42 protein-coding genes and 1 pseudogene (1 of these 43 only partly in view) are annotated in these 57,671 nt (G+C 44.2%); 30 read left to right on the top strand and 13 right to left on the bottom strand.

The features are described 5' to 3' along the window. The 15 genes and pseudogenes from OIU26_RS19865 to OIU26_RS19795 form a co-directional block, all read left to right on the top strand. Positions 1-413, top strand: partial view of a restriction endonuclease subunit S gene (locus OIU26_RS19865; protein WP_264217779.1) — the final stretch only. Its footprint begins 802 nt before the window's first position; 413 of the gene's 1,215 nt are visible here — the last part of the coding sequence; the start codon falls outside the window, past its left edge; it ends in the stop codon at positions 411-413. A gap of 24 nt (positions 414-437) precedes the next feature. After that, positions 438-3,776 carry a DEAD/DEAH box helicase family protein gene (locus OIU26_RS19860; protein WP_264217778.1) on the top strand — a complete coding sequence of 1,113 codons (3,339 nt, stop codon included), beginning with the start codon at positions 438-440 and terminating at the stop codon, positions 3,774-3,776. Positions 3,777-4,068: 292 nt separating this feature from the next. Further along, a complete protein-coding gene (locus OIU26_RS19855) occupies positions 4,069-4,395 on the top strand; it encodes an NAD(P)/FAD-dependent oxidoreductase (protein WP_264217777.1) in 327 nt (108 codons plus the stop codon). A gap of 34 nt (positions 4,396-4,429) precedes the next feature. After that, entirely contained in the window at positions 4,430-5,143 is a 714-nt protein-coding gene (locus tag OIU26_RS19850) for an NAD(P)/FAD-dependent oxidoreductase (RefSeq protein WP_264217776.1), read from the top strand. A gap of 701 nt (positions 5,144-5,844) precedes the next feature. Next, positions 5,845-8,959 (top strand): annotated as a pseudogene (locus OIU26_RS19845) (contractile injection system protein, VgrG/Pvc8 family). Between the two features lies 1 nt (position 8,960). Beyond that, positions 8,961-9,428, top strand: a complete 468-nt coding sequence (locus tag OIU26_RS19840) for a hypothetical protein (RefSeq protein ID WP_039276509.1) — start codon at positions 8,961-8,963, stop codon at positions 9,426-9,428. Positions 9,429-9,440: 12 nt separating this feature from the next. Beyond that, the gene (locus OIU26_RS19835; RefSeq protein WP_153795464.1) at positions 9,441-9,683 is read left to right on the top strand and encodes a hypothetical protein; all 243 of its coding nucleotides are present in this window, start codon (positions 9,441-9,443) and stop codon (positions 9,681-9,683) included. A 581-nt stretch (positions 9,684-10,264) separates the two neighbouring features. After that, on the top strand, positions 10,265-10,939 hold the full coding sequence (locus OIU26_RS19830; protein ID WP_264217775.1) for a hypothetical protein: 675 nt from the start codon (positions 10,265-10,267) through the stop codon (positions 10,937-10,939). Then, positions 10,936-12,351, top strand: coding sequence for a contractile injection system protein, VgrG/Pvc8 family (locus tag OIU26_RS19825; RefSeq protein WP_264217774.1), 1,416 nt, complete (start codon positions 10,936-10,938; stop codon positions 12,349-12,351). Before OIU26_RS19830 ends, OIU26_RS19825 begins: the two co-directional genes overlap by 4 nt. 77 nt (positions 12,352-12,428) lie before the next feature. After that, a complete protein-coding gene (locus tag OIU26_RS19820; protein ID WP_264217773.1) occupies positions 12,429-13,679 on the top strand; it encodes a pentapeptide repeat-containing protein in 1,251 nt (416 codons plus the stop codon). Between the two features lie 14 nt (positions 13,680-13,693). After that, on the top strand, positions 13,694-14,212 hold the full coding sequence (locus tag OIU26_RS19815; protein ID WP_264217795.1) for a hypothetical protein: 519 nt from the start codon (positions 13,694-13,696) through the stop codon (positions 14,210-14,212). A 50-nt stretch (positions 14,213-14,262) separates the two neighbouring features. Beyond that, entirely contained in the window at positions 14,263-14,628 is a 366-nt protein-coding gene (locus tag OIU26_RS19810; RefSeq protein ID WP_436449176.1) for a DUF4280 domain-containing protein, read from the top strand. A 343-nt stretch (positions 14,629-14,971) separates the two neighbouring features. Then, positions 14,972-15,199: a DUF896 domain-containing protein gene (locus tag OIU26_RS19805; protein ID WP_264217772.1), complete on the top strand. Its 228-nt coding sequence runs from the start codon at positions 14,972-14,974 to the stop codon at positions 15,197-15,199. A gap of 71 nt (positions 15,200-15,270) precedes the next feature. Continuing rightward, positions 15,271-15,669 (top strand): DoxX family protein, encoded by a 399-nt coding sequence (locus OIU26_RS19800; protein WP_016820138.1) that lies wholly within the window; start codon positions 15,271-15,273, stop codon positions 15,667-15,669. Between the two features lie 73 nt (positions 15,670-15,742). Then, positions 15,743-16,693, top strand: coding sequence for a ring-cleaving dioxygenase (locus tag OIU26_RS19795; protein ID WP_264217771.1), 951 nt, complete (start codon positions 15,743-15,745; stop codon positions 16,691-16,693). Positions 16,694-16,907: 214 nt separating this feature from the next. Here the strand turns inward: OIU26_RS19795 and OIU26_RS19790 are convergent, their stop codons facing one another. Beyond that, entirely contained in the window at positions 16,908-18,056 is a 1,149-nt protein-coding gene (locus OIU26_RS19790) for a glycosyltransferase (RefSeq protein WP_264217770.1), read from the bottom strand. A gap of 317 nt (positions 18,057-18,373) precedes the next feature. Between OIU26_RS19790 and OIU26_RS19785 the strand changes: the two genes are divergently transcribed. The 8 genes from OIU26_RS19785 (at position 18,374) to OIU26_RS19750 (ending at position 30,610) form a co-directional block, all read left to right on the top strand. Continuing rightward, positions 18,374-19,096, top strand: coding sequence for a GntR family transcriptional regulator (locus tag OIU26_RS19785; RefSeq protein WP_016820141.1), 723 nt, complete (start codon positions 18,374-18,376; stop codon positions 19,094-19,096). Between the two features lie 303 nt (positions 19,097-19,399). Beyond that, positions 19,400-21,784: a phosphoketolase family protein gene (locus tag OIU26_RS19780; RefSeq protein WP_264217769.1), complete on the top strand. Its 2,385-nt coding sequence runs from the start codon at positions 19,400-19,402 to the stop codon at positions 21,782-21,784. Positions 21,785-22,062: 278 nt separating this feature from the next. Then, on the top strand, positions 22,063-22,905 hold the full coding sequence (locus OIU26_RS19775; protein WP_264217768.1) for an aldo/keto reductase: 843 nt from the start codon (positions 22,063-22,065) through the stop codon (positions 22,903-22,905). A 178-nt stretch (positions 22,906-23,083) separates the two neighbouring features. Further along, complete coding sequence (locus OIU26_RS19770; RefSeq protein WP_264217767.1) at positions 23,084-23,743, top strand: PspA/IM30 family protein; 660 nt, start codon at positions 23,084-23,086, stop codon at positions 23,741-23,743. 26 nt (positions 23,744-23,769) lie between these two features. Next, positions 23,770-24,804, top strand: a complete 1,035-nt coding sequence (locus OIU26_RS19765) for a TFIIB-type zinc ribbon-containing protein (RefSeq protein ID WP_264217766.1) — start codon at positions 23,770-23,772, stop codon at positions 24,802-24,804. Continuing rightward, a complete protein-coding gene (locus OIU26_RS19760; RefSeq protein WP_264217765.1) occupies positions 24,801-25,595 on the top strand; it encodes a TPM domain-containing protein in 795 nt (264 codons plus the stop codon). Before OIU26_RS19765 ends, OIU26_RS19760 begins: the two co-directional genes overlap by 4 nt. Positions 25,596-25,616: 21 nt before the next feature. Further along, positions 25,617-26,609: an SPFH domain-containing protein gene (locus OIU26_RS19755; protein WP_264217764.1), complete on the top strand. Its 993-nt coding sequence runs from the start codon at positions 25,617-25,619 to the stop codon at positions 26,607-26,609. 260 nt (positions 26,610-26,869) lie between these two features. Beyond that, entirely contained in the window at positions 26,870-30,610 is a 3,741-nt protein-coding gene (locus OIU26_RS19750; RefSeq protein ID WP_264217763.1) for an alpha-L-arabinofuranosidase C-terminal domain-containing protein, read from the top strand. A 79-nt stretch (positions 30,611-30,689) separates the two neighbouring features. On the opposite strand, the gene OIU26_RS19745 is transcribed toward OIU26_RS19750, so the two are convergent. After that, the gene (locus OIU26_RS19745; protein ID WP_264217762.1) at positions 30,690-32,087 is read right to left on the bottom strand and encodes a phytase; all 1,398 of its coding nucleotides are present in this window, start codon (positions 32,085-32,087) and stop codon (positions 30,690-30,692) included. A gap of 99 nt (positions 32,088-32,186) precedes the next feature. Continuing rightward, on the bottom strand, positions 32,187-33,062 hold the full coding sequence (locus OIU26_RS19740) for a helix-turn-helix transcriptional regulator (RefSeq protein WP_040102368.1): 876 nt from the start codon (positions 33,060-33,062) through the stop codon (positions 32,187-32,189). A gap of 193 nt (positions 33,063-33,255) precedes the next feature. Between OIU26_RS19740 and OIU26_RS19735 the strand changes: the two genes are divergently transcribed. The 3 genes from OIU26_RS19735 to OIU26_RS19725 all read left to right on the top strand — a co-directional run bounded on the left by OIU26_RS19735 (position 33,256) and on the right by OIU26_RS19725 (position 38,267). Then, complete coding sequence (locus OIU26_RS19735) at positions 33,256-35,199, top strand: beta-L-arabinofuranosidase domain-containing protein (RefSeq protein ID WP_264217761.1); 1,944 nt, start codon at positions 33,256-33,258, stop codon at positions 35,197-35,199. A 27-nt stretch (positions 35,200-35,226) separates the two neighbouring features. After that, positions 35,227-36,597: an MFS transporter gene (locus tag OIU26_RS19730; protein WP_025675835.1), complete on the top strand. Its 1,371-nt coding sequence runs from the start codon at positions 35,227-35,229 to the stop codon at positions 36,595-36,597. A 278-nt stretch (positions 36,598-36,875) separates the two neighbouring features. Beyond that, positions 36,876-38,267, top strand: coding sequence for an MATE family efflux transporter (locus OIU26_RS19725; protein WP_264217760.1), 1,392 nt, complete (start codon positions 36,876-36,878; stop codon positions 38,265-38,267). Between the two features lie 86 nt (positions 38,268-38,353). On the opposite strand, the gene OIU26_RS19720 is transcribed toward OIU26_RS19725, so the two are convergent. After that, positions 38,354-39,343 (bottom strand): zinc-binding dehydrogenase, encoded by a 990-nt coding sequence (locus OIU26_RS19720; protein ID WP_165083308.1) that lies wholly within the window; start codon positions 39,341-39,343, stop codon positions 38,354-38,356. A gap of 134 nt (positions 39,344-39,477) precedes the next feature. On the opposite strand from OIU26_RS19720, the gene OIU26_RS19715 reads away from it, so the two are divergent. Then, positions 39,478-40,350 (top strand): LysR family transcriptional regulator, encoded by an 873-nt coding sequence (locus tag OIU26_RS19715; RefSeq protein WP_264217759.1) that lies wholly within the window; start codon positions 39,478-39,480, stop codon positions 40,348-40,350. After that, entirely contained in the window at positions 40,328-41,476 is a 1,149-nt protein-coding gene (locus OIU26_RS19710) for an RDD family protein (protein ID WP_264217758.1), read from the top strand. The genes OIU26_RS19715 and OIU26_RS19710 overlap by 23 nt, the downstream gene beginning before the upstream one ends. A 117-nt stretch (positions 41,477-41,593) precedes the next feature. On the opposite strand, the gene OIU26_RS19705 is transcribed toward OIU26_RS19710, so the two are convergent. After that, positions 41,594-43,849, bottom strand: a complete 2,256-nt coding sequence (locus OIU26_RS19705) for a glycoside hydrolase family 127 protein (RefSeq protein ID WP_264217757.1) — start codon at positions 43,847-43,849, stop codon at positions 41,594-41,596. A 130-nt stretch (positions 43,850-43,979) separates the two neighbouring features. Between OIU26_RS19705 and OIU26_RS19700 the strand changes: the two genes are divergently transcribed. Both OIU26_RS19700 and OIU26_RS19695 read left to right on the top strand, forming a co-directional pair. Beyond that, on the top strand, positions 43,980-44,873 hold the full coding sequence (locus OIU26_RS19700; protein WP_264217756.1) for a helix-turn-helix transcriptional regulator: 894 nt from the start codon (positions 43,980-43,982) through the stop codon (positions 44,871-44,873). Positions 44,874-44,988: 115 nt separating this feature from the next. Then, the gene (locus OIU26_RS19695; protein WP_013368910.1) at positions 44,989-45,927 is read left to right on the top strand and encodes a YwqG family protein; all 939 of its coding nucleotides are present in this window, start codon (positions 44,989-44,991) and stop codon (positions 45,925-45,927) included. A gap of 158 nt (positions 45,928-46,085) precedes the next feature. Here the strand turns inward: OIU26_RS19695 and OIU26_RS19690 are convergent, their stop codons facing one another. The 8 genes from OIU26_RS19690 to OIU26_RS19655 all read right to left on the bottom strand — a co-directional run bounded on the left by OIU26_RS19690 (position 46,086) and on the right by OIU26_RS19655 (position 57,469). After that, positions 46,086-49,130 carry a glycoside hydrolase family 2 TIM barrel-domain containing protein gene (locus OIU26_RS19690; RefSeq protein ID WP_264217755.1) on the bottom strand — a complete coding sequence of 1,015 codons (3,045 nt, stop codon included), beginning with the start codon at positions 49,128-49,130 and terminating at the stop codon, positions 46,086-46,088. Between the two features lie 51 nt (positions 49,131-49,181). Further along, on the bottom strand, positions 49,182-50,006 hold the full coding sequence (locus tag OIU26_RS19685) for a carbohydrate ABC transporter permease (protein WP_013368914.1): 825 nt from the start codon (positions 50,004-50,006) through the stop codon (positions 49,182-49,184). Beyond that, positions 50,003-50,899 carry a carbohydrate ABC transporter permease gene (locus OIU26_RS19680; protein WP_013368915.1) on the bottom strand — a complete coding sequence of 299 codons (897 nt, stop codon included), beginning with the start codon at positions 50,897-50,899 and terminating at the stop codon, positions 50,003-50,005. The genes OIU26_RS19685 and OIU26_RS19680 overlap by 4 nt, the downstream gene beginning before the upstream one ends. Positions 50,900-51,000: 101 nt before the next feature. Continuing rightward, entirely contained in the window at positions 51,001-52,290 is a 1,290-nt protein-coding gene (locus OIU26_RS19675; protein WP_013368916.1) for an ABC transporter substrate-binding protein, read from the bottom strand. A gap of 291 nt (positions 52,291-52,581) precedes the next feature. Then, entirely contained in the window at positions 52,582-54,396 is a 1,815-nt protein-coding gene (locus OIU26_RS19670; protein WP_264217754.1) for a cache domain-containing sensor histidine kinase, read from the bottom strand. 39 nt (positions 54,397-54,435) lie between these two features. After that, complete coding sequence (locus OIU26_RS19665) at positions 54,436-56,001, bottom strand: response regulator transcription factor (RefSeq protein ID WP_264217753.1); 1,566 nt, start codon at positions 55,999-56,001, stop codon at positions 54,436-54,438. Between the two features lie 235 nt (positions 56,002-56,236). Further along, entirely contained in the window at positions 56,237-56,872 is a 636-nt protein-coding gene (gene udk / locus OIU26_RS19660) for a uridine kinase (RefSeq protein ID WP_013368919.1), read from the bottom strand. A 75-nt stretch (positions 56,873-56,947) separates the two neighbouring features. Beyond that, positions 56,948-57,469, bottom strand: coding sequence for a ClbS/DfsB family four-helix bundle protein (locus OIU26_RS19655; RefSeq protein WP_264217752.1), 522 nt, complete (start codon positions 57,467-57,469; stop codon positions 56,948-56,950). Positions 57,470-57,671: the final 202 nt, after the last annotated feature.

Below are 57,671 nucleotides of genomic sequence, written 5' to 3'. Positions count from 1 at the left end.
ATATCCTTTTAACAAGAAAGAATACAAAAGAGTTAGTTGGGGCTTGTTCCTATATATTTGAAACGTCTTCAAAACTGATGTTTTCTGACTTAATATTTAAATTAATTATTAAGAATATAACTTTGATAGAACCGATTTATCTATGGAGATTATTGAATAACAATTCAATGAAAAAAGAATTAAGTAAACTAGCATCGGGTAGTTCAGGGTCGATGCCTAATATATCTAAGAAAAATTTAAATGAGCTTCTAATTGTAGTACCTCCTATTGAATTACAGAAGGAATTTGTTAATAAAATTATTTCTTTAGAAAAGATAAGAAATGATTTTATTAACAGCCTATCTTCATATGAAATATTATACAATTCCCTACTCCAAAAAGCCTTCAAAGGCGAGCCCTTCCAAGAACAATAACTATCTAGCATAGGAGAAAAGTATATGTTGAACTTCGATTTTTTAAAGTACAAACAGTTATTCACTAGCTTTGCCAATGCCTGTTATGAAGCGGAAAAGGCGATGCAAGTTAGCCCAGCCACGGTTGCGATTTTATCGCGCCGTGCGCTCGAGCTTGCGGTGAAATGGGTCTATCAGTTTGATAACGATGTGAGAATACCCTATCAAGATAACCTCTCAAGCTTGATTCATAATCGTCACTTTTTGGGCATCATTGATGAAGAACTGTTGCCGATGATGAAATATGTGGTGAAGCTTGGAAATGCAGCAGTACATACGAATGTGGCAATTACTCGTGATGAAGCGGTGTTGTCTTTACATAATTTACATCAGTTTGTGGCATGGATTGATTATTGTTACGCCGAGGAACATACCGCATCTACGTTTGATGAAGCGTTATTGTATGATGCAGTATACAAGCGAGAGCGTCCAGAGGAACTAAGTGATTTATATGACAAGCTAAGTGCTAAGGATCAGTCACTTGAAGAGCTTCGTAAGCAGAATGAAGAACTCCGGGCACAACTAACGGCTAATCGTGTAGATTCACAACGAGATTACAATTTTGATGTCGATACGATTTTAGAGTTTGAGACGCGTAAACGATATATCGATTTAGACTTAAAGTTAGCTGGATGGGAAATTGGCAAAAACTTTGAGATAGAATATCCGGTAACAGGTATGCCAAATGCAAAAGGCGAAGGTTACGTGGATTATGTGTTACGCGGTACAAACGGTAAAATTTTAGCTGTTGTTGAAGCAAAACGTGCTTCACGTGATCCCAAAGAAGGGCGCAACCAAGCAAAACTGTATGCAGATTGTGTAGAGCAGGTGCAGGGGATACGACCTGTCATCTTTTATACAAACGGCTTTGAAACGCATATTTGGCATGATCACTATGCAGCACGTAAAGTGTCAGGCTTCTATACACAAGATGAGCTACAATTGTTAATCGACCGTCGTCAAATCAAGCAGCCTTTAACGAATATTGAAATAGATGATGATATTACGAACCGATATTATCAAAAAGAAGCGATTCTAGCGATTTGTAATACGTTCAGTAACAACCAACGAAAAGGCTTACTCGTAATGGCAACAGGCAGTGGTAAAACACGTACAGCGATCTCATTAGTCGATGTGTTAACGAAAAATTATTGGGTAAAAAATGTACTGTTTCTTGCGGATCGTACATCTCTAGTGAAGCAAGCTTTTCGTAACTTCAACACACTGCTTCCGAACTTATCATTAAGCAATATGCTTGAAAAAAATTCGAACCCTGAAGCTGCTCGTATGGTGTTCTCGACATATCCAACGATGATGAATGCGATTGATGAAGTGAAGCGTAAGAACGGCAACCGTTTATTTACGATAGGGCATTTCGATTTAATTATTATTGACGAATCACACCGTTCAATCTATCAGAAGTATAAAAGCATTTTCGATTATTTCGATGGGATGCTTGTCGGTTTAACCGCAACGCCAAAGGATGAACTTGATAAAAATACGTACACGATTTTTGATTTAGAAAACGGTGTACCGACCTTTGCCTATGAATTAGCGAAGGCTGTAGAGGATGGCTACTTAGTTGATTATCGCACGCGAGAAACCACGTTGAAAATTTTAGATGATGGTATTCGTTATGATGATTTATCCGAGGACGAAAAAGAAGAATTTGAAGAGATTTTTGAAGATGAACCGCAAGTAAGGGATATTGATAGCTCAGCCATTAATCATTTTGTATTTAACAAGAACACAATCGATCACGTGTTAAATGACTTAATGGAATATGGCTTGAAGGTTGAAGGTGGAGACAAGTTAGGAAAGACTATTATTTTCGCCAAAAACCACAAGCATGCGATGGCCATTAAAGAACGCTTCGATTTGAAATTCCCTGAAAACGATGGTGATTTTGCCGAGGTAATCGACTATAGTGTGGAATATTATCAGACGCTTATTGATGACTTCTCAACCCCGGACAAGATGCCACAAATTGCGATTTCGGTTGATATGCTAGATACGGGAATTGATGTGCCAGATGTATTAAACTTAGTCTTCTTCAAAAAGGTGCGCTCAAAAACGAAGTTTTGGCAGATGGTCGGTCGCGGAACACGTCTCCGTAAAGACTTATTTGGACCAGGATTGGATAAGGGCTACTTCTTAATATTTGATTATTTAAGAAATTTTGAATATTTCCGTGTGAATGAAAAAGGTGAAGAAGCCAAAATAACTCAAACATTAACGGAAAGGTTATTTAACACAAAGGTTGACATTGTACGTGAATTACAATCGCTTCAATATCAAGAAGCACCGTTTATATCTTATCGAGAACAGCTATTGAAGGAAATCGTATCGGACGTTCGGGCATTAAATGATGAGAACTTCCGAGTGCGCCAATACTTACAATATGTGCACAAGTATCAAAATGAGGAGAGCTGGCAAGCGTTATCGGTGGTACAGACCAATGAAGTGAAAGAAAACATTTCACCGTTAATTGCTCCGATTGAAGATGATGAGCTGGCCAAACGCTTCGACCTGTTAATGCTGACAATTGAACTAGCGAGCTTGCAGTCGAATAATGCTACAAAGTCTATTCGCCGGGTTATTGATACTGCAGAAGCACTTTCAAAACTAGGTACAATTCCACAAGTATTAGCACAAAAAGATGTGATTGATGACGTACGAACGATGGAATTCTGGGAAGAGGTTTCGCTTACTGATCTAGAAAGGGTTCGTGTTGCACTACGTGATTTAATTCGCTATATTGAACGTTCAAACCAGAAAATTTATTACACTGATTTCAAGGATGAAGTGATGACTGTTGCAGAAAATACGTCGATTTATAATGTGAATGACTTACAAAGCTATCGTAAAAAGGTAGAGCATTACTTAAATGAGCATCAACATGAGGATACATTAGCGATTTATAAGCTGCGTAACAACAAACCATTAACGAAGCAAGATGTAGAATACTTAGAGCAAATTTTGTGGAGTGAACTTGGTTCCAAAGAACAGTACGAAAAAGACTATGGGGATACCCCTGTCACAAAGCTTGTTCGTAAAATTGTCGGTCTTGACCGCCAAGCTGCTGTTAAAGCATTTTCAACATTTATTTCTGAACAGATTTTAAACTTACAACAAACGCAATTTGTTGAGTTGATCATTGATTACATCGTTAAGAATGGCACATTAGAACGCCAAGTATTGCAGCAAGATCCGTTTAGTTCAGTAGGTGGGATTATGGTTGTGTTCAAGGACCAGCTTCCAAAAGCTCGTGGAATTTTAGATATCATCGATCATATTAACCGTAATGCGGAGGATATATCTTGAGGGCTATTTACAAAGTCTTTTTGCATACCAGGTGAATCCTTGCTTATATGATGACGCCAATTATAGTTTTGCAAAGCCGTGGTTCGCCTCCAAAACCCGAACACCATCTTTTAAGGATGGTGTTTTTCATATTTAGGGCATAAATGTAATTGGGCGTGGTGTCAGGAATACTTTAGCGGGATTATGCGTTACATAAGCCTATGTTATAATTAATAAGTACAATATCTTTTGAAAAATCACATTTCACATTTCTATATATAAATCCATTGGACAAGGAGTACATTGACTAACTGTGCACGATGATCAGACTTTATTGCACCACAAGTTAATTATAATCGGCGCAGGCGCATCAGGACTCATGGCCGCCGTTACTGCGCGGGATTTAGGTATTGATACCGCCATTCTGGAGGGGAACGACCGGATTGGGAAGAAAATCTCCATGACAGGTGACGGTCGTTGTAATATTACGAACGATTCCACTGCGATGGGTAAGGATGACGAAGCGGTAGCCTTATCGCGCAAGTATTACAGCAGTCAGGCTGAATTTACGCTGCCTGTGTTGCAACAATTCGGCATCGGTCTTTCTTTCATGTGCTCGGGCTGCCGCTTACTAAATTGAAAGAGGGTTTAATGTACTACAGGCGGCATCTGTGGTGGATATTTTCGAGCTTGCTCTAGAGGAGCGGAACATTCCGGTATACCTTAACAACAAAGTGCTTGATGTCACCGTATCAGCAGATCATCCGCGATTTAAAATTACATGCCGAACGGAAACAGAGGAGCAGGTGGTCTACACTAGCGAATATCTGTTTCTCTGTACGGGTGTTCTTACCTGCCAGAATGCGGGGACGGATGGGTCCGGATATACAATCGCCCAGCAAATGGGGCATTACTTGGGGGAGCCTGTTCCGGCCCTCGTGCAATTGAAGGTGAAATATCCATATCAGAAGGCACTTTCCGGTATCAAACTCCAAAGACGTGCCGACATCCTCGTGAACGGCAAAGTCGCAAGCAGTGAAACAGGGCGGAATACATTACACCGATTACGGCTTCTCCAGTCCCACCGATACTACAGCTTGGCTGGACGGCAGACGTTCATCTCGCGAAAGGGGACACCGTATCTATCCATCGATTTGATGCCGAACCGCACGGAGGAAGAGGTTATCGAATTTCTGGAGACGAATCAGAGGAAGTTCCCGCACCGAACGTTCGCGGAGTCCTTTGTCAGTTTTCTACACAAGAAAATCGTCTCCGTCCTGCTGAAGGAAGCTAAGATTGATCAAGAGCCTAGGCCTGGAGCTCCGGTTATTCCGCCGCGAAGGCAATTACTGATCAACTTGGCAGGCATAGTGTATAAAGATGGATAGTTGTTTGGCTCTCACACAGGAAACACGCATCGGCGGATTGTGGTTTTGAACAGCCACGGTTCGCCTCCATTTGAGTAAGACAAGAAAGCCATCAGCCAGTGTTTCTGGTTGATGGCTTTTTATTATGGTTTTAATAATTGAGATAAAGAGGCCTTACAACTGATTTTGGTACTAATTATAGTTAAGTCACGACGATTTGCCTTTCATCTATTGTTTATATCAAGCGATTCCACGCTATAATATCCACTCTTTTACATGCGGATACACCCCATATTTTCTAAGAAACCTTATGGAACTCTCTCATGCACAAGGTACTTCTCGATAGTATCGACGCCCTCTTCAACAATATGCTCTGAAGCAAGGCAATAATATTTGTCTTCAATAAGTTCACTCTTTTGGGTTAGGGAAGAACCGATGTGAATGTGATTCGCTATTTTAATATCTCTTATCTTTTAGGGGCAAGACGGTTTTGGGGAGCTTCATGCATTCATTCGTTAGCCATGTTAATTCAAAATAACAGAATGGATGGGGCTTTCTGTAAACAAAATCTTTATTCTATCCGATACATACATAAGAATGGTTTACTGTTAAAAATAACCTCTTAAACTCATGTTTGAATGGTGTGATAGCTACGAACACATGTAAACACAAGGTGGCTGGCGAACGTGCCTTGTGCCACAGGAAAGGAGATATGAAAGCATTTGGACGTACTGCAAAACGGAATAGGGTATGAAAGTCTACGCTTATACGGTCCTTTTCAACCTCAGCATATGGAACGATTGCGAATTACCAGGGCCGTTAACGATCATGCATACCTGTATGTGAGCGGGATGCTGTCGGAAGAACAGGGAGCCGCGTGTGTTGGACAGAGCATGGAGCAGGAACCGATTGTCATACGTCAGTTGAATGGGCAAGGACAGTCGCTTAGACGTTTGTTTCATGGGTTAATTACACGCATGTCTGTGCACTGCATACGGGGAGTATACACTTTTGAACTGGAGGCGGCCTCGCATTCCTATCAAATGGATATCAAGAAGAAAAGGCGCTCCTATCAAGATATTCACCGTACTTATGATGATCTGGTCACTACAATGGTTCGGAAGTACATGTATGGAGATGCCATTGATACGGTGACCAATTATGCTAAATTAGGTACTTTTGTTTTACAATATGAAGAAACCGACTGGGCCTTTTTAAAGCGTCTTGTCTCTCGCTTTGGTTCGGTACTTGTACCGGAGATTACGGCTGCATCACCTAAGATTTTCTTTGGGATGCCAGAAGGCAAGCAGTATAAGGTGGAGCGAGATGTATTTTATAGGGTACGGAAAACATTTCATGATTTAGATAGAGGGAACCTGGGGGAACGTGCTGGTGTGTATGTCACCTATACGATTGATAATCTGCAATACTATGCACTGGGTGACTTGATCACGTTACCCATCGGACAAGGCAAAGAACTGGTTGTTGTTCGGGCAATGACAGAGTTAAAGGACGGTTTACTCCAAACTCGTTATGATCTCCAAGCTGAACAGGATATTCAGTATGATCGGTATGAAAACGATCAAGCTATCGGGATTTCACTCACGGGAACGGTGCTGAAGGTACAACAAGATTTCGTACAACTTCAACTGGAAATTGATCCGAAAGCAAGACCTAGCTAAAGCTTGCTGGTTTCCCGTAGCTACCCGTTATGTCGCGGAAGAACATAGTGGCTGGTATGACATGCCTGAAGCTGGGGAACAAGTGGAGCTGTATTTACCTACACACTGTGAACAGGAAGCCTATGTGGCAGATTCCTTGCGACAACATCGCCACGTCAATGGACAGCCAGATGTGAAGGCATGGAAACACGTACAAGGTAGCGGCATAGAAATGTCTGAGCAGGAGCTGATCCTGTCCACTTCCGATGGGTTTTCGATTACACTGCATGATGATACAGGCATCACCGTCAACAGTCCGGGGAATGTACAGATTCAGGGCGGTCATGTAAAGCTGGATGCAGGCCAGGAACTATCACTGGAAGCTGGAACCGCACTATATTTAAAAGGTGGAGCCAGCAGTATAGTGCTAGATGGTGAGACGGACACCAAAGCCCCAGTGATTTATCAGGAAGGTACGGTAAAAGCTCCAGTTTTCGTAGCTGACCTTCCTCCTGTACCTGAGCCGCCGTTGATGAATATTAAGGCGTATGAGGCCGCACAATCTAAAGCAGCCAATGCTTCTTCCAGTAGTACGGCTCCTGCTCCTACAGCAAAGGTTACAAGTCCAGCGGCACTTCAACAGGCCAATGCTTTGCTGGGTACAGTATCCAAGCTATTAGGCCCCATTCCAGCAGTCGGGAAAGTAGCCAATGTGATGTTGAATATATCGGGTGGACTAGCAGGTAAAGTGGCGGCAACGGTTTTACAAGTATCCGCAGCAATCCCTGTTCGGAGCAAAGGAACGCCTACCTTGGGGGCGTCTAAAGAAGCAGGCATACATCCGTTAAAACATTGGGCAGGTCTGGCGCTTCAAGGATTGATTAGTCAGTATGAGCATGAGCAAGCAAAACAAGCCTATTATAGCAAGTGGATTTTAGGCAAAGTATATACGAGTGCACGTCATGTAGCGCATTCCGGTGGTCCCCTAGAGCTCGTTCAAAACTTGCTGAGAGAATCGAACACTATAGTTCATGCTTATCAGCAAATTCCCACCGAGTTGAGACAACGCTGGAGGGCGAACTACGACAGTTACATGGCTCAACAGCCGCAGCCGAAGCAAGAGGAAGAATCTCAGTCCTGGTGGGATCTTATGGCGGCAGTCCAGCTCCAGAATGCGGAAAATGAAGCCATTATGGCGAAGCAGATGGCGAACGAGTTGGAGTATGCCGCAGATGTGGGTGGAGAAGTTGTACTAGGAGCAGCAGCAGCGGTTGTAGAAGATTATTCGTTCGGATTAATGAATAAGGAATATACCTCAGAGCATCCGATGGCGCGTAAAACAGGTGAAGTGATCGGACATTCTTTGACGACTGTAGCCGGAGCTGTAGAAACGGTTGGTGCTGTGACGGAAGGATTCTTAGGTGGTTTGGTAACAGCTTCAGGAGTAGGGGCACCTGTAGGCGTCCTGGCTATGGCACAATCTGCCCTTTTGGGAGCACATGGGACAGCGGTAACGTATACCGGAGCATCCAATAGTGTGGAAAGTGCTAAGGACCTTTATCGAATGTCTAAAAGCGAGGGTCCAAATAGTTCAACGCCGTCTAAACCTTCTGGCGGAAAGTCAGGTAAGAGCGAAGGAACACCTGCTTCACAGAAACCGAGCAAACCCAACGAGAATCCGTCCGGGACTAAGGTGACAGGTGACGTTGTTAGTAATATTAAACTTACAGAACCTTCTTTACCAAAGGGTAGTAAACCTAAAGGTAATTATGGAGCAGGAGATTCACATGGAATAAAGAAACAAAATGAAACAGCCGATTTCTTGGCTGACAAAGGTTATGACATTAAGATGTTGGATGAAATTGATGGTGGAAATGGTTATGGGATTAAAGAAGGATCGAATCCAGATTTTTTAATCGAAGGGAAAGTATTCGATTGTTATGCGCCTAAGCCAGATGGTAAGGTACAAAGTATAATAAAAGAAATAGCAGGAAAGACAAAGAACCAATCTGGAAGAATTGTTCTCAATTTAGACAACTTTCCAGATGAAAAAATTGCAGAAATTACTGGAACAATTTTAAGAAAAGCAAATCCGAATGGTGATTTAAAAAGACTTGAAGAATTAATTAGTGTTAAAGATGGCACAATTACAAAAGTATTTGGAGGAGAAAAGTGAGATGGACTGTGAATTACTTTTAGTTTCAAATTTAGGACCTGAAACATTAAAGAGAACAATTTATAACATAGTAAGTGAGACAGTTAAAGATAAAGTAACTAATTACGAAAACTTTTCTCGTCTTAGCTGCAGATATTTCACAATTGATATTGAAACAGAAGATATTACTAGCATTGATTTTTTAAGAGAAGAATACGGCATGAAAATAAATACAGAAATTAGTGTTCAATTGTTTGGGAAAACATTTTATGAAGGACTGGAGGTCTTATTTCAAACTATTGGGAAGATTTTAAAGAGCTTTAATCCTGATATGGTGTTTTTGGAAAATGGTACAGATCAACTATTTAGAAAAGAAAATGATACTGTAATTGTAAACACAAATTTAGACCAGTATCAAAAGAACTATCTATCTAATAGAATAATTGATTCGCTAAAATATCCATATATTGAAAAAGATTTATCTAACTAAAATAAATTTACAATGTCAGTTCAGGAAATTATCAATGAGTCTGATGAAGGTATAGCTAATTATGGACTTCATTCTCACGAAGAGTTTGAAAAGTATATAGCTAAACAAAAGTATCCGAGTGAAAATGTATTTTGTGTGCCATTAAAAGGTATAGATTATAAAGCATTGATTATTTCAGAGGGAACAAGCAAGTTTGTTGATTTAAAACTTGGTTTATATATGCTTGATAGAGAGTATGATATCTTCATTTATTAGAGAACAGAATTAAGGTTTGAAGATATTGGTAAATTTTTACAAGGCGAAGATTTTATTAAATTCAAATCAGAGCTTTCTGAACATAATCCTAGTAATCTAAAAAAATGAATTTATTCTAAGTAACCTCCCCCAGTAGTTCTGAGCATCACAATACGCCAAATTGTGGATTTTCCATGCCATGATTCGCCTCCATTTGAAAAACCCGCTCATAGAGCGGGTTTTTGCTTTTTAGTAGGATCGATTGCGGACTAAGTATATTCCAACTCTACAAACTCCGATTATCCAAATCATTTGATAAAATCATTTTTATTATGGGAGCGGCCTTTCCAAGTCATAATAACTGCTTTTATTCTGAGCAAGGAAGGATTCAATTCGATCCATTGTCCGTTCCGATATCAATCCCCTTCTCAATATTAATTTCAGAAATATACATTGAAAATAACACATGGGATGGTTCTTTCTGTAAACAAAATATCTATTCTGGCCGATACATACATAAGATGGGTTATTGTTAAATATGCCCTTTTGCTTTTATATTTTGAATTAATACTTATCTTTTTTACGAAGAAGGGACTAACCCTATGAACTATATGGACGAGCATATTTTAAGTCTTAAAAATAAGCTTAATTATGATGTTGCATCTAATAACGTAAATACGAGTCTTTCTCAAACTGTTATTTCCGAACAGGATCACTCCGTTTCTGAGAAAAATTTGGCGTTACGTTTAGGTGATGAGCTCATTCCGCTGGAATTAAGGGTGATTTTGGACGGAGAAATTGAGGTTAGCGTGCCGAAATCCTTTAGCTTGATGCCACTGGAGCAGGCCAAATTTAAATATCCTTCGGTGCATCGTCCAGAGGTCATTTATACCTCGGAGGATGGAACGGTGAATATCACCTTTAATCGGACAGAATCCACTTTGGCAGACGAGGAGCTTTCTGATTTTGTGGAGCAAATGGCGGACACTTTGCGAGCTGTACAACCGATCCGTAACTGGTTGGGCACTCAAGTGATCGTAAATCATTGCGGTCTGTCCATTGGAGTGATCCGTTTTATAGCTGCAGGCGTGGATACGAATTTGTACAACGAAATCCTGCTGTTCACCCATGCAGGACAGGTGATGATGGGGACGTTTAACTGTACGGAATCGGACATGGAGGTATGGATACCTGTAGCGGAAAACACAGTGCAGTCGCTTCATGCAGTTTCATTACCCTTACAAACTACGCTTGAGAAAGGAGCGGATTCGCTATGAGTCTGGGCTACGATAATATCCAAATCCATCCCTACGAGTTGGTTGAGCTGGAGCAGCTTACCCTCACGAAGAAAATCAACGAGCATACTCGGCTCTATTTTACAGGGATCATCCCGGAAGAGATGCAAGACAGCTATGTGGAAACAACGGAAAAGAACACGGTGATTGAGGTAAGCCAACGCAATGAATCGGGTGAAAGTAAGCCGCTATTCAGCGGGATTGCGCTATCGGTCGAAGTGAAGGTTGTGCGGGATGTGTACTATCTGGAGGTAGAGGCGATTTCCCATACTTATCGGATGGATATTCAGCAACGCACCCGTTCTTTTCAATATACCAAAATGACGATTCCTCAGATGCTGGAGCAGATTGGTAAGGATTATGAAGGGTTGGATGTGATTGATGGAGCGACAGGTGGAGAGCCCATTGGACGGATTGCCATTCAGTATCAGGAAACGGATTGGGCTTTTTTAAGACGCATGGCTTCCCGCTATCATACGAGTCTGATGCCTGTGGCGCGTTTTGACAGTCCTAAACTTTATTTTGGCATTGAAGACAGCCCTGCACAGACCGTGCTAGATCATACCCGTTATACGGTACGCAAGCAGATGCTGCCTTTTCGCTACTTTCAGGAAAATGAGCAGGCGAAGGTGAACGAAAATGATTTTATTTTTTATGAGGTGGAGACAGACGAGGTGCTGGATCTGGGCGCTCAGTTGACCTTTCAGGGACACAGTTTGTATGTCATTGAGGCTTATACGGAGATGAGGCAAGGGCTGTTGCGGCATCAATATGTGCTTGCCTCGTACAAAGGCTTACGGCAGAAAGGCTATTATCAGGAAAAGCTGGTGGGTGCTTCATTAGGCGGGGTGGTCGTAGACGTACGTCAGGATCAGGTACGTATCCATCTGGATTGCGACGAGAAGCAGGCGGTCAATCAGGCGCATTGGTTCAACTATTCGACGGTATATAGCGGCGGGGGACATACAGGCTGGTACGTAATGCCGGAAAAAGGGGACCCGGTTTCACTCTATTTTCCGGGCAGCCGTGAAGAGGATGGGGTAGCAGGCAGTGCAGTCCGACGTGCAGACAGAGGGAGCGGACATAACAAGCTTTCCAATCCGCAGATGAAAATATGGCGAACACCTCATGGAAAAGAAATTCGTTTGGGACCGGATGAACTGGTCGTGACGGGTAAAGATGGCGCTATTTTTATCAAGCTGGACGACAAGGAAGGCATTCATATTGTGAGCAATAAACAGGTAAGTATCTCGGCGGGAGGTAATCTGAGCCTGTCGGCAGGGAAAACGATGAATTTGTCCGCAGGCAGCGAGCTGCGTATGGATTGCAACGGCAGTCATATTCAATTGAGTGGGTCAGCGGACATGAAGGGCAGTGAAGTGAAGTCGAATTAGCCTATAGGGCAGCGGATGACTGGCGTCAGCCTGAAGATATAAATTTATGAAGAGCTTTAGGTGGTGGTTGAGTACAAATGGAGAAGCCTATTGATGAGTTAGAACCGCAATGGCGAGCTATATTGAATCAGGCGTGGTATCTCATCCGCAGAGACTGGGCGCTGAAGTTCAAGGTAACGCAGGAGCAACGGATTCAAGCCTGTGTCGAAGAGTTTCGGGGATATTGCCAGCACATTCGGCAAGAGCAGCTTCAAGGAAGAAAGGAAAGGATCGGTTATATCACATACTCCATGCTACGTACCACATGGCTGGAAGAACGGCCTGCTTATCTCGTAGAGGCTTCCGATGCTTTATGGATGCTTGATCCACAGCCGATCCATTTTGAATGGAACACAAGCTGGGCATATTCCTACTGGACCGATTTGCAGCAGCAATTGCGAAGGGAGGTAGAGCAGCAGCAAGTTTCTCTATCAGAGCTTGAATGGGAGCAGGTTATGCTGGAGGCAGCGGTACACATTCATGCGCTCGTTGTGAATGTGGTTCGCTTGGCGATGAAACAGGCTGTGTGCTTACCGGAGTTTCAAGAGATGGAGCGAGAAGAGACGTTCGAGATTCGTGTGGGTGAATATTTGGATCATAGTGTATCGGTATATCGAGAAGATCGCAGAGCCATGGAGGCGAATGAGATTGGGTCGTGGTTGGATGAAAAAGAAGAACATGCGTACAGCTATCAGGCGTTGACCCAAGTTCAACTGTCGGACGGAGATTATAGTCAGTTGGATTTCCGCTATACGGCTTTTCACCAAATCGGAATGGAACATAGTCGCTTGTATGGCTGTGTCCTGGTAGGAACGGTGTGGCAGGAAAGTCAGTTAAATGGAATCGATTTGACATACAGCTTGCTTCATGGAGCCAATTTTAGCGGATGCTCGATGAAAGGGGCCATATTGGATGTCGTTATGGGTAACGCCGGATATGGATCAGATGCTTCATTGGATTGGGAGGCATTGGGTTTTGCTGGCGTAGATTTCACAGGGGCGAGCTTGCAGGGAGCCCGTTTTCATGATGCACAGTTACGAGGAGCCATTTTTCAAGAGGCGTTACTACAAAAAGCGTCCTTGGACGGGGCAGACCTCACGGATGCCTGCTTTGTTGGAGCAGATGTGACAGGTGCATCCTTTAAAGGGGCCTGTTTGATCGGAACCGATTTTACGGGTGCAAACGTACAAGGAGTCATTTTTACCGATGAGCAGCGTAGAGGAGCCATTGGTTTGGAGTGGTCTACACAGGTAAGGGATGCTGTTAGCAAAAGGGAGTGGCTGCATTGAGATATTTTCGACTGATGATAGACGAGCGGGTAAAACATCGGGTGGAGCCTGCTGCGCTGTCTCCTTTGCAAGTAGAAGATATCCTGACGGAGGCCGAGGGAGAGCAGCAGGATGATCCTCTTTTTTTGGCTGTACATACCGATCCACAAACAGTGTACCCGGATTTTCTGGAATTTCCCCTGCCGCTGGTGTCTGATCGGATGAAAGTATTATTGGAGAAATATATGCCGGGACTGAAATGGAAAGTGGCCATCCTTACCAATTTCCAGCAGGCCAGACAGGAGGTATACTGGTTGCTTCGTCCGCCGATGGTGGACTGTTTGTCCGCACATACGGAATGGTATCCCAATGGTACGTTGAAGCGTTTGATACTGAGACAGGGGGAGATAGAGCCCCCTGTTTTTCGGATTGAGGGACTGATCGAACCTCATATCTATATTCATTTGGCCGTTGCAGAAAGCCTGCTGCGCCGATCTTTTACAGGTATTCGAGTGCAAAGAGTTGAGATAGAAGCACTAAGGAGGATGGGGTAAGTGGGAGAAGCCCAGGTAAGATCGGGAACGGGTGCAAAAAAAGCTATGTCGTGGCAGGAGCGATCTTAAGTTGTAGTTATGGCACACAACCTGCCCGTTTGAAGAGACCTTTTAGCCATGGCGTCTACGTAAAAAATAAAGCACAAATGAACATTGGAGATTACGTTCCAGGAGTGAACATTCAGTCTTTTGGAAATTGCTCCAGTCCTTTAAATCCGGCCGTGCAGGCCAGTGAGATGGTGGACATCTATGGCGTGAAAAAGGCTCCGTGTGTTCCAGTTCTGACCATGCCTTGGCTGAATGGGAAAAGTGATGTGAAGATCGAGGGACAGCCGGCTTTGACACAAAACTGTACCCATCAGTGTCTGTATTGTGGTCATATCCAAATTGAAAATGATGGACAGGAGCTGGACTAAGAGTCTGTTTCAAAGCTGTTGGGTTTCGAATTGTATTTGGGACGTGTATACAGTTGAACTGAAGGCTGCTTCGTATTCGTACCCGATGGATATCCAGATAAAGAAGCGATCTTATCAGGATATCCATCGTACCTACGATGGTCTGGTCACTGCGATGGTACAAAAATACCAGTATTACCAGCATGGAGATAGCATTGATATTAGGGGGAGAAGCAACTCAAGGATTCATTTTCTCCTCTCTTTAATAAAGGGTTGACAAGAACAATAAAATATTATATCTTTATATCAAGATAAATAAATTAAAGATAAAACAACAGCAAATTTTGAATAGGGAGGTATACACATGATTGCGATTTTAGAAAGAATTAACCAGTTGGCAAAAAAAGCAAAAGAAGTTGGGTTAACTGAAATTGAAAAAACGGAACAAATGGATCTTCGCAAAGAATACCTTCAAATCTTTCGAGGCTCTATCAAAAGCATACTTTTGAATGCTACGATTTATGATCTGAATGGAGATGATGTTACTCCTGAAAAATTAAGAAAAGAACAGGCTCAAATCGTTAAGCCATGAATTTAATTTTGTCTAATATCTCTAATTTAAAAATCTTTAAATAATAAATAATAACTATGGAGAGTGATTTTATGTTGGCGAGTGGATTGTTGTTGATACGTTTGGTGGTTGGATTGCTATTCGTGGGGCACGGGGCTCAGAAGCTTTTTGGCTGGTTTGGTGGTTATGGTCCAAAAGGTACCGGTGGTTGGATGGAATCAATCGGGATCAAGCCCGGAGTATTGATGGCCGTGGCCGCTGGATTGATGGAATTGCTGGGAGGAGCTCTATTTGCTGTAGGACTGCTTACTCCACTGGCAGCATTGTTGATTACGATGACGATGCTTGGAGCGATTGTCAAAGTACATGGTCAAAACGGGATCTGGGCCACCGCTAATGGCTATGAATATCCGCTGGTTCTTATTGCTGTCGTAGTCGGTATTGCGTTGATAGGCGCAGGTCCATATTCCATTGATGCAATACTTCATTAATACATGAACCTAAGTCATTAAAAATTACCAATGATGAAAAATAGGGATTTCTACGATTAAAGGAGGATTTTATATGTCACTTCAAACTACAGGTATCCATCATATTACAGCTTTTGCTGGTAATCCGCAGGCAAATGTCGACTTCTATGCAAGTATTCTTGGACTTCGGTTAGTGAAGAAAACAATCAACTTCGATGCTCCTGAGGTTTATCACTTGTATTTTGGTAACGAGGCAGGAAGTCCTGGAACGATTATTACTTTTTTCCCGGCACCAGGAACCCCCAAAGGGCGAGTCGGAGGCGGTCAGGTGGGCATAACCTCGTATGTGGTACCGCCAGGTTCACTTGATTTTTGGCAGCACCGTTTGCAAAGCTTTGGTATTGAAGTTACGAAAACAAGCCGTTTTAATGAACAGTATCTTCAATTCGAGGATAATGAGGGCCTACGTCTTGAGCTTGTTGAACGTGCAGAAGGAGCGAACAGTACTTGGTCTTACGATGGCATTTCGGCTGATAACGCCATTAAAGGGTTCGGAGGCGCCGTACTATTTAGCGTCAATCCACAGAAAACGATGGATGCATTGGAGAGCATACTCGGATTTACGAAAATCGACGAAGACGTCGAATATGCTCGTTATCAGTCCGCTGGAGAAATCGGCAACATTGTGGATGTTCCGCTGGTCAAAATGGGCTTAGGCTTTGGTGGAGCAGGCACGGTACATCACATTGCATGGCGCGCAAAAGATTTCGAGCAACATGAAGACTGGAGAAGCACAGTCCAGCATTATGGCTATCAGCTGACCCCAATCATCGACCGCCAATATTTTAATGCGATATATTTCAGAGAAGCGGGCGGCATACTATTTGAAATTGCTACAGATCCACCGGGATTTGCTAACGATGAACCTGCGGAATCTTTGGGGCAGAAATTAATGCTACCAGAGTGGTATGAACCGCAGCGGGCTCAGATCGAGGCAAACCTGCATCCTATTGAAGTGAGAACATTAACAGATAAACAAAAGTAAACGAAATAGCTGCTGTTTTGCATCCAGATAAAGTCACATAAATCCACAATCTCATTCGATTGTGGATTTTTCATTCGATGAATTACCTCCTGAAAATGAAATCCTCCGCAATTAACCTATATTTATGATTTGACTAATCTAATATACGACATTATCTATCCAAGACAGAACCTGCTTCCAGGTATATATCTCATGACCTTCCGCCCTCTTGTTATTACACCAGCTTTTCAGACTTTACTAACATTTCTCGTAACACACGAGCGACTCGGCTTTTCCGGTTCTCAGCTTTCTTTTGTATCGCTCGTAATGATTGTTGGTATGCTGGGGTGTTGTTGTGATAATAAAACTGCTTGGCAGCAATGCGTAGTGTCCTTCTCAACAACATAGCTGATGAACGTGTTAACCTGGAACGGAGTCCCCTGCGCAATACTCGTAGCGTATTTTTGTAGGTCTCAAAATCCTCGGATGGAGGAATTAGAGCGAATAAATTTAACGAAGAGTCATTGAACCCGTAAGTTTCATACATGATTCTCAGATTTTCCGTATTTAAAACGTTACCTCTAAGATGGGTTGGATGTTCCTGATGATATCCGACCAGCTCTTTGATGCAATAAAAAGGGATTTTTAAGCGATGCAGTCTATAGCCAAGGTCCCAGTCTTCGAGTCCGTACAGCACAAACCGTTCATTAAAACCTCCAATACGAATTAAGTGGTTGCGTCTGATGGCCACACAACGAGTTACTAGCATCATCCAGGGAGCTACGTCCGTTGAGGCAAATTGTTTCTGCGTATTGGGAGGAACCCTTGTGGGACTAACGACTTTAGACAGTGCACCTGTTTGATGAAGGATATCTTCTGGCGTTATGACCGGGGTAATTTCATTCGCTGTTTCAAAGTCAGGATTCCATAAGCCGGATTGTGTAAGTATGCTCCGACAATGTTCTTTTTCTTCCACAGAAAAATCAGGGTGATAGTGGGTAAATGCATCGTCCCACGAGTGCGGAATGCCTGAAAGCACAGATTTGGGATACTTGCGGTGATAACGGCTCACGGTTTTAATGAAATGAGGCAGCACCAAAAAGTCAGCGTCACAGAAAATGATGTATAGCCCTTTTGCTCGGCGCAGTCCCAAATTTCGAACGGCAGATCGACCGCGTTGTTCAGGGTGTGACACATAGATAAGGGGATAGGATGCTTTGAAGCCTTCGACCATTTCTTTCGTTCCGTCTGTAGAACCATCATCAGCTACAATGACTTCGAATAGTTGCTTCGGGTAGGTTTGTGATTCAAATGAAGCGAGTGTGAGCAACAGCTGCTGGGCGCGATTATAGGTTGGAATGATGACGCTGTAGCGGATAGCCAATGTGATCTCCCCCCCACCATTCTAATTAGAGAACCTTTGAACGAGATAAATAATAACAATGTATTCAAGGATTTTAGCCTGGTCTAGTCAAACAACCCACAAAGTTCGAAACAGGCTTGGTCCTATGCGGATGTTAATGTGGAAGTGCTGTATTTTTTGCTGATTTGCAGATATGTTTCAGTGGTGTGATGTATATGTCATGGTAGCATTATGCATAAGGATGTAAAGTAGAAGGGACACAAACAAACATGAGATGAAATGGGCATGTTTATGGTAAACTATATGGAGTTATAGAAGACCTGAAAGAGGAGTACTATATGACACAATTTGTCTATAAGCAAATTATTGACGATCTTAAAATGAAAATTTTCGCTGGAAAGTTTGCAGATATGAGATTGCCAGATGAACGTAGTCTTAGTGAGACTTACCAGGTTAGTCGTAGTTCCATTAAACGTGCTCTGACTAAAATGGAGAGTGTCGGAATTATTTTCAAAAAACAAGGTTCCGGGACATTTATTAATCCCTTATACATAAGAAATGAATCTATCTTTAACTACGAGGGCTCTAATCTAGGAGTTACTGATAATTTTCAAATGCATGGCAAAAAGCCAAAAATCAAAGTATTGAGTTTTGAGGTCATTCCACCGACAGAAGAACTACAGCGCGATTTGTTCTTGGACACTCATGATTTTGTTTATAAAATCGTTCGCTTGCGTCTGTTTGATGATGATCCATTTATGATCGAAACGGGCTATATCCCCATTAAAATTGTCCAGGATTTAAATCAGACCATTATTGAGGGTTCCATTTTTAATTATTTGGAGGACTCGCGGAACCTGGCCGTCACCAAATCCTTTTTATCTATTTTTGCAGAACCGTCTGAAGAGAATGATCAAAAGCTACTGCAATTGAAAGAAAATGAACCCGTAGGCATTATGGAGGGTGTTTTCTTTTTGGATAACGGTACCCCATTTGAATTTTCGCATATGCGATTTCACTACAAATATTTGAAATTTAATACCTTTGTATCGGTACACTAATGAAAAGACTGGAGAATTCTCCGGTCTTTTTTTATAGTTTTGAAAAAGGATTAGAGTCTGCAAACTCTTCATTTATCACAAATTTTATTGGTTTATCCTGCTATATATTTTAATGTAAGAGCTTTTTTACTGTCTTTTTAATTTATATTTCATAGTATGTTCAAAATTTCACAAAATTGGACCGTATCACTTGTGAAAAAGGTTGAATTAATTCAGCGTAGCGTTATGATGTACATGTAGATGAAATTTCCGGAAATAAATTACAAACAATATTACAAACAAAATTACTAGGGAGTGGACACCATGGCTTTATCACCCGTGTTAGAAGATTACTCGTCTAAAACATATTTGGAAAAACTTGATGCATACTGGCGTGCAACGAACTACATTTCAGTAGGTCAGCTTTATTTAAAAGACAATCCTTTGTTGAGAGAACCTTTGAAAGATTCGGATGTAAAGGTTAAGCCTATTGGACACTGGGGCACGATTCCAGGCCAAAACTTTATTTATGCTCATCTTAATCGTGTTATTAATAAATATGATTTGAACATGCTTTACATTGAAGGTCCTGGTCACGGCGGCCAAGTTATGGTTTCAAATTCATATCTTGATGGAAGCTACACCGGAATTTATCCGCAAATCACGCAGGATATCCCAGGTATGAAGAAACTGTTCAAACAATTTTCATTCCCTGGCGGTATTGCTTCACATGCTGCGCCTGAAACCCCTGGATCTATCCATGAAGGTGGGGAGCTGGGCTATTCCCTTTCTCATGGTGTGGGTGCTATTTTAGATAATCCGAATCTGATCTCGGCTGTTGTTATTGGGGATGGTGAAGCTGAAACGGGTCCATTGGCCGCTTCGTGGTTCTCTAACCGATTTATCAATCCAATCACGGATGGCGCAGTGCTGCCGATCTTACATTTAAATGGCTTCAAAATTAGTAACCCAACGATTATGTCTCGCCAATCAAAAGAAGAGTTAACCTCGTTCTTTAAAGGTTTGGGTTGGGAACCATTCTTTGTTGAAGGTGAAGATCCTAACCACATGCATCCAGAAATGGCGAAAGTATTGGATACTGCCATCGAAAAGATTGAAGCTATTCAAAAGAATGCGCGTGAAAATAATGACCTTACTCGTCCGGCGTGGCCAGTGCTTATCTTCCGTTCACCTAAAGGCTGGACAGGTCCAAAGGAATGGGATGGCGTGCCGAATACAAATTCGTTCCGTGCCCACCAGGTTCCAATTCCGGTTGATCAAAAAAATATGCAGCACGCGCCTGCTTTATTAGAATGGCTGAATAGCTATAGACCAGAGGAATTGTTTGACGAAAACGGTCGGTTAAAAGCAGAGATTGCTAAAATTTTGCCTACTGGCGATAAACGAATGGGAATGAATCCTGTTGCGAATGCAGGTAGCCTTATTAAAGACTTGAAATTGCCTGATTTCCGTAACTATGCGTTGGATAACTCCACGCCTGGTAAAGTGATTGCACAAGATATGTCTGTGTTAGGTAAATACGTTAAAGATGTGGTTGTTTTAAATGAAGAGAATCGTAATTTCAGAATCTTCGGGCCTGATGAAACGATGTCTAACCGCTTGGCTCCTGTTTTTGAAGTAACCAAACGCCAATGGATGGATCAAATTATTGAGCCTAATGATGAGTTCTTGTCATCTTATGGTCGTGTCATTGATTCCCAATTGTCTGAACACCAAGCTGAAGGATTGCTGGAAGGTTATGTGTTAACAGGCCGTCATGGTTTCTTCGCAAGTTACGAAGCCTTCCTGCGTGTGGTTGACTCGATGATCACTCAACACTTCAAATGGTTGCGTAAAGCAACGGATCAAGGATGGCGTGCAGACATCCCATCATTGAATGTTGTAGCTACTTCAACGGTCTTCCAACAGGATCATAATGGGTATACACACCAAGATCCAGGTTTGTTAGGTCATTTGGCTGATAAGAAACCAGAATTTATTCGTGAGTATCTGCCAGCTGACGCCAACTCTCTGCTAGCTGTTTTTGACACCATTTTAAATGACCGTCAAAAGATCAATTTGGTTGTTTCGTCCAAACACCCACGTCCACAATGGTTCTCTGCTGATGAAGCAAAAGAATTGGTAGACAAAGGGTTAAAGATTATTGACTGGGCAAGTACAGATCAAGGCGGAGAGCCTGATATTGTCATCGCTTCTGCTGGTACAGAGCCAACGATTGAAAGCTTAGCTGCGATCTCGATCTTGCATAAAAAACTGCCTGACTTGAAGATTCGCTACATCAACGTAGTAGACTTACTGAAGCTGAGAAGCCAAAAGTTAGATCCTCGTGGATTATCTGACGCTGAGTTTGATCAATTTTTCACAAAGGACAAGCCAGTCGTATTCGCTTTCCATGGTTACGAAGGTCTGATCAAAGATCTGTTCTTTGACCGTCATAACCATAATCTGCATGTACATGGTTACCGTGAAAATGGCGATATTACGACACCATTTGATATGCGTGTATTGAATCAAATGGACCGTTTTGACTTGGTGAAGGAAGCTGTTCTAAGCTTACCTAACGCTGGAAAGTACGCAAATATTGCGGATGAAATGGATGCAATAGTTAAGAAACATCATCAGTTCATTCGTGAAGAAGGTATTGACTTGCCAGAGGTAGAGAACTGGGTATGGGAAGGCCTGAAATAAAAAAGTATAGTACATTTCAGCTTTGTGTTGGACAACCAAGCAGTCAAGTATGAGCTGGAATATATGATTTGGTAGTAGTATAGATGTGCCTGACCCCTTGAATTCAAGTATGATTTCAACGGGGATCAGGCACTTTTTGATGTAGCACACTGAGAATTTAATAGGGAAGTCACGAGCAAGTGGGTAATAAGTATATGGGAACCGAATGGTTCACTGTATTTTGTCTGAATATTGAAGAGGTGTTATGGTATAAGAGAATAGGAGAGGAGGCTGTTAATATGAACCATCAAATTCCAGAGAAGGTATTGAATGATGGCACTAAGGTGCCTGCCATTGGATTTGGAACTGCTGGGTTGAAGGGTGCAGATGGAGTAAAAGTGATAACCAGCGCGATTGATGCGGGTTACCGTCTGATTGACACAGCTTTTAACTATGAAAATGAGGGCGCTGTCGGGAAAGCTGTCCAGCAGAGTTCAGTACCGAGAGAAGAATTGTTGATTTGCTCCAAACTTCCAGGTCGTCGACATGCATATCAGGAAGCCATTGTCACGATCGAAGAGTCACTATATAGAGGCGGTTTGGACTATTATGATCTGTATTTGATCCATTGGCCAAATCCCAAAATCAATCGGTATGTTGAAGCCTGGCAGGCATTGATTGAGGCGAAGAAGCGGGGCTATATTCGTTCGATCGGAGTCTGCAATTTCCTGCCTGAGTATAATGAACGTTTGATTCGGGAAACAGGTATCACGCCGAGCATCAATCAGGTTGAATTGCATCCATTGTTTAACCAGGAGCATCAGCGTGCAAAAGATGCTGAACAGGGCATTGTGACGGAATCGTGGAGCCCTTTGGGTCGCGGTCACAGCATGATGGAAAACGAAGAGATTGGGAAAATTGCTGCTGCTCATGGCAAAACCGCGACACAAGCGATTTTACGGTGGCATATTCAACTAGGAGCGATCCCGATTCCTAAGGCCTCTTCTGTAAAACACCAGAAGGAAAACCTGAATATTTTTGATTTTGAGTTGTCGCCTGAGGAAATGAACGTGATTTCGGCGCTCAGCAGGGAAGATGGACGGCTATGGGGGCAGGACCCCAATTCCTATGAAGAGCTATGATCTACAAGAATGAATGAGAAGGGTTCAAAAATCTGTGGAAGGTTTTTGAACCCTTCGCTTTTAGTGATAACCGAAAGCATGCGATAGGGTCCATATATAGCTATGATGAATGATGAACATTTTTAATAGGATTTGATGTATGATATGGGGGAATGTAGTCCTTTCGAAGGAGGTCATCATGGGGATTTTGTCAAGGTTTAGGGATATTATGAAGATGAATATCAACGCCTTAATGGATAAGGCGAGTGATCCGGAGAAGACGATTGATGATTATATGCAAAATCTAAATAGTGATCTGGGCAAGGCGAAAGCGGAAACGGCCTCAGTGCTGGCTGATGAGAAAAGAGCGAAAAGAGCACTGGATGAATGTAGAGCTGAGATCAAAAAGCTCCAGCATTATGCAAGTAAGTCTGTAGAAGCAGGCGATGAAGAGGAAGCCCGAAAGTTTCTGGAACGTAAAATTTTGCAGGCGGAGAAATTGGAATCGTTACAGACATCCTATGACTTAGCTTCGGCAAACGCCGTACATATGAAACAAATGCAGGAGAAATTGGTGTCCGATATAGGGCAACTGGAGTTGCGGTGTGCCGAACTTAAAGGGAAGCTGGCGATCGCCAAAGCACAGCAAACATTGAATTCTATGGGCGACCATGATTCTGTTTTCGAGGCCTTGGAAGAAAAGGTGAACAGGGCACATGATGAAGCGATGGCGATAGCCGAGCTCCGAACAGGAACGAAGGACGACCTGGATGCGTTATTCGCACAATATGAGAAGAGTACCAATCCAGAAGATGAGCTGGCTGCAATCAAGAAGAAAATCAATCCCAAAGAATCATAATAGTTTCTACATGAAGAGGTGAGCAGATGCCGGTTATCGAATACAAATGCCCCAACTGCGGCAGCGGCATGGTCTTTGACAGTGAGACAGGAATGTTATCTTGCCATAGCTGCGGAAGAGAGGACAACATCGATACGATTCCTGATCCTCTGACTAATCGTATTTTTTCAGAAGATGAGGCCCATGAGTATCATTGCAATAACTGTGGAGCAGTGATTATGACCGAAGTGGAGACGAGTGCAACGGTGTGCAGCTTTTGTGGTTCTGCCGTGGTGCTGGGTGATCGACTGACTGGAGAGCTAGCTCCGGCGCAGGTTATTCCTTTTTCGATCAGCAAGGAAGAAGCCATAGCTGCATTCAAAAAATGGTGCAAGAATGGCCGTCTGACACCGAACCGATTCATGATGGCCGACCGAATCAAGGGAATAACCGGTATGTATGTCCCCTTCTGGTTATATGAATTACATAATCATATTGAGGTTCAAGGTGAAGGTATCCAAGTGAGAACCTATACAAGCGGAGATTACGAATATACAGAAACGAAGCATTTTGATGTATATCGGAAAATCCGTTTGAATTATGTGAAGGTTCCGATTGATGCTGCGGAGAAAATGAATGACGAGCTGATGGATAAATTGGAGCCTTTTCCCTATGATCAGCTCAAGCCTTTTAAAACACCATATCTAGCGGGTTATATTGCGGAAAAGTATAGTTATAACGAAGAAGAGCTTTTCCCGCGAGTAAAAGACAAAGTGAAGGAATATATTGATGCTTATATTCAGTCTACGGTGTCAGAGTATACGTCCGTGAGTTACACGGAAAAGCAAATTGATACTACATTAAAACAAGCGGATTATGTCCTGCTCCCGGTATGGGTCATACACTATGACTACAATCAATTGGAGCATACGTTTGCGATGAACGGTCAGACGGGCAAGGTAGTTGGTAAACCTCCGATTAGCAAGTTCAAAGTGACAGCTTGGTTTGCAGGCATTTTCGGCATAACTCTCTTTTCATTAAGGTTAATCACTTGGCTAATCATGGGAGGAGAATTCTATTGAAAAAATATAGAGCCATTGTGGCTGTTTTGTTGTTCTTTGCCGCCTTTCTAGCGGTTCCTATGGAAATGAAGGGCGAAGCAGCAACGACAGAAATGAAGCCATTGATTTTTGATGAGGCGGGGCTGCTTAATCAGGAAGAGTATGATGTGTTGAACACTATGGCTAACCAATACGGAAACGAAAGAGAAACAGACATTATTGTTTATACGACCAACAACCCCGACAATATGGATGTTATGAAAATGACGCAGGATTTTTATGATGACCATGGCCCGGGTTATGACAGGTCTCATGGAAATGCAGTCATTTTAACGATGGATATGAGGAATAGAGAGGTTTATTTAGCTGGCTTTTACAAAGCAGAACGGTATCTGGATGACGACAGGCTTACTAAAATCCGGCATGAGATTACCCCGGATCTGACGAACGGTAACTATGGGCTTGCATTTCAAAAGTATATTCTGGGCGCGCACAAATATTTGGCCATCCGCCCAGGCGTGAATCCGGACAGCATATTTTTCAAAGGCTGGCTTCATTTGGCGGTTGCGCTGGGATTGGCGTCTATTATTGTAGGTAAGATGGTTTCGAGTTCCGGCGGTCGGGTTACGGTAAATCGGCAGACCTACGAGGATGCAAGCACGTCAGGGGTTCTGGCACATCAAGATCTGTACACTCACACAACGACAACGAAGCGGAAGATTGAAAAGAGCAGTAGCAGCAGCTCATCAGGCGGAGGAGGCGGAACCACCAGCGGCGGTCATTCGCATAGCGGCAGCAGAGGATCATTTTAATGGAAGGGATGGATACAGCACATGGGGTTCTTCAGGAATCAATTTGCAAATGTTGTTGAATGGGAAGAATTTAGGGATGATATGATTTTTTGGAAGTGGAGCAATCGTGAAATTAAAAAAGGCAGTAAATTGATTATTCGCTCCGGCCAGGACGCCATTTTTGTAAATAACGGCAAGATCGAGGGCATTTTTGAGAATGAAGGGTCATATAACATGGACTCTGATATTATTCCATTTCTATCGACATTAAAAGGATTTAAATTCGGCTTTAACAGTGGCATGCGGGTGGAGGTCTTATTCGTTAATACGAAGGAGTTTACGGTCAAATGGGGAACACAAAACCCGGTTTTGATCCCTACTCCCCAACTGCCAGGCGGGATGCCGATTCGTGCCAACGGCACATTTAATTTTAAAGTAAACGATTATGTTACGCTTATTGATAAGATTGCCGGGGTAAAGGACAGTTATCTTGTTGAGGATGTGAAAATACGGATTACTTCGGTGTTGGAACAGTTATTGATGAAGTGGATCAGCCGAGAAGGCAAGGATATGTTTAATCTACAGGCAAATGCTTCTGATATTTCGAAGGGCATTCAGGAAGATCTGGATATGCAAGTGATGGACAACGGTATGACGATTACAGGGTTTCATGTGATGAGCTTCAATTATCCTCAAGAAATCCAGGATATGATTACAAAGACAGCTTCTCATGAAATGATCGGTAATCTACAAAAGTACCAACAAGTGACGATGACCGACGGTATTGCATCGGGAAATGTAAAAGGCGGTGGTGCTGCTTCGGATATGGCGAGTATGATGATGGGCATGAATATAGCGAATGAAATGATGAAAAACTTGAACCCAAGCCAGAAGCCCCCGGCTGAGACTCAGCCTGCATCCGATGCTCCCACTCCTTCGGGTGGCGGTAAAAGACCTAATTTTTGTCCGAATTGTGGCACAAAAAACGAGGGAGCTAACTTTTGTCCGAATTGTGGACAGAAATTGAACGGGTAGCCATAGCGAACCGCTGAACTGTTTCCTTTCAGGAAATTGCCGACTGGCTAAGTAATTCTATGAACCAAACAGCAGTTGTTGCAGAGTATTCTCTGTGATGACTGCTTTTTTAATGTAGATTGTTCAAGCATTTTCTTTATAAATCCGATTTATTGGATTGAAAAAGGTACACAAGATAAGGTACTATAGCTATATAGTACGTATTTATATTAACTAATTAGTTATTACATTAATAAAATATAGATATAGGAGCCATAAAGATGACCAAATTCCAAGATCAAATCATTGCGCGGTACAAGTTTGATGATGCAGAGAATGTCGGCAAGGATAGCTCTGGACAAGGTAATGACGGGATTGCTTCAGGCACAGCAGCACCTACGATCTCCCATACTACCGGAAGAGCGGCTTTGGCACTTGAGGGAGGTCCCAACGGAACATCTTATATTCAGCTACCTTCTGATCTGTTTAAAGATGTAAGCGATAACACTGGTGTTACAGTGACGGCTTGGGTAAACTTCGGCAGATTCACGGATATGTGGGAACGTGTTTTTGACTTTGGTAAATCTCACACGGGTCCTTATATGTTTATGACACGGAATCTGCGCGGAACTCTTTTCACTGAGGTGGATTTGTCCGTAGACCCAGGAAGAGGCTTTGTCAGGGATGAGTGGATGCACATCGCCCTGTCTGTAATCGGCACAAAAGGCGGTACATTAAGCAGTGCGGGACCGGTGGTATATGTTAATGGTGAAGTGGCAGCAGACGGTTCCATTAGCCAAACCTCCAGTGGTAACTATGCCAAGCTGCGCAAATGGTTCGAAACATTTGCAGATACGACCAACTATAGTAACAATTTTATCGGTCGTTCCCAACATGCAGCCGATGTAGACTTTGCTGGCTTGGTTTCGGATTTCCGAATTTATAAAGCAGGCTTGACGGCGGATGAAGTCATTGAGGTCATGTGCGATTCATTGACAGATGAGGAGATTGTGAAGCTTGCCCGCGATAAGTATTTATCATTTCCGACGACGATTATAACCAAAGACATATCTCTACCAACGGTTCTGATGGGTGGAAGAGTAGAAGTGACTTGGAAATCCAGCCAACCTAGCATACTCTCTGACAATGGACAGGTTCAGGCGATTACTTCCGCAGAGGGAGTCACCGTTACGGCTCTCTTGACCAGAGGTTCAAGTCGGATTGAAGAAAGCTTTGAAGTATCCGTTCTCCCAGAACAATTGCCTCCATACACGCTGACTATTCATGGGAATAAAGAAGTTATGGATGTCAGCGAAGTGATGTACGGCTTATTCTATGAGGATATCAATAACGCCGCAGATGGCGGGATATATGCAGAACTTGTACAAAATCGCTCATTCGAATCCTTCGAGTTTGATACGTATTCCCATGCTTCGGGTGAATGTGGATGCTCTACAGGACGGAATCGCAATCCGCTATTCGCCTGGTCTGGTGATACGGACAAGATGACTCCACAACATAGCGGTGGATTAAATGAGTTTTTGGGCGCAAAAGACAAGGATGTGAACTCTTATTATGTGACGGTAGCGGATGGGGCAACGATCCGGAACAAAGGCTTCTCCGATTCTAACCAGAATTGTGCCATGTCCATCCAAGAGGGTGCCAAGTATGAGTTCACCATCTGGGCAAAGGCCGATTCGACGGGTACCATCACACTGCAACTTCAAGACTCGAAGGAAAAGGACATCAGTGATTCGGTAACCGTACAGGTGGAAGGTGGCAGCACGTGGAAAAAATACGGGGTCGACTCCAAGCTGGTGCTGACAGGTACAGCTACGGTGCTGGGACAGCTGGCACTTACATTTGAAGGGGACATTTCCATTGATATGGTTTCCTTATTCCCACAAGATGTATGGGGAGCAGGAGAGGAAGAGCAGTCCCTGTCGGCACACGCCAACTATCAGGGCAATCCGAACTACCGATTGAGAAAAGATCTGGTGAACGCACTGGTTAGCATGCATCCGAAGTTTTTGCGTTTTCCAGGTGGTTGTATTTCTGAAGGATCATTTATATGGGAAAACGTATACGACTGGAAGGAATCCATTGGGGATATCGAGCTGCGCAAGGAAAACTTTAATGTATGGGGCTATATGATGACCATGGGTCTTGGTTATATGGAATACTTCCAGTTGGCAGAAGACCTGAATGCAGCTCCGCTTCCGGTTATGGCCTGTGGTGTGCTTTGCCAAGCCCGCTCGGATTATGCTCATCCGGCTGGAGGCGCACTAAGAGAATACTATATCAAGAATTTTACGGATCTGATCGACTTTGCGATCAGCGTTGATTTTGAACATAATGAATGGGCCGCCATGCGTAAAAAAATGGGCCACGAAGCACCGTTCGATCTGCGTTATCTGGGCGTGGGCAACGAAAACTGGGGTACAGAGTTCTTCGCCAACTTTGAGGTGTTCAAGACATCAATTGATGAGTACATGGAGAAAAATTATCCGGGATATGAACTGCATATCATCTCCACGGTTGGCGCTCAAGCAGACGACGATGCTTATCAGCAGGGCTGGAAGTTCCTGAGCGGTAATATGAAGGGCTCAGCCAAGGTTGCTTTTGCAGACGGTAACCAGGTGACGGAAGAGACTGTAACCTGGTATGAAAAGCAAAAAGACTATATGGACACCATTGCCGATGAACACTATTACCGTTCTAATGAGTATCTGTTGAATAATGTGGACCGCTATAATTACTACTATAGAGCTTATAACGCGGATGGCAGTGTCAACTGGAAAGAAACGTCGAAGGTTTTTGTTGGGGAATATGCCTCGACAGATAAAAATACATTGGCAGGCGCAGTAGCAGAAGCAGCAGTGATGACGGGCTTCGAAAATAATGCCGATGTCGTCCGGTTGGCTGCCTATGCGCCGCTGTTTAACAAAGTCCTGACGGACGGAACTTACAGATGGACACCGGATTGTATCTGGTTCGACGACGAAACCGTGTGGTTTACACCAAACTATTATGTGCAGCAAATGTATGCCCAATATTTGGGCGATAAAGTATTGGCCACTTCGTTCTCTACTTACAAAAATGGCAAGCCGATCGACCTCATTCCTCAGGGTGGAATCGAAATCGCGACAGGCAACGCCGAGGTTGTAGTTAAGCGTGTGACCGTTACCTCCAATAAGGACGGCAGTGTACTGCTGGATCAAGATTTTACTAAGAAATTGAATTCATTATGGAATGTTATTCCTGGTTCCGTAGGATCTACGTTGGAGGAAGGCAAGGGGCTTGTCCTCAAAGCCCAAGATAGCGGTCTGAATGGCTTGTACATCTTGAACGACAGCTGGAACAACTACAAGGTAGAGGTGGTTGCTTCTCGCCTTTCCGGCACGGATGGTTTTTATGTGGGTGCAGGCCTCACGGATATTACCACTGAGAAAAAGAACGTCATCGAATACGCGATTGGCTATGGCGGCAATGCTACTGGCGTGAAGGTTTACAAGCAAGGCATAGAAGGCTATACCATGGGTGATTACTCTTCCAGTACAGCGGCGGGCAACCTGAGAGCAGCGAGCTATGAAGAGTTGGCCGACAACACCGACTACACCATCACGGTGAACTATGGGGGGGAAACGGGCAACAACCTGATTTGCTCCTACACCGACGGCAAAACTACCAGTAAAGTGCTGGACTACAAGCTGGAGGCTTACAACAGAGACGTGTTTAATTCGGTGACCCAAGATGCTGAACATGTATATGTGAAGCTTGTGAATGCCGATAACGTAGATAAGGCAACACAGCTGAATCTGGAAGATTTGAATGTTGAATCCAGTGCCAAGCTGATTACACTAACCGGCGATTCCTCGCTTGTTCATGTACCTAACGTGAATAAGAAAAATGATGAAAAGGTAGTGCCTACCGAACAGCAGGTCACACTTCATAGGGATTCTGTCCTCTTACAATTACCGGCTAACTCGGTAAATGTATTGGTACTGGATCTTAAAGCGTAAACAATTAAAACCCGCTCATTGAGCGGGTTTTTCTATGGATCAAGTCAGAATGTTGTTGATTTTATTTCCCTGACGGGCATTACTTCGTGCTTCTGTTCACCAGTTCACGCGGATTGGTACCATCGTCTATCGTTAGCGGGGTAGGAGCACCCGTAGCAATTCGTTCCCAAGGTACCATTTTAAAGTTCTGATTTAGCTTTTTGCCGTTTTGGAGATTTTCGTCATCTTGTAAAACGAAGATACCATGAGGGAAATTCTTGCCTAATCCGTAGCCAAGAACATCAATACCGTCTGTGACAGACGTACCATCTACGGTAGGGCTGTCGCCGATCGTGAAGTTGCTAATATAGGCATTGTCGCCTTGTCGTTCATAGATCGCATAGCTGCTGTTGCCTTGACTGGAGGCCATCAGGTACCCCTTGCCGTCCTTGCCATAATACAATGTGAGTCCCTCTATGTCATCGTGAAGTCTGCGTCCATCTGCAATATCAACACGTCGCAGCGGCTTAGATGAACCGTCTGGCTCGGCGCTATATTTCCAAATGGCGTAATCCTCTTCAGCAATGTACAGCGTACCATATTCATCATCGGCGACCATGCCCTCGGATTGCGTAGCCAGCTTAAACTGGCGGACAAGCTTGCCGGCAATTTTGCCGTTTCCGTTGTCAGTCAACTCATATTGCTCGAATTCGCCCTCTTTGCCCAAAACGAGCGCGTAAAACTTATCTGTCTTGAGGCTATGGTATAAACTGAATCCATATACTTCTTTCATGGTTGCTTTAATAGGTTTGCCAACCACGTTGGTCAATGTTCCTGATTCACCATCAATGGCAAAGATATCGATCGTATTGTTGGTTCGATTGGTTGCGCCTGCAATATCGATCTTTTTACCGCCCAGTGTAAAACCGTAACGAAGATCCACGTTGTTCATTTTTCCGACTTTGATGTTCTGCAGTTGCTTGCCATCCAGATCATAGACTAAAATTCCGCCACCTTTATTGGTAGCTAAAATTCTGCTTTTATCCGGATCAACCGGATTGAGCCAGATCGCAGGGTCATCAGCTGCATCTTCTCCATCCTCCACGGCTTCTGTTTCGACAGATGGGGTCACTTTATAGGTGGGAACTGCGTCTTTAGGATCTGCATATTTGCTATTTTCTGCTTCAAGCGCAGTAATCACTTTTGTAGGAAGATATACATTTCCATTGATCATCTTAATTTCTCGGTCTGCTTTTCCGCTTTGGCCAGCTAGACGATATTGCTTCTCACCGACTGTAAAAGTCCCGACAATGCCATTTTTCAGCTTGATCAACACTGAATGGTCATCACTGTCCCATGTAATGGTTGCCCCCATTTTATCCGCGTGTGTTCGTAGTGATGCGTACCCGGATGGCTGAATGTCTGCCGCATGGGTCAGTTCTGGTGATACCAGAATCCCTGTTAACATGGTTAATAATGCTAGTTTATTTACCTTCATATGTATGCCCCTTTTCTGAAGCGAAAATGATATAACCGACTCAGTATAAAGTGACAATATCAAAAGAATACAATCAAAATGTAAAAGAGACGTAAACATTCAATTGGCTGGTTTCCAGTATTGTTGTCTGTAATTTTTCGGTGACATTCCAAATCTCTCCTTGAAACACTTTGAAAAATAGCTGGCTTGAGAAAATCCTGTTTCCTCCGTAATTTGCTGGATGGACCAGTCGGTTTGCAGCAAAAGACTGCGTCCCTGATCCAGACGGTAGTCCATCAAATATTCAAGTGGTGTGCGCTGGAAGGCGGCCTTCATGCATCTGGCAAGATAATTTTGATGTACGTGAAAATGTGCCTCCAGGTCTTTATTCGTGATGGCATTTCTGTAGTTTTGTTTTAAGAATATTTCGATTTGTTCAGCTAACTTGGAGGAACTGCTTTTGTAATTCTCATCATATTCCAAACTCTGAAAAATATTCACAAATGTTTGTTGAGTCTCCCATAGAGCCAGCTTTCGAGTTTTTAAAGTAGAGGCTAGTAAATAGTCCAATTTGGAGAACAGCTCATGGGGATTAATTAGTTTTTGATATTTGGGTAGATGGATGGTGGTATGTTCTGAGTGAAAATGCAGCTCAGGAATGGGGGTGCTAGGGATAATAAGATTCGGCGAGGATTGGGCGCACCACATACTATTAGTTTGAAAATGAAACCAGTAAAAGGAGGTTTGTTCTGTACATGCCTCTATGGGGAAATGGTGCTTATCCGGCTCAAGAATAAGTGCATGATTTTCAGTTATCTTCCACGATTCATCTTCCTCACCGATGTGCAATAGTCCCTCTTTAATAATAATTACGTCAAAATAACCCAAGTTATAGCGATTCGGATGCCAGTCTCCTTTTTGATATGTAGTGAAATTTCCCTCTATGAAATAGGGCAATGGAGGGACAAGGAAAGATAGAAAGTCTGTTTTGCTCATAGAAGTCAGCTCCTTTGTGTGTGAAATCGTATAAGTTTTAGTTAAAGATCGCGATTTTTTTTATAAATTCAGGTTGATAAAATAAGGACTGTAGCAAGGGGAGTTCAGGTTAGCTTGTTCGATATTATCATTACTTTATCCTTATTTTTTCAAAAATGAAAGCGTTCTATTTTCAGGAAGGGATGTTTATCCAATGAAAACGGCAAAACCAGTGAAGCATGTCATCGTCGATGATTCATTTTGGAAAAAGTATAAGCAGGTTGTGGCGGAAGAGGTTATTCCTTATCAGTGGAAAGCATTAAATGATGAATTACCAGATACAGAACCCAGCCATGCGATTGAGAACTTTAGAATTGCGGCCGGGGAATCTAGTGGAGAGTATTATGGAACCGTTTTCCAAGATAGTGATCTTGCCAAATGGTTGGAGACGGTTGCCTTTAGTTTAAGGGATCATCCAAATTCTGCGCTTGAAGAGCGGGCTGATGAAGTCATTGATCTATTGGGAAGAGCGCAAGCTGAGGATGGATATCTGAATACGTACTATTTGCTGAAGGAACCTGACAATCGTTGGACAAACTTAAGGGACAATCATGAGCTGTATTGTGCGGGACATTTTATAGAAGCGGCTGTTGCTTATTATGAAACGACGGGTAAGACGAAATTCCTCAACATTATGGAGAAATACGTAGACCTGATTCAGCAGATATTTGGTACAGAAGAAGGGAAACGGAAAGGCTATCCGGGGCATGAAGAAATTGAGTTGGCCTTGATCAAATTATACGACGTAACGGCTAAGGATCAATACCTCAAATTAGCGCAATATTTTATCGAACAGCGGGGACAGCATCCTATTTATTTTGTGGAGGAGCAAGAAAAGAGAAAGCATATTCAAACAGAGCCCACCTGGAATGATGATAACAATATTAATTTTGGCCTAGGCTTCGAATATCAGCAAGCACACCAACCAGTGCGAGAACAAAAAGAAGCCGTTGGTCATGCGGTAAGAGCAGTGTATCTGTATATTGCGATGGCAGACCTAGCTGCAAAAACGGGAGATGCCTCTCTGCTACAAACCTGTGAAACGCTGTGGGATGATGTCACGAACCACAAAATGTACATTACTGCCGGAATCGGATCTACGGTGAACGCGGAAGCATTCACTTGCCATCATGATCTTCCCAATGACAGCATGTACTGCGAAACTTGCGCCTCTGTAGGGCTGGCTTTCTGGGCCAATCGTATGCTGCGCTTAGCGCCGGACCGGAAATATGCCGATGTTCTGGAGCGTGCGCTCTACAATGGAACGATTAGTGGAATGGATCTGGATGGGAAACGGTTTTTCTACGTGAATCCGCTGGAAGTCAATCCTTTCCAAAAATCGAGAAAAGATCAGGAACATGTAAAAACAGAGCGGCAAAAATGGTTCTTCTGCGCCTGCTGTCCACCCAATTTGGCGCGAATGATTGCATCGGTGGAGAACAATATGTACACCCAGACCGAGGATACGTTGTATACGCATCTGTATATTGCCAGCAAGGTGAACATGACTTTATCTGGACAAGAGGTTGAAATTACACAAACCCATCATTATCCGTGGGATGCGGATCTTGCTCTTTCGATTCATGTAACAGAGCCAACTGCATTTAAATGGGCACTGCGAATTCCAGGGTGGTGCAAGCAGGCAGAGGTAAAGGTGAATGGGGAAGTCATATCACTAGACCATCTTGAAAAAGGCTATGTCGAGATTCAGCGCACTTGGAAGGATGGGGATATGGTAACTTTGCACTTGGCTATGCCGGTGGAGCGTATTCGGAGCAACCCGCTTGTCTCCATGAACCAGCAGCAAGTTGCTCTTCAACGTGGTCCAGTTGTGTACTGTCTGGAAGAAGCGGATAATGGGGCGAATCTGGCAGGATTAAGATTACCAAAGGATAACCCCGTTACAGAAGAATTTAGCGAAAATCTGCTGGGTGGCATTGTAAAGCTGACCATAGAGGGATATCGGGTAAAAGGTTCAAATGCATTATACAGCTCGGAGCCCCCTGAACTTGTTCCTCAACAAATTACCGCCATTCCTTACTACGCCTGGTGCAACAGGGCCAAAGGGGAAATGCGTGTATGGGTTTATGAATTATAATTCATTCGCATGGGGAGAGGAAAGATCATGAGTACGAGAATTGTGAGTACGGAACCACCCGAAAAAGCAGCCAGTACCGTTCCTTTTCATCGTAAAATCAGCTATTCGTTAACGGATACGGCAGGCAATCTACTATACTGTGTCATTTCCAGCTATCTACTATATTTTTATACGGATGTATTCGGTCTTTCTATTGGGATTGCCGGAACATTACTATTTATCACCCGTTTTATTGATGCCATTGATGCCCCGATCTGGGGCATCCTGATTGACCGAACCAAATCAAAATACGGCCAGAGCAGACCTTATTTTCTATGGCTAGCTGTTCCGTTTGCCGTGTTCATGGTCCTTACGTTTACGACGCCCAATTGGAGTGAATCGGGGAAAATTGCATATGCGGCCATCACTTATATCATAGCGGGTATTTTGTATACGGGAATCAGTACACCGATTACGTCTATTCTGCCTAACCTGAGCACCAACTCCAATGAACGCGTGGTCTTGAACTCTTTCCGTATGGTCGGGGGAAACGTGGGCTTCTTCATCGCCACCACGTTCACCTTGCCTCTGGTCGCCTTCTTTGGACAGGGGAATGACCAAAAAGGATTTTCTCTAACGCTCGTTTTATTTGGAATTATGGCGATTATTATGTTTTTCATAGCGTTCGCCGATTTGCGTGAAAATGCGGCAGTGAAAACGAAATCTGTTCCCATTGCTAAAAGCTTTACAGCCATCAAGCGAAACTGGCCCTGGATGCTCGTTGTAGCTGCTAACCTGTGTTACTGGATCGGTTTGAATATTCGTTCTGCTACGCTTATCTTTTATCTGCAATACAATCTGGACAGTAAGGACTTGGTGCCTTTAATCAATGGACTGACCTCTTTGCAATTAATCTCTATGGTTCTGATTCCGTTGTTTGCCAGAAAATTAACTAAAAATACGATCATGATTATCGGATTGATATTAGCTGCATTAGGTCAAGTTGTGATTTTAATGGGAAGTACAAACTTAACCCTTATTATTGCTGGCTGGATCATTGGTGCATTAGGATCAGGCTTTGCGTGTTCTATGCCATTTGCCATGTTGTCCGATACAGTTGATTATGGGGAATGGAAAAATGGAATTCGGGCAAGTGGATTCCTGACTTCTATTGGAAGCGCATTCTGTATTAAAGCAGGTAGCGGAATTGGCGGATTATTGCCAGCATGGGTTATGGGTAGCACGGGCTATATTGCTGGAAAGGTTCAGACCCCGACTGCTTTGTCTGGCATTCAGTTCAGCTTCATCTGGCTGCCGTTTATCGTCTTCTTGATCGGAATTATTCCTATGTTTTTCTATAAGAAATTCGAAAAGAATGAAGCTTCTATTCAACAAGACTTAATTGCGAGAAGATCATAGATATTCTCTTAACAAGGTGTTATGAATACCGAGGGATAGTGTAATCCTGTTTCAAAACCTGTTCACCGAGCTGAGCAGGTTTTGAGGTTTTTTTTCTATTCAAATGTGAGTAAAGCCATTGACAGAATTTTCTTTTAGAGTGATACTTCTATGTAGAGAAAAGTGTACAGAATCAAGAGCCAGAGACATCTAGCCTTGCAACTTTATACATTTTTTCGCCATGAAAGACTCTTCTGTTGAAGGGTTTTTTTTCAATTTGATAAAAAGAATGTGATGATATGAGTCAACTGAGTGTAAGGATGAGAACGCACGGCTTTCTGAATCGGCATTTTTCTGGAGAGTCTATTGATTATCGGCAGATGATTGCCTTGTTTATCCCGCTTCTAATTGATCAGGCTTTTATCGTGGGTCTTAATTTGGTGAACACAGCAATGATTAGCTCGTCAGGGATGGCGGCGGTCAGTGCTGTAAATATGATTGATTCATTAAATATTTTCCTAATTAATGTGTTTGTGGCAGTGTCTACCGGGGGTACGGTTGTTGTAGCGCAGTATAAGGGGAGCGGCAACGATCTTATGGTCTCTAAAGCAACATCCGGTACGATATCCTCCGTTTCCTTGCTGGCCTTATGTATCAGTCTGTTTATGATCCTGTTGTACAATCCCATTTTAAGCGTCCTGTTTGGCTCTGCCTCGGCTGATGTATTGGCTAACGGCAAGGTGTACCTGCTGGGAAGCTGTATGTCTTTCGTGGGGATTGCGATCGTTGAGGCCGTATGTGGAGCGCTGAGAGGGATCGGCAAGACGAGGGCGTCGCTGGCTCTTTCGCTCATCATGAACCTTTCGTACGTGCTGCTGAATGTCGTATTTATTAACTTGTTAGATATGGGTGTACTGGGCATGACGATTGCAGTCAATGTGTCCAGATATGCAGGGGCTGCCTGCGCGTTGATTTATTTGGTTAGGGTAGATGACGACTTGCGTGTTCAGCTTAGAGATATGCTTTATTTTAATCTAGCCATGCTTAAAAAGATCCTGTTTATTGGTCTTCCTTTTGCAGCGGAACAGATGTTTTTTAATGGAGGTAAAATTTTAACGCAAATCTTCATTGTGAACCTGGGGACCAATGCATTGGCGACGAATGCCATTTGCTCATCCCTAGCTAACGTGTTCCAAATTCCTGCGAATGCTTTGGCTCTTACGATTGTGACCGTGGTTGGTCAATGCATGGGACGGCGAAATGTACAAGATGCCCGCAAGTTTACCAAATCATTTATTTGGCTGTCGTCCGGTTCGTTTATTGTAATGGGACTAATCCTAATGCCTTTGTTCAAGCCGATGGTGGGGCTGTTCCATCCGCCTGCTGAAATTGTAGATGACATTTTTATGGTCATGCTGATTAATACGCTGGCCCAGATTCCACTCTGGTCCATCGCCTTTATTACACCCTCTGCGCTTAGGGCGGCAGGAGATTCCAAATTTACGTCCCTCACCTCGATGCTGTCCATGTGGTTGTGTCGGGTAGTGCTCGGGTATGTCTTGGGCATTGTGTTCAACTTGGGCATTGTGGGTGTCTGGCTGGCCATGGATATTGAATGGGGTGTGCGGGGGATCGTTTTCCTCTGGCGCTTCCGCGGCAGCAAATGGGTCCAGCATCGTTTGATCGACTGAATAGGTCCACTACTATAAAATTGACCTCGGAATGAGGCGCTTTATAGTAGTGGATTTTTTTATAGACGGTTAAAGTTACGTACGCCTTATTCCATTCTGATCCCTATATTGCCTAACTGCACTCCCTGCTGCATACGGTAAAAGGCTTGCGCTGTATCTTGTAGAGGGAAGACGCTATCTATAATGGGATGAAGGGAATGGCGCTCCATGAATTGGAGCATATCTGCGAATTCCTCACCGCTCCCCATAGAGGTACCGATGATGCTAATCTGTGGGAAAAATATAGAACGCAGCGGAATCTCTATGTGATCTCCTGAGCTTGCGCCAAATGTAATGATCCGGCCATCCGGTTTGATGACATCCAGATATTTGTCGAACGTAGCGGGTCCGATGCTGTCAAGGATCAGATCCACGGTGTCTCCGTTCATGCTTTCTTTCCAATCGCTATCACTGTCGAATGCATGATGAGCGCCATGGGCGAGGGCAGCTTGTTTTTTTGCTTCGCTACGTGATGTGACGCTGACCCGTGCGCCCGCCGCTAAAGCCATTAACATGGCATACGTGGCTACCCCACCGCCAATACCGGGAATAAGGACATGGACCCCCTGCTGTAATTGGCCTCTAGTGAAGAGAGCGCGGTAAGCGGTCAAGGCAGACAAAGACAGTACCCCTGCTTCTTCCCAGGACAGGTAAGCTGGCTTGCTGACGGCATTTTGAACGGGAATGATAACCGATTCGGCCAATGTCCCGTCTGAAGGAACGCCCAGAATGGCAGGAACCAAGGGAACGTGGTGCGTCTTCTCCCATCCGATACATGGATTGATGATTACGTCAGTGCCTACCAGTGAGGTTGGGACGCCAGCGCCCACAGCCTCGATCACGCCTGCTCCATCCGATCCGAGAATGAGTGGAGCATCGTTGGCGGTTCGATCCGCCATGAGGAACAGATCCCGATGGTTCAAGCCTGCGGCTTTGAGTCTGACCTTCACTTCGCTGTGCCCCGGCTGTCTGTCCGTAACGTCCTTATACATCAGGCCCTCAAGGCCATTTTTGCCGGTATGTATTACAGCTTTCATTTTAAAGCCTCCTGTGGTCGATTTTAGATGCATTTGCATGTACTTTGAATTGTACAGAGCGGCAAGCATCCGGTAAAATGAACAAAATCGAACGTCAGTATCATAAATGATCATACCAAGCAGGTGATGTATATATGGAAAGCAGTGATTTGAAAATTTTTCGGGCGGTTGCTCGCGAGGGCAGTATCACAAGGGCTGCGCAAGTGTTGAACTATGTACAGTCCAATGTGACCTCACGGATTCAGCAGCTTGAGGCACAATTAAACGTACCGCTATTTCGCAGATCTAATCGCGGAATGACACTAACGTCGGCAGGAGAGAATCTGCTGGAGTATGCGGAATCCATACTGACCTTGCTCGACGAGGCAGAGAAGTCTACTCAATATTCGGACCAGCCTGCGGGACCGTTGCGATTGGGCTCGATTGAGACGACTGCGGTTACGCATCTAACGACTTTATTGACGGGATATTACGCTGAATACCCTAATGTGCAGCTATCGCTGATGACCGGGGGAACGCATGCCCTTGTACAAAAGGTATTCAATTACGAATTAGATGGGGCATTCGTCTATGGCCCTGTCGATGATCCGAATATAGAGCATGTTGCGGCGTTTGAAGAGGAGTTGGTGCTTATTTCGGAACCGGGAGAAAGTGATATGAGCAAGTTGCTTGCCAAGCCTATGCTGTTCTTCGATGTAGGCTGCACACATCGGGCAAGAGCGGAAAGTTTTCTGAGTGATGCAGGTGTGGATGCGTATCAGATTATGGAATTCGGAACATTGGAAGTCATTTTAGGCGGTGTAGCCTCTGGTCTGGGGGTGTCCATGCTGCCACACTCGTCAATTGTAAAGGCGAAGAAGGAGGGAAGTATTGCTTCGCATCGTTTACCCGAAACATATCGTAAATTAGAGGTGTGGTTTGTTCATCGGCGGGATTCGGTTTACTCCAGTGCGCTGTCAGGATTGCTCCACTGGATGAAAAAGGATGTTATACTTAACTGGGATTAAATTGACATCAGGGGTGTATCATTTGGAAGAACATAATTTATCGAAAAATCCATCTACAGTAGCTCCGGGAGAATTTGTGAGGAATGGCGGTTATCAACGACGAGAACCAGATAGGATGGCGGTATTATCAGAAACATACGGAGCCTCTATCTTTTTCAGGAGATGGGCCGCCTGGATGATTGACTTCATTCTTATCGTCTTTGGGTATGGTGGGCTTGTCTATTTTATAGCGAAAAAAGTAGCTGAAGCTGAAATCCCAAATATGGGTATGGTAGTGATACTCTTCTTGATTGGCTCTTTCTGCTATTATCTGTTGCTGGAAGGACTTACAGGCTATACGCTGGGCAAGTTTGTACTTCGCATTCAGGTCGTGAATGGAGAAGGAATGCCGCCAGGCATGATTAAATCGTTGATCCGTACGCTCATACATCTGGTGGATACGAACCCGCTGCTTTTCTGGGGGCTGCCCGCCGGTATATGTGTGCTGGTGACACCTCGGAAACAACGAATTGGAGATATGGCCGCCAATACATATGTAGTTAGGACACGGGATTTGGGGAAGGTGAGCAAAAAGAAAACCGGGATTATTGCAGGAGCAATCATCCTGATGACGATCACTTCGATTGTCTTGGCTGTATCCTTAATTTCTACGCTCATTACTCAAATCGTGAAGCCTGAGGTATTTACCAGTAAAGATAACCAGTTTGCGGTTACGGCTCCGTGGAATTGGTCACGAGATAATAGGATTAATGAGGAAGCGGATATTTCCATTAAAAATGAATTTACCGATAGATATTTGATTGTATTGTCTGAACCGAAAAGCGACTTTGACAGCAGTATGACCCTTCAAGAATATAAAGGAATCATTGAGGATCATTTGGTGTCAGGAATTACGGACCCTGAATTGGGGACCGCTTCAGATATGGTGGTGAACGGATATCCTGCCATTGAGTTTACCCTAAAAGGAGAAATAGACGGGAATCTGGCCATGTATAACGTGACCACAATTGAAACACCTTCGCATTATCATCAGGTGCTTGCTTGGACCTACGCTTCCCGATACGGTCGAGCCCAGCAAGAGCTGCGCAAGATTAGAGACAGTTTCCGTGAAATGAACATGATGTAAAGTGAACCTGAAGCAATAACGATGATTCAAATTATAAGGCGGTAAGCAGAACAAGCAGACAGCTTATAGAAGCGTCTGCTTGTTGTTATATAGGCGGGACAGTGCTACGGAATGGTGCTATAGATGACTTTTGATCACTCGCAATCCGGCAACTTTTGCCACCTTGCCTTGTGGCTGGGCTGTGAATCGAATCGTAACTTCATTCTTTTGATTCGTCACAGATAGAGGTAACTCATAGGCAAATGTCTCGAACTTATTCATTTCCTCGGATTCCAGCTTGCCTTCTCCTAAATTCTGACCATCTGCAGTGATGTCAAAGTCACGATGAGAGCGGTCGGAGTCCTTCAGATAGGTCACTGCTAATTGGACTGGCTCATCAGGGAGCACCTTCATGACAAAAGAGAACCAGCCCCCAGACCATGTGTCGCGATATTTGCGATTATAAATGGACCCCAGGCCAACGTGTTCTCCAGTGAAGGCATGATCCCGTTCAGGCTGCATTTCGGCAGGCTGCACAACATCCACTGTAAGTCGTTCCAGCTCTAGCTGGTACGCTAACGCGGTACGGTATTCTGCCTCTGTTGCTACCCATTCCTCCTTGGAAAAGAGATCCCAGTAGACGGTATAAGAACGATCATATATCTGATAAAACGGACGAAGCTGCAAGTCTCCGATATAGCCAAGGTCGTTTAGATGGAATGTATTCGGCTCCTTCTCATCAGCAATCAGCTTGGTTGTCAGGGAATCGGCCGATCCAATCAGAACAGATGCCAGCAGACGTTCCTCGTTGGACTCCTGTACAACAGGACCCAGATCTCCAGCCAGCACAAGTGGGCCGTACATGAATGAAATCCGACGCGGATTATCCGGCATTTCCTCAACTCTTACTGTCATAGGAATATCGTATTCGACCGTATCTCCATCTTTCCATTCCCGTTCAATTACAATATAGCTGGTAGGACAAGCCTCAGCGGCATACTCTTCTCCGTTGATTATAATCTTCATTCCCTGCTCCGCCCAGTGCGGGCATCTTAGTTTAATCGTGAAGAACTTGGGCTCCTTGCTTACGACATGAAGCGTTCCCCGCCCATTTTGCGGAAAGAGGGTTTCTTGTTTGAGCTGTATGTTCATCTCATCCCACGTCACGGTAGAAGGGACATATTGGTTGACATAGATTGTATTTGCCGTGTGAAAATAAATCGCCGTGCCGTACATGGAGTGACTTTCCATACCGGACCCGACACAACATGTAAAATCCTCATATTGAGAATTGAAGGACTTGTGTCCTCCCATTTCCAGCGATACAAAATAGCATACACGTCCATCTACAGGCTGCTGTGAAGCCAGAATATGATTGAACATTGCTCGTTCATAGTAGTCGGCATAGGCTGCGTACGCGTCCCATTCGAACATATGTCTTGTTAATTTCAGCATATTGTAGGTGTTGCAGGTTTCACAGGTGCCTTCGCCCAAACGATCATTCAGCTTGCCGGGTTCGCCAAAATGTTCATTATAGCTATTGCCGCCGATTACGTAGGAATGCTTGTGAACCACCCGATCCCAGAAAAAGCGGGAAAGGTCCGCATATAGAGGTTTGCCTGTCACTTCGAACTGCCGTGCTGCACCGATGATCTTAGGAATTTGCGTATTAGCATGTCGTCCTGCCAGCGTATCGCGACTGTCTGCCAGATCATTCAGCACCTCTCCATGATAAAAGCGTTCTGCCAGGTTCAAAAAGCGTTTTTCTCCGGAATGTTCCGCCAGATCGGTCAGCACCTCGTTCATACCGCCAAACTCGCAATGGAGTACCTGTTGCACCTGCTCATCGCTCAATCCTTGGAATACATCCTCCAGCCAGTCGCCGAGTTTGATTTCCATCGCTAAAGCCTTGGGATGATGAGCGAGCAGGTGGGCATCACGCAAGCCTGCGAAGAGCTTGTGCATCGTATATAGCGGAACCCAGCCTCCGTTAAGATCAAAGCCCTGGGAACGAATATCTCCAGCTTTGACTTCTTCAAAAATCTCTTTCCCACGCGGGATGCCGGAAGTGTATCCGTTTCCATGATTGTTTTGGCATATTTCCAATTCGTCGATTACATAGTTTACTCGTTCCAGTAGTCTCTTGTCGCCTGTGGAGGCAAACATTAGCGCACAGCCAGACAGGTAGTGACCAAGTGTATGTCCACTGATGCCGCGTGCCTCCCAGCCCTCATAATGAGCCGCTTTGGGCTCCAATCCCGCATATTCACGAAAACGTGACAATAAACGGTCAGGTTCCAAACTCAGCAGATAGGTCATATTCAGCTCCATGGCGTGGTAAAGTGGGCCGGAATCAATGCTTACTTTATGCAAGTCAAAAGCTTGTGCTTTCAAAATCATCGCTCCTTAGCTAAGATGAAAGTGTATATTTCTCCACTACATTAGCATTGGAGTCGCGGTATGTCAGTAGCTTAACCATACAATAGGTGGACAAATCCGAACATGAATCTAAAGAGGCGATAACATGACCTATCTGAAAGTGAATGTAGATGCTCCGATCCAACTGATCTCGGCAGGCGAGTTCGTTTCCGAGGTGCCATGGAAACATATGAGCCGTTCCATTGAGAACTTTGAGCTGATCCTTGGAGTCCAAGAGACGGTATATATACGGGAGGAAGAGGAGGATTTTGAAGTAGGGGAAGGAGATATTCTATTGCTGTACCCCGGTCGTACGCATCGAGGATACCGGGAATCGTTGCCTGGGGTTAAATTTTATTGGTTTCATTTCGATGTACCTGCGACCCCGAATGTATTATCTAGTGAGGAAATGAAGCAGGAAACAAGTGCAATGGACGGGCTTGTACAGCGCCATGGCGTGATACGCGATATCTATTTACCGCAAAGTGTACAGGCAGATAACGGTGATCGGATTCATATTATTGTCAATCAAATCTTGCATGTCGCCAACTCACACTATCTTACGTATCACAGTGCAAATTATTTGTTCAGCTCACTGCTGATCGAGATATCCGAACTGGCCCTCAGTCGCTTGATCTCCAATCCTGTCCATTCACAGGGGAATGTGAGCATGAACAAGATTATTGAGTGGACTCGAATTCATGCTGGAGATCCGCTGACCGTGACCGATTTGGCTCAGAAGTTCAATTACAACAAGGATTATATATCCCGTTTGTTCATGCAGAATACGGGCATGCGTCCCTTGGAGTTCATTCACAGTATTCGAATCAACAAAGCTAAGGAATTGATTTCCCGTACAGATATGAGCATTAAGCAGGTAGCGGAAGAAGCAGGATACACGGATGAGAAGTATTTTATGCGGTTGTTTAAAAAGAGAGTACATATGACTCCTTCACAGTATCGGAATGCCTATCACAAAACATTTATGAACAATGTCTAGTCCATTTCCGCTTCATGGCAGCATAGATTATCAGACTATAATTTGATAATCTGATTTAAGAGAGATTGAATGAGAGCAATCAATACATAATACTTTGTCAAAAGGGGCGAGTGAGATGCTGCAATCACCATTAAAGGAAGAACTGACTCGAATACTCGAAGAGCATTCACTTGATGATGAGTTAAAAGAAGAGATCTATCAGGAAGCCGAAGCTACTATACAATTTCAGCTAGAGCATGAGGAAAACTATGAAAACGTTGGGAATAGTCGGATCGCCGGCTATCCAGATCTGCCGCCCACAATAGAGTGGCCGTGTAATTCAGACGGAGAATATTATACGTTTATTGCGCAAATCAATCTAAGCGAGTTGCCTTTTTCACCATTTGAGGGATTGCCTCATCAGGGCATACTATACTTTTTTCTTGGGCTGGATGAGCCAGCTTACGATATTGAGCATAAAATATTTTACTATAACGGCGACAGCAGTGCTTTGCAGAAAACATTACCGCCCGCTGGGCGCGTAGAGGTGTCGGTGGAGCAACGGGATTTCACTGCGTATGCAATTTCTTTTCATCCGATCCTGACGCTACCATCGGAGGGTGAGCTAGGAGATATTCTATTAGATCAGTACGAAGAGCTTTATGAGCTTTTATATGAACATAGCGACACGGTGTGGGGGCAGCATCAGTCTTTTGCCGGGAACACTCGTCGGGATGCTTATCTGTGCCGTAACGGGCTAAAGGGTCTTCTGTTTAATTGGCATAAGAGTGAGGGTCAGATCCATCAGGAAGCCGAGCAAGCTATGCATAGGGGAAGTACGGAGTATGCGGAGCATTTACGATCCGAAGTGCTGCCTCAGCTGCAAGAATACCAGGCGAATCGGGAAAAGCACGATCAAGCTTCGGAAAATTGGCATGTTTTGCTCTCTGTATCATCCTTGAATGAGGTTGGTATGTGCTGGTGGGACGCAGGGTATTTGGAGTTTTTTATAGATCAAAGGGACTTGAAGAACCTTGATTTCTCGCGAACATATGTTAATCTGGCTACAAGCTAGCCGGGTGCGGCAAGGCCGCTTATACGTAAACGCTGGAGCGGCATGGACTATGTCATGATGTACGAGTGGAATGAGAAAATATAAAAGCCCTTCCGGCTTTCCATCAGGGAAGCCGGAAGGGCTTTTATTATATATACTTGTCTATAGGGAGAGTTTATTTATATCCGCTGCACGGTAAACTCGAATTCCAGCTTTTGATCGGCCGGAATTTGATATTCCTCATGTACCGGAGCACCCCAGCTGTCGTCGCCGCCTACGCCCATTTGCTTGCCAGCTACGGTGACAACGGTGTAATACACATTGGGCAGTTCATACAGATGGCCTGCACTTTCCAGCTCAAACGCTGTATACGGCGAAATATTGCATTCCACTGGTGCGGTGGCAGGTGCTGTAATGCGAATGCCTCGCTGGGAATCGTCGGTAATATCGACCCGGCGCACGCCTGTACGGTTGCCGGATTCCTGTGGCACGACATACCCGGACACATTATCCGCAGCTTTGTTGCGGAATACGCCGAGTCTAGCACCAAAGGCTCGGTCAATGTAATTCTCCTCCGGTCCCATCGCATACCAGTCCAGATGGCGATAGTCCGCTGGAACCTTGAACGAAAGGGCAAAGATCGGCAGGTTAGGCAGCCCTGATACACCTTCATAGGTGGATTTTACGTTCAAACTGCCATCCGCCAAGACGGTGTAGGTTACCGTTACCTGTACGTCAGCATGAATGCTTAGGGTGTAGCGGAACGTAATGGTCACACGGTCTGTCTGCTCTTCCGTGACCTCAATATCCACACATTTACGCGTCAGGCTTGCAGCGAACCAGCCACCAGCTTCAAAACCCAGTGCGGTTCCCCGATCATTGTCTGTGGTTGCTCGCCAGAACAGCGGGGCAGGAGGCGTAGCGATCATCTCACGTCCAGCGTAGCGAAGTGAAGTCAGGCTGCCTGCTCCTTTGGAGAACATGATGGTGAAATCCGTACCGTGAACGCCAATATTTACATCACCATGCGCCACTCGTAGGGCTCCACCTATTGGAGCTTTCAGCGGATTTGGATCTTCCACAATGGAAATATGTTGTCCGAAGGCCACTTCATGCCCAGCCTCAGCCCAGAGCGTCGCTTCCTTCAATACGAGCGCTGTGTGAATGACATATTCCCCAGGCTTCTCGTCTGTGCTTGGGAATGTCAATGGAATATAGGCTTCGGTCTGAGCCGCCACATCCACATGACTCACATTTCGCGCGATCTCTTGACCTTCATGCAGCAGGCTGTATACCAGTTCATAGTCTCCTGTACCCTCGAACAGGTTTTCGTTGCGGATGGTCACACCTTTGGTATCCGGGATGAGCTTCAGATTTTGGTACAGGAATTTGACCTCCTGCATCTTCGGTGAAACCTTCCGGTCTGCATAGACAATTCCGTCTGTACAGAAACCATAGTCTGTTGGACGGTCGTCAAAGTCGCCGCCGATCGCCAGGTACTCGCGTCCGTAGAGATCTTTTTTCATGACCGCCTGATCAATGTAATCCCAAATGAACCCACCTTGATACAGCTCGTATTTGTTCTCCAGCTCGGTATACTTGTGCATGCCGCCTACGGAATTGCCCATTGCATGCATGTATTCGCAACTGATATACGGTTTTTGTGGATTGTCGTTTAAGTATTGCTCGATATCTGCGGGCTTGGCGTACATCCGGCTCTCCATATCGCTGGTATCATCGTACGTACGATTGTGAAACACGCCTTCGTAGTGTACCAGACGGCTCGGATCGGTGGACCGGAAATAGTTAGCGACATTGCGCAGCACTTCACCTGCATACGACTCATTTCCGCAAGACCAGATCAGAATGGATACATGGTTTTTGTCCCGTTCCAGCATGGAAATGGCGCGATCCATAACGATATCCTGCCACTCCGGCAGATTGGCCGGAATATTCCACGAAGGCTCGACTGCGCCGAGTTTTTGCCAGGAACCGTGTGTTTCCAAGTTCATTTCGTCAATCACGTATATCCCGTATTCATCGCAGAGCTCATACCACAGTGTCTGATTCGGGTAATGAGAGGTACGGACAGCGTTCATATTGTTCTGCTTGAGTGTCCGAATATCCCACAGCATATCTTCACGGGAAATCGCACGTCCGGTACGAGCGTTAAATTCATGACGGTTCACACCTTTAAAGACGATGCGTTTGCCGTTCAGATGCATAACCTTGTTGACCATCTCGAATTTGCGGAAGCCGACCTTTTGTGGGATCACCTCGACGAGTGTTCCATTGGCATCATAAATTTGAATGAGCAACGTATATAAATAAGGCTTTTCCGCGCTCCAGCGCTCTACTTGCTCCAAAGTTGCTGACAGCGAGGCGATGCCGTCTGTAAAGTCAGCTTTCAAAGAAGCTACTGTATGTCCGGTGGCATCCTTCACATCGACAGTTGTATGGGCTGTTGCTGGTTGTTCCAAAGTCAGTTTCAGTTCCAGCTGGCCCTGCGTGTAGGTAGCGTCCAGATCTGCCTTGGCATGCAGGTCGCGTACGTGAACAGTAGGGATCGTGTACAGATATACGTCTCTGAAAATGCCGGAAAAACGCCAAAAATCCTGATCCTCCAGCCAAGCTCCTGTACTTCTTTGATATACCTCTACCGCCAGCTTGTTTTCACCAGTTTGCAGGTAGGGTGTTAGCTCAAAGTCAGACGGTGTAAAACTGTCCTCGCTGTAACCGACAAATTTTCCGTTCAGCCATACATAGAAGGCCGACTCGACACCTTGAAAAGAGATGAACACAGGTTGCGCGTCGGAAGCCATATTTTCGGGCAAAACAAATCTTTTGATATAGCTACCGACCGGATTGTGGTCTTCTGGAATATGGGGTGGACGAACGTCTGAATGTCCGTCCCACGGGTACATCGTATTGGCGTACTGCATTTGGCCGAAGCCTTGTGTCTGAATATGACCTGGTACCTGAATATCGCTCCAGCCGCCATACTCAAAGTCAGGGGCATAGAATTCTACTGGGCGAGTGGCCGGATTCGTCGCATAGTTGAACTTCCAGCTCCCATTCAGGCTGTGACGCCAGGCCATATCGGCCTGGTGCTCTGCTTCCTGAAGCGTGGCGTAATACTTATGGTCGGAATAGGCAGGCAAGCGATTTACCGCGAACTTGGTCACATCGGTGAGCCAGTCCAGACTAGGGGTATGAATGGTCAAGGCGAACACTCCTTATTTTTAAATTGAATGAAGACCGTATACAGAAATCTATTATTTTACCGAGCCGACCATACCTGCGACAAAGTGCTTCTGCATCAGGAAGAATACCAGTGCAGTCGGCAATGTGGACAGGACAATGGCGATCATGATAACGCCGTAGTCCGGTGCATAGCTGGAGCCGAGGTTCGAGATCAACAGCGGGATGGTTTGATTTTCTGGCGTTTGCAGTACAATCAGAGGCCAGAGGTAGTTGTTCCAGCTGGACATGAACGTGATGATTGCGGCAGCGGCATAGGTTGTTTTCATCGTAGGCATATACACCCGGAAGAACAGACCTAGCTCGGATAATCCATCCATCCGGCCAGCTTCCAGCAGATCCTTGGGAAACATCTTGGTGCTTTGACGGAAAAAGAAGATCAGGAACGCCGTAGTTACGGTCGGAATAACGACAGAAGAGAGCGTATCAATGCCGATCCATGGTATGACATTAGAAATGCTGCCGAACATCCGGTAAAGCGGGATCATGATTGCCGCAAACGGAATCATCATCGACATCAGCAGGATATTGAAGACAACGTCTTTCGCTTTGCTTCTGTAAATTTCAAAGCCATAGCCAGCCAGTGATGCAATGAGCATAGCCAGCAGCGTCGTTGAGATGGAAACCTTTGCAGAATTACTGAGTGCAGTAACGATGTCTACTTGTTCCAGCAGATTGTGCATGTTATCCATCAGATGGGAGCCAGGCAGAAGTTTGCCTTTCGTCACATCGACTGACAGGTTCGTGGAGCTGGATAGCATCCACAGGAACGGGAAAATCGAAATGAATGATACAAGAATCAGAAAGGCGTACGTAAATGCTCTTTTTGTTTTCATCATTTTTTCTCACCTGCCACTTTAAACTGGATAATCGACAAGATAATGATCATAATGACGATGGAATAAGATACGGTCGCCGCATAACCAAAGTCGGATGAATACTTGAAGGACAGATTATAGATATATTGCGAAATAGAAGATGTCGCGTTACCGGGCCCACCCTTCGTAATATTCATAATTTCATCGAAGAGCTGGAGTGTACCAATCGTCGATGTAATCGAGGTGAACAGGATAATCGGCTTAAGCAGTGGAACGGTAATGCTGAAAAACTGCCGAATCGGGGAAGCTCCGTCAATGCGGGCTGCTTCGTAGATAGAGCTGTCAATGTTCTGAAGACCCGACAGATAAAAGATCATGTTGTACCCAGTCCAGCGCCATGTGATCGCGATAATAATTGTTACTTTGGCCCAGAAAGGATCTGTAATCCATTGGATTGGCGTACCAATCACATGCAGATTCAGCAACAAGGAGTTTACCAAACCGTCAGATGAGAACAGATACTTGAAAACAACCGAATAGGCTACAAGAGATGTGATACACGGCAAGAAGATGGCGGTGCGGAAAAAGCCCTTGAATTTCAGGTTTTTATCGTTCAACAATACGGAAATGAACAGAGCCAGAATGACCATTAAAGGTACCTGGAAAATTAAGTAGATAAATGTATTCTTTACGGCGGTGATGAACATTTTGTCGGTGAACAGGCGCTTATAGTTATCAATGCCGTTAAAACTCAGATTAGACCCTGTACCCGTTTTAAAGGATAAGATCAGCGCCTGAATCATCGGATAAAAATAAAAGGCGGCAATCATGATCACTGCGATGGATATGAACAACCATCCTGTCATACCTGCTTTGAGACGTGTTGTAGTCATTTTGGGCGCGGCTGTCTTCATACCATGTCAACTCCCTATGCAGCAATAAAACCTTGAACTCGCAAGCCCAAGGTTTTAAGTGCTTATCGTTTTATTGTTTAGCCTTGGCTAGATGGACTGTCTTATTTAAGCTGTGCTTCCGCTTGTCCTTGAGCGTCCTTCAGAACTGTGTCTACATCTTTCCCGTTCAGATAGTTTTGAATTTCAACGGTCATGATGTCCTCAATGGCATAAGTGTGCAGGCCATAATTGACTTTTGGAACTTGTTTAGTCCAATCAGCAAACTTCTTATACACTTTGTCGCCACCGAAGTAAGCATCTTCCACGTCATAAGCTTTACCGCTGGAAGCAGCGTTCAATGAACCGACAATTCCGATTTTGCTCAGCATATCTTGATACAGCTCTGGATCTGAACCGAATGTTTCTTTCAGGAAATCAGCAGCGGTATCTTGACCGTCCGAGTTGAGGACATACCAGGAGCTGCCGCCGAGGCTGGAAGCATTCACGGATTCAGGTATATTTTTCAGTTTAGGGAAAGGAACTACAGCCCATTTACCGGATTGCGAAGCTTCAGCCTTAATCGAAGGCGTAATCCAGTTACCTGTTGGTACGGAAGCAACTGCACCACTGTTGAACGCGGCCAAGAATTGACTCCAGTCGGCATTCATTTTAACAATATTAGCGTCGAACAAGGATTTGTACGTCAAGAGTGCTTCTTTTAGAGCTGGATTACCAGCCAGGTTTGGTGTTTTACCGTCTTCTTTCAGGTACCAAGAACCTGCAGTTTGGATCATGCCACGGATCAGACCCAGGTCATTCGGATCTTGAGTCAGCATATCTTTGCCTGTTTTCTGTTTTACAGCTTTACCGATTTCAATAAATTTGTCCCAATCAATATTGGTCAAGTCCGCTACTTTGTAGCCGGCTTGTTCCAGATAATCCGTTCTTACATACAATCCCATAACGCCGGAGTCGAAAGGAACTCCATACTGCTTGCCGTTGTAGCTGGTCGGCCCGATTTTATAATCCGCGAAGTCGGATGCTTTGATCGAATTAGTCATATCATGGAAAGAATCGGGATAGGCTTGCAGGAAGTTCTGTGCCCGGTAATCCTCAATTAGAACCACGTTCGGCAATCCTTTAGTAGAACCGGAGTTGAGGCCGGCATTCATTTTTTGTACGATATCATTTTGAGCATATTCAACAATGTTTACGGTTACATCTGGATGTTTGGCAACATAGCGATCTTTTGCCAGCTTCAGGGCTGCGATATTAAAGTTCGGGTCCCAAGCCCAGACTGTGATTTCTTTCTTGCCTGAATCTGTGGTCGTAGCTGCTTTCTCGGAATTGCTGGAGCACGCGGATAGCAAGATCAAGCTTGCGATCAGCAGAAGGAAAGACATTTTTTTCATTTTGTTCAACCCCTACTCTTTTTTTATATGTTGCTAATCATGTAAAACTTTTTTTGAAAGCGGTTACCTTGTTTATGAATTTAGTTTATCATCCTTGCTTTGCTGGCAGTTAGGAATATCTTTATACAGATTGGTCTTATTATTATGATTTATCTAAAAAGGTACCGCTTACATTTGTACTTTCTTTAGTTTTAGGTACTTTTTATAGACTGAACTAAAGTTCTTCACGAAGCACCATTCCGCCCGCTCCGTTCTTGTTCCACCTTCTTTGTTTAGTTCAGCCTATATTTTTTATGGGGTAGGAGGGGCGGGTTTTAGGATCAGTGGCAGGGTCATTCTTACTTTGGTGCCCTCGCCCTTCTTGCTGGAGATGGTTACGCCATATTCTTCTCCATACAGAAGGGTAATGCGATTGTGTACATTCTGGATGCCGATGCCCGTAAATAGTTGGCGTTTGCTCTTGGGATTCGGCAGTCCGTCTTGCACTGTATACCCATCCAAATCCATACCGTCTCCATCGTCGACCACTTCACAGATTAATGTATCCTCTGTTTTAGACACCAATATATAGATGTGCCCTGCATTCTTCTCATTAAACGCATGGAAAAAGGAGTTTTCGATAAAAGGCTGAATGATGAGTTTGGGCACATGGTACTCCAGACAATCGGGCGATACAAAGTAATTCACTTGTACCCGTTGCCCGTAACGTACATGATTAATAAATACATAATTTTGCATGTTGGCCATTTCCTGCTCGATGGTGATCGTTTCGCTCACATTGCTGATTGTATTTTGCAGCAGGGAAATGAGCGCATTAATCGTCTCGGCGGCGGTTTCCTTGTTTCCTTTGAGCACGAGCATTTTGATGGAAGCCAATGTATTGTACAGAAAATGTGGATTGATCTGCCGTTGTAGTGCAGCAAGCTCTGCATTTCGTTGGCCTTTTTGCGTTTCTAAAAGCTTACGAATATAATCATTTAGTTCATCAAGCATGTAGTTGTATGCATGACTTAGTTGTCTGACCTCATAGCTGCCTGTGACCGGGATATAATTATCAAAATTTTTCTCGCGTATCGTCGACATTTGCTTGACCAACCGAGTCAAGGAACGGATCAGGCGACGGGAAATGAGAAAAACAATCACCAAAGCAATCAGTACGATGGCGATGCAGATCCATACTACAGATTTAACGTCAATAATTTGCCCAACCGCCGTTTGTCTATCGATCATGTTCACCAGATAAAAATCAAATGAAGGAATGTAGTTGGAAAGAACGATACTCTCCTTATTCATCACATCTGCATTAATATAGTTCAGTCCCTGTTCATTGATTTTGGTGGCATAGCCCAGCAGTTCACTGGAGCGTTGTCCGATCAGGTCCTGGCGGTTGCTTGATACAATCAGTCCTGATTTGTCCAAAATCAGCACATCATTACCATTACTCGTGAAATTGTTATAAAAACGCCGAAATTCCGGCTCTCGGATAGCGATGTAGATCATACCGTACATGGTGCCGCTCGTTCGCTCCATAAATACTTTGGAGGCGATAATATAGGGGGTTGGCTTTTGTGCGGTGCTATTCATTTGTTGATGAAACAACTCCGTATCCATTTGATACATAAGCTGTGCTGGCCGTGCCACGCTTCGGGCTGTAATGGCACTGCTCTTAAGCTGTTCCGCAGTTACAGGCCAATAGGACGAGTCGGAGTAAAAGCTCCGACCGTTCATCCCTGTTACAGCGACACCGACATCATAAGCATCGACGTTCGATTTAATTTGCTTCATTTGCTGTGCCATACCAAAGTAAATCCTTGCCGAGTTAATCGAGTCAGATTGGCCGCCAGTCAAATAGTTTTTGACGGTTCCATTTTCCGAAGCATGGGTTACAGCATTCACGATAGAGTCATTGAAGGATTCAAAGCTGGATTGAATCTGGCTAAGCACCTTGGCATTCGTAATACTGAATGTCTCAGCGAATAGTCGTTCAGACATTCGAATCGTCACCAAAGAGGTCAGCAAGGACACCGCAGTGATGCTGACCACCATAACAATAAAGATTTTGAAGAACAGACCTTGATATTTGATCTTGTGGATATATCTTTTCATATTTAATCTCTTTTCTGCTGGCAGATATGCGCTTGCTCTCTAATAGAGATGCTCCCGGCGGTACTGGCTGGGTGAGTAGCCCTTCACTTTTTTGAACACTTTAGTAAAATAGCTGGGGTCCGAATAGCCTACTGTGCTGCTAATATCTGAAATGGGCAGCGTCCCCGATCGCAGTAATTCAGCAGCCTTCTCAACCCGGATTTTGTTCAGATACTCGCTAAATCCCTCTGTATGGTGTGCCGTAAAATAACTGGACAAATAAGAGGGGTTAAAATGAAAATATTGCCCAAGGGTCGTCAAATTGAGTGTTTCAGCATGATGTTCCTCAATATACTCCAGCAGTTTTTTCATGCTTGCACTACTTCCTTGCTGTGTTTTGGCCAGGATCTGTCGGTTCGCTTCCTCCAAAAAAGTCTCCAGCAACCGCACGGCTTCATGTACATGAGGAGCATCATTAATTGTTTTGAAATACGAATATTTCGCCGCATCCAGCTCCTTCATATCATACCCCTGATTCCCGAGCAAAATTGTAATGTTGAACACGATATTTCCGAGCAGCGATTTGAATTCAAAAGCGGTAGAGGTATAGTTACCGGACATGGCGGCTACATAGGACCTCAAATCCTGAAAAGCCGTATCAAAATGCTCACGCTTCATCTCTTCCGTAAACTGTTTTAGGTTAAACGAACTATTCACCTGAATAGGCTGAGGGAGTTCATCTTCCATCAGTAGCGCCGTTTCTGGGAAATAAAACCTGTAACTTAGCAGCTTCGGCAGCTCATCCTGATAGACATTGCTAATTTGGTTAAAATCATCAAATAGATGGCTGACCGCCCAGCCTGTCTGTGGCTCGACCTGCTTCGTCTCTTGAGCAACTTCCCTAACCGCAGCCATCCAGGCGTCTAATTCCCGTGGCTCCAAATTGGCTAAAAAAATAGCTGTATAGACATCAGATGGCAATTGTCGTAGAACCATGTGTTCACAGGCAGAGGCTAACCGATCTGTAAGCTTGGAAAATAGGTCCGAAGCAGAGGTAGTAGTAGAGCGCCCCTTATCTTGCTGTACCGACTGTTCTATACCTATGAGCGCAAAACGGGGATAAGGAAATGCTTGCTTCAGCAGTTCATTGTCATAATCTATGGTATAGCCGGAGATCAATTTTTCGATCACATGATCCATCGTAATTCGATTATTCCCGGCATCTTCCTGATACTGAATGGATGGGATTTTGCGGGCCGTTCGCTGAAGCACTTGAAGCAGCTCATCTGTGTCCAGCTTGGGCTTCAAAATATAGTCAGCCACACCTTGCTGAAAGGTGGAGCGTACGTAATTAAACTCGCCGTAGCTGCTGAGCACAATGACCTCTATATCTGGATAGTTCTGTCTGACTATGCGTGTCAGCTCCTCGCCGTCCATGATCGGCATCACGATATCCGTAATGATAATATGAGGACGTAAGGCTTCAATCAGCTCCAGCGCCTCTTTCCCGTTGGAGGCCTCACCTACAATTCGAAATCCGTATTGTTCCCACGACAAATGATGCTTGATCCCTTGTCGTACCAATATCTCATCATCTACAATCAAAATGTTGCATAGCTCATTCATGACAGCACTCTCCATAATTATATCTATTCAAAAAAGACGCCATTAAGGCGAGGGCCTAATCACCTGACGGAACAGTTGATAACGCTTCCAACTTTAACTAAAAACGAATGCATTCAATCTTTACATGCTAACATAAACGACACGGTGATTCCAAAGATAATTTAGTTCAAATGGCATATAAAAGACAAAAAAGGCTGCCGAGAAAATCTCGACAGCCTGAACAACCGGGATTACTTTATACAGTACCCCATGTCCGATCTCCTGCCAAATATTTTTCAGTCAAAATAGACAGCAGTTGAATACCGACCTCGTTATGTCCTCCCTCAGGAAGGATCAGGTCGGCGTATTTCTTGGAAGGCTCAATAAATGCCTCGTGCATTGGCTTAACCGTCGTCAAATAGTGATCATGGATCGAATGGATGGTGCGACCGCGTTCCTCAATATCGCGAAGAACCCGACGAAGAATGCGCACATCAGGATCCGTATCCACAAATACCTTAATATCAAGCAGGCTGCGGAGTTTTTCGTCTGACAGTACGTGCAGACCTTCCAACATAACGATATGATTTGGCAAAAGCTCTACCGTCTCGTCCGTGGAGCGGGCATGAACCGTAAAGTCATACACGGGCGCTTGAGTTGCTTGTCCTTTTTTTAGACATTGGAGATGCTCAATCAGCAAGTCGTTATCAAAGGCAAACGGATGATCATAGTTGACCAAAGCACGTTCGTCATAACTCAGATGTGAATGGTCTTTATAGTAGTTATCCTGAGATATGAAAGTCACTTTATTAGATCCCAGACGCTCAACGACGGCGCGTGCGACCGTCGATTTACCGGAACCTGTACCGCCGGCAATACCAATAATAAGCATGGCGTTTCACTTACCCTTCCCTAAATGTATCCCGATACAACTAAAGTATTGTAGCACAATGCACACTTTTTTTCATCACTGTTGCGCGTTGTATTTCTTCCATTTCCGTATCTTGGCTCTGAATGTTTTAAACGGTGCTACAGAGTTAATGTGAATCCATCTCGCCATAGGCCAGTTCGGATTGGTGCCCGTCCACTTGTGAACGCCCTGGGTGAAGAGTTCTTCATGACTGAGTGTGTCCACCCAATCCAGCCACGTTTGCTCAGCCAGCTTGAGCATATTTCGTAATTCATATAGAGAGTGGTCTGAATAGGTCTTGTAGAATGATTGGTATAGTTCGCCTAGTCTATTCCACTTATAATTTGGGGCGGGCATGATGACGGTTTTTCCCTCTCGTTCGTCTCTGTCCCAACTCATGACAAGATGAAGCCATCCGAGCTGGTAGGCAATCATCTCTGCGGGTGTTTTATCGACTTCGTCGATTCGAGTATCCTTGTGGCTTTCGTCGATCTCTTGGAACTCACTGTCAAACCGTAAGTAGGAGGTATGAATGGCTTCTTTTAACTCTGATTTGGAAGCATATTCGTAGCTAGACATCTAATCGCTCCTTTACATGATATTGATGATACTCACCCTTTTATATGTATCATTCTCAACATGACAACCGTATGTCTTATTCAAAAATAAAAAAATCTCGTTTTTTGTGATTTTATGAAACATCATTTGGTGTGTTCGCGAAAAAGAACGAAAAATTAATAGAAAAATTAAGACAAAAGATAAGTAATTAGACATATTTTAA

Source organism: Paenibacillus sp. BT-177 (genome assembly GCF_025846815.2).
GTDB classification, from domain to species: domain Bacteria; phylum Bacillota; class Bacilli; order Paenibacillales; family Paenibacillaceae; genus Paenibacillus; species Paenibacillus polymyxa_C.
The sequence above is the reverse complement of the archived record's forward strand: the minus strand, read 5'-3'. Positions and strand labels throughout refer to the sequence as shown.

Bases quoted from the DNA above. Each gene is read 5' to 3' on its own strand.
- OIU26_RS19860 (WP_264217778.1), top strand. From the start codon at position 438: ATGTTGAACTTCGATTTTTTAAAGTACAAACAGTTATTCACTAGCTTT.
- OIU26_RS19840 (WP_039276509.1), top strand. From the start codon at position 8,961: ATGGACTGTGAATTACTTTTAGTTTCAAATTTAGGACCTGAAACATTA.
- OIU26_RS19835 (WP_153795464.1), top strand. From the start codon at position 9,441: ATGTCAGTTCAGGAAATTATCAATGAGTCTGATGAAGGTATAGCTAAT.
- OIU26_RS19830 (WP_264217775.1), top strand. From the start codon at position 10,265: ATGAACTATATGGACGAGCATATTTTAAGTCTTAAAAATAAGCTTAAT.
- OIU26_RS19825 (WP_264217774.1), top strand. From the start codon at position 10,936: ATGAGTCTGGGCTACGATAATATCCAAATCCATCCCTACGAGTTGGTT.
- OIU26_RS19820 (WP_264217773.1), top strand. From the start codon at position 12,429: ATGGAGAAGCCTATTGATGAGTTAGAACCGCAATGGCGAGCTATATTG.
- OIU26_RS19815 (WP_264217795.1), top strand. From the start codon at position 13,694: ATGATAGACGAGCGGGTAAAACATCGGGTGGAGCCTGCTGCGCTGTCT.
- OIU26_RS19805 (WP_264217772.1), top strand. From the start codon at position 14,972: ATGATTGCGATTTTAGAAAGAATTAACCAGTTGGCAAAAAAAGCAAAA.
- OIU26_RS19800 (WP_016820138.1), top strand. From the start codon at position 15,271: ATGTTGGCGAGTGGATTGTTGTTGATACGTTTGGTGGTTGGATTGCTA.
- OIU26_RS19795 (WP_264217771.1), top strand. From the start codon at position 15,743: ATGTCACTTCAAACTACAGGTATCCATCATATTACAGCTTTTGCTGGT.
- OIU26_RS19785 (WP_016820141.1), top strand. From the start codon at position 18,374: ATGACACAATTTGTCTATAAGCAAATTATTGACGATCTTAAAATGAAA.
- OIU26_RS19780 (WP_264217769.1), top strand. From the start codon at position 19,400: ATGGCTTTATCACCCGTGTTAGAAGATTACTCGTCTAAAACATATTTG.
- OIU26_RS19775 (WP_264217768.1), top strand. From the start codon at position 22,063: ATGAACCATCAAATTCCAGAGAAGGTATTGAATGATGGCACTAAGGTG.
- OIU26_RS19770 (WP_264217767.1), top strand. From the start codon at position 23,084: ATGGGGATTTTGTCAAGGTTTAGGGATATTATGAAGATGAATATCAAC.
- OIU26_RS19765 (WP_264217766.1), top strand. From the start codon at position 23,770: ATGCCGGTTATCGAATACAAATGCCCCAACTGCGGCAGCGGCATGGTC.
- OIU26_RS19755 (WP_264217764.1), top strand. From the start codon at position 25,617: ATGGGGTTCTTCAGGAATCAATTTGCAAATGTTGTTGAATGGGAAGAA.
- OIU26_RS19750 (WP_264217763.1), top strand. From the start codon at position 26,870: ATGACCAAATTCCAAGATCAAATCATTGCGCGGTACAAGTTTGATGAT.
- OIU26_RS19745 (WP_264217762.1), bottom strand. From the start codon at position 32,087: ATGAAGGTAAATAAACTAGCATTATTAACCATGTTAACAGGGATTCTG.
- OIU26_RS19740 (WP_040102368.1), bottom strand. From the start codon at position 33,062: ATGAGCAAAACAGACTTTCTATCTTTCCTTGTCCCTCCATTGCCCTAT.
- OIU26_RS19735 (WP_264217761.1), top strand. From the start codon at position 33,256: ATGAAAACGGCAAAACCAGTGAAGCATGTCATCGTCGATGATTCATTT.
- OIU26_RS19730 (WP_025675835.1), top strand. From the start codon at position 35,227: ATGAGTACGAGAATTGTGAGTACGGAACCACCCGAAAAAGCAGCCAGT.
- OIU26_RS19725 (WP_264217760.1), top strand. From the start codon at position 36,876: ATGAGTCAACTGAGTGTAAGGATGAGAACGCACGGCTTTCTGAATCGG.
- OIU26_RS19720 (WP_165083308.1), bottom strand. From the start codon at position 39,343: ATGAAAGCTGTAATACATACCGGCAAAAATGGCCTTGAGGGCCTGATG.
- OIU26_RS19715 (WP_264217759.1), top strand. From the start codon at position 39,478: ATGGAAAGCAGTGATTTGAAAATTTTTCGGGCGGTTGCTCGCGAGGGC.
- OIU26_RS19710 (WP_264217758.1), top strand. From the start codon at position 40,328: ATGTTATACTTAACTGGGATTAAATTGACATCAGGGGTGTATCATTTG.
- OIU26_RS19700 (WP_264217756.1), top strand. From the start codon at position 43,980: ATGACCTATCTGAAAGTGAATGTAGATGCTCCGATCCAACTGATCTCG.
- OIU26_RS19695 (WP_013368910.1), top strand. From the start codon at position 44,989: ATGCTGCAATCACCATTAAAGGAAGAACTGACTCGAATACTCGAAGAG.
- OIU26_RS19685 (WP_013368914.1), bottom strand. From the start codon at position 50,006: ATGATGAAAACAAAAAGAGCATTTACGTACGCCTTTCTGATTCTTGTA.
- OIU26_RS19680 (WP_013368915.1), bottom strand. From the start codon at position 50,899: ATGAAGACAGCCGCGCCCAAAATGACTACAACACGTCTCAAAGCAGGT.
- OIU26_RS19675 (WP_013368916.1), bottom strand. From the start codon at position 52,290: ATGAAAAAAATGTCTTTCCTTCTGCTGATCGCAAGCTTGATCTTGCTA.
- OIU26_RS19670 (WP_264217754.1), bottom strand. From the start codon at position 54,396: ATGAAAAGATATATCCACAAGATCAAATATCAAGGTCTGTTCTTCAAA.
- OIU26_RS19665 (WP_264217753.1), bottom strand. From the start codon at position 56,001: ATGAATGAGCTATGCAACATTTTGATTGTAGATGATGAGATATTGGTA.
- udk (WP_013368919.1), bottom strand. From the start codon at position 56,872: ATGCTTATTATTGGTATTGCCGGCGGTACAGGTTCCGGTAAATCGACG.
- OIU26_RS19655 (WP_264217752.1), bottom strand. From the start codon at position 57,469: ATGTCTAGCTACGAATATGCTTCCAAATCAGAGTTAAAAGAAGCCATT.